We start from the raw sequence: 57671 nt of genomic DNA, 5'->3' as shown, positions 1-57671 counted from the left end.
GGTACTCCTGGACGTAGGCGGCGGCCTCCTGCGGGCTCACCGTCCCGTCCATGTTGGTGTCGCGCGGGTCGAGGCGGGCCATCTGCTCGTGGCGGTCGCGTTGGTCGAAGAACATGGAAAACCTCCTGTGGGGATGGGGTCTGGACCACGCGCCAGACCGGGGGCGAAACGCCCTCACCATAGGCGGGCCCCCCGGGGCAGGCGTGAGGGCACACTTCACGCGGGTTCATGGCCGAGGTGGCGCCCCTGAGGGCGAGAGGTGGGACAATCGCGCGCGTGGGCCGCTGCTAGATTGCCCGCATATGCGTTCTCTCGTCCTGATCGGTCACGGCTCACACCTCAACGGCGAGTCGGCGGGCGCGGTCTACCGCTACGCGGAGCTGCTGCGGGAGCGCGGCCTGTACGACGAGGTCGTGGAGGGGTACTGGAAGGAGGAGCCGTCGCTGCGCCAGGTCCTCAAGACCACCCGCTCCACCGACGTGACGGTGATCCCCATGTTCATCTCGGAGGGCTACTTCACCGAGACGGTCATCCCCCGCGAACTCGGCCTGGGCCACCAGGGGCCGGTGCCGCCCGAGGGGATCGCGCGGGTGCTCGGCGGGCGAACGGTGCGCTACACCCTGCCCTACGGCGTCCATCCCTCCATGAACGAGGTCATCCTGGCCCGGGCGCGCGAGGTGCTGCCCGACCTCAGCGCCGCCGACACCGCCCTCATCGTGCTGGGCCACGGCACCACCCGCAACGAGAACTCCAACCGGGTGATCTACCGCAACGCCGAGCTGCTGCGGAACTCCGGGCAGTTCGCGGAAGTCCACGCCCTCTTCCTGGACGAGGACCCCAAGGTGGGCACCTGGCCGGAGGTGGTCCAGGCCCCCCGCGTGGTCGTCGTCCCCTTCTTCGCCTCGGAGGGCTGGCACACCCTGGAGACCATCCCCGAGGACATGGGCCTGACGGGGACGGTGACGTGTTTTCCCGAGAATCCCCACGGCCCCCAGACCGTGTACTACGCCAAACCGGTGGGCACCCACCCCGCCGTGGCCGACGTGGTCCTGCACCTCGCCGAGGAGGCGCGCGGGGCGCAAGGGCGGGGCGGCGACGAGGACCGGGCGCACGCGGAGACCTGGAACGCCTTCCTGAACCTGGCCCGCGAGGGGATGCGGCTGGGTGAGGCCCTGATCACGCCCCACGCGGGCATGTTCGAGCTGCGCCACGCCCTCGACGAGGGCCGGCCGGCCGACGACCTCACCACCGTCGTCACGCCCGAGGGGCTGCGCGACCTGACCCGCCGCGACGAGGGCGGGCACCACCGCCCGGTCCACACCTTCCGCAACCTGCCGCGCGGCTGGCGGGCCGTGCTGTCGGAGGCCGACCTGCCGCGCGGGGTCCACAACCTCTACCCCACCGTGGTCGAGGAGGGGTACGCCCACCACCGCCACACCCTGCGCCCCACCCCCTGGCCCACGACCGCCCGGCGCCAGACCGGCATCTACGCCAAGGTGCAGCGGGCCACCCCCGAGCAGGTCGAGGCCGTGGCGCGGGACGTGTGCAGCGGCTGCCTCAAGACCCGCTTGTGGGCCGGGGAGAAGCTGGGCCGCACCTTCTTCGCGGGGGTGCCCGGCGCCATCCCCTGCCCCGAGGCCTGCACCTACTTCATCGCCGAGGTGCGTGAGGAGGTCAGCGGGAAGCGCGGCCAGGCGGCCCAGGGGCACGAGGACTGAGGGGGCAGTGGGAAGTGGGGAGTGGTCAGTGGAGGGTCGCTTTCTCCTTCCCCTCCTGTCGAGTCGCCGGGATGACCACGGCATCCGGCCCACTCACTACTGACCACTCACCTGCGGATGAGAGAATGCGCCCCATGACCGCCCCGCAGACTCCCCGCCCCGCTGCCTCTCCCAAACCCCGCCCGGGCATCCCCAAAACCGTCTGGGACCTCGTCTTCACCCTCGTCATCCCCATCCTGATCCTGAGCCCGAACATGCTGGGGAGCGGGATCAGCGTGGCGGAACTGCTGGGCGGGGGCACGGCGGGCAATATCCGGGCGTACCTGATCGCCGCGCTGATCCCCGTCGCGTACGTGCTGATCGACCTGTTCGTGAACCGCAACGTCAGCCCGGTCGCCCTGATCGGCGGGGCGGGGGCGATCTTCTCCGGCGCGCTCGCCTTCTGGTATGTGGACGGCTTCTGGTACGCGATCAAGGACAGCGCCCGCTCCTACCTGACGGGGGTGCTGTTCCTGCTCAGCGCCCTGACGAGCGTGCCCCTCTTCCGCGTCTTTCTGGACGCCGCCAGCATCGGCGAGAAGCCGGAGGACCGGGCAGCCACCCAGCAGGCCATGCGCGACCCCGTCGTTCACCGGGGCCTCGTGCTGGGCACCGTCGCCTTCGCCGTCGTGGACCTCATCGGCGGCGTGGTGAACAGCATCGTGAACTACGGGCGCGTGACCGCCAAGTTCGGTACCGACGCCTTCAACGCCCAGGTCGCCGAGGTCAACGCCATCATGCGCGTGCCCGGCATGGTCATCAGCCTGATCGGGGTGGCCCTCGCCATCTGGCTCGTGCAGTCCGCCGTGAGGCGCCGCTACGGGGCCGGGGCGAGCCTCCTGGAGCCCTCGAAGCTGGCGGCGAGGATGCGGGAGCGGGGGGAAGTGGGCGCATGACTTGTGCCGCCTCAGGCGGAGGGCAGAAACCCTCGTCATGCTGAGCGAGGGCGAAGGATCTCCAGGCGAGACCCTTCGCGTTGCTCAGGGGGACAACCTTTGAGAGCCTCGCCGTAGAACCGCGTAGTCAAAAAAGGCCCCGCCGCGTGTGGGGTCTTTCTACTCCCCCGTCCGCGCCCGCCGTTTCTGGTACGCCCCCGTCAAGAGTTCCGCTATGTACTCGCGGGTAAAGGGCATCCCGCTCGCCTCGGCGGCGGCGATCTCCGCGTCGCGGTTGTAGGTCAGGCGGACGAAGGTGGCGCTGTGGGCGGGGCTCTGCGGGTCGAACTCCAGGATGAGGTAGCTGGGAAGCGTGCTGTCGAGGGGATTGCCGACCGAGCCCGTGTTGATGAGGGGGCGGCCCTCCACGTCGAGCATCAGCGTCTCGTGCACGTCGGCGTACACGAGGGCGTCGGCGTGCTGGTGCAGGGCGAACTGGGGGTTGGGGGCGTAGGCGTCGAGCTGCTCGGCCAGGCTGGAGTGCGGGTACAGGCGGTGAAAGAGGCCCTTGGAACTGGCGTGGACAAATCGCCACCACGCGCCGCCGAACTGCTCCTCGATGCCGTAGGGGAGGCCCGCCAGGTAGGCCAGGGCCGCCGGGGAGAGCTTGGAGCGCGGCCAGAGGTCCTGGGGGCGGTTGGTGGCCCCCGCGACCCGGGCGTCCCAGTTGCCCTGGATAACGCGCGTGGCGTAGGCCTGGGTCCACTCGACGACTTCCTTCGGGCGCGGCCCCTTGCCGACCAGGTCGCCCAGCACCCACAGTTCCGTAATCCCCCGCCTGCGCACGTCCGCGTGTACGGCCAGCGTCGCCTCCAGATTGGCGTGCAGGTCCGCGAGAACGGCGAGCCGGATCATGGGGGGCAGTCTAGCCCAGCGGGACAGGCGGTCAGGGGAAGGTCAAGGAAGGAATTAGGAAGGCTCCCCGTTACTCTGGGAGGACATGAGCGCCGAACTCCCCCTCGACCACGCGGCCCTTCTGCGGGTCCTGGGGTCGGCCTATGGCCTGGAGCTGGATACAGTCACGTTCCTGCCCGGAGGGACGGCCCCCGCCTACCGGGTCGAGGGGGCGGAGGGGTGCGTCTTCGTCAAGGTGCTGCCGGGGACGGCTTACGGCGCTGAGGTCAGGGAGCGAATTTTGGCGGAGGTGCCGCTCCTGCGCGCGCTGCGGCGGCTGGGCATCCTGCCCCGCGTGCCCCGCCCCGTGCCGACCCGCTCGGGGGCCAACCTCTCCCACCTGGAGGACTCCTCGCTCGTGGTCCACGAGTGGATTGAGGGAACCAACCTGGGGGCGGAGTGGACAGGGGCCATGGATGAACTCGCGCCCCTTCTCGGTCGCCTGCACGCCGGGACGGGGGCGATCACGGCGGCGGTCCCGCGCCTGCCGGTGCCCCCGGAGGATTTCGGTCTGCCCTTCGAGGAGGGGCTGCGGCGCGACCTGGAGCTTTTGCGGGGGGGCCTGCCCGGCACGAGACCCGGAGTCCGCGCCCTCCGTGACCTCCTGCTTCCCTATGAACCTGTCCTCGAACGCCTCCTGGCACAGGCCCGGGCCTTTCAGGCTGCCGCCCGTGCCCGTCCCCGCCCCTTCGCTGTATGCCACACCGACGCACATGGCGGCAACGTGATGCGGGACCCGGGCGGCAATCTCTGGATCATCGACTGGGAGACGGCCCGGCTCGCGCCGCCCGAACACGACTTGTGGATGCTGCACGCCCGGCTGCCGGAAGTCCTGCCCGCCTACGAGGCCGCCGCAGGTCGAAGCGCGGATCTCGACCCCGACGTGCTGGGCTTTTACTTCTGCCGCCGCGCCCTGGAGGACGTGGCCCTGGACGTGACCATGATCCTGCACCAGAACACCAGGCCGGAGCAGGACGAGGCCAACCTCACCGTCCTGGAGCGGTTCATCCTTCCCAGCGTCGCCGCAACGGAGGGGGAGTTGGAGGCCCTGCTGGCAGCGTTGGGCGGCGGGTAGGCGGGCGAGGAGGAATAGAAGGCGTCCAGCAAGAACTTTTTCGCCCCTCCCCCTGAACGCTTGAGGCGAAAGGAGAAGCTGGGTGAAGCGGCCTTTTCGTTGTCCAGCGCGAGGGCGAGCTGCGCTCGTCACCCCCCTCCCCCACCAGGAGGGAGAAAGAACCTTGTATCAAACGGCGTTTCTCGTGTTGCACATCAAGCGTCCCCCGGGGAGAGGCCGGGCCTTCAGAGCCAATTGGAGTCTCTCCAGAGCCCGCTGTGACCGTTTCGCCTCCCGCGCGCCCCTCTCCCCGACCCTGTGCTTCGCGGCCCTGCAAGTCTCGCGCAGGAGGAGAACGTGCCCTTCCTACAACCCGCCCCGGGGATTCACATCCACCCGGACCCGGGCCTTCCAACTTCGGTCAAGGGTGGAGAGCAGTTGGGCGAGGCGCTTGTCGTCGCGGGCACGCAGCAAGAGGTGGTAGGGGTACACGCCGCGCAACCGGGCGACCGGGCTGGGGGCGGGGCCGAGGACTTCCCCGGTGGTGGCCCCGGCCCCGTGCAGGGCCTCGAAGACCTCCTGGGCGGCCACCTTCGCGCGCTGGGGATCACGGGCGGCGACCTCGACCTGCGCGAGGCGGGCGTGCGGCGGGTAGCCCAGGGCGGCGCGGGCACGCTCCTCGGCGGCGGGGTAGGCCAGGGCGTCACGGCCCTCGACCATCACCCTCAGGGCGGGGTGGTCGGCCTGGAAGGTCTGCACGACGAGCAGCGGCGCGCGCTCCGGGTGCCACTCGGCAAGCTGGCGCAGCAGGCGGTGGTAGCGCTCGGAGGCGCGGAAGTCGGAGATGTTCAGCCAGGTGTCGGCCAGCGTGACGCCGACCAGCGCGAGGTTGGGGGGCGCCTCCTGCGAGAGGAGGAGCTGGGTGCCCACGACCACCCCGCTCTCCCCGGCGTACAGGGGCGAGAGGTCGTCCTGGCGGTCGCGGTCGCAGCGGTAGACGGGCAGACCGGGCGCGAGCTTCTCGACGGTCTGGGCAATCCACTCGGTGCCGGGGCCGCGCGCCTTCCACATCCGCTCGCCGCAGCGGTCGCAGCGGTCGGGGATGCCCTCGTGGTAGCCGCACTGGTGGCAGGTGAGCTGGCGGGTCTCCTGGTGAAAGCGCAGCGGCACGTCGCAGTTGCGGCACCCCGGCGTGTGTTCGCAACTCGGGCAGCGCAGCAGGGCGGAATAGCCCCGGCGCGGCGCGAGGAGGGCCGCCTGCCGTCCGCGCTCCTGCACCTGCCGCAGCAGCCGCGCGAGGTCGTGGCTGACCGGATACCCCAGGTCCCCGGGCGTGAGGTGAACACCCGACAGCGGCCCGAGTTCCGGCTGCTCGGGCGGGTTGGCGTAGTCCACCACATGCACGCGGGCGCGGGGTGGGGGCAAGACGGCGCCCGGCAGCGGCACGCTCTCGGCGGCGGGGGCGCTGCCGACCAGGGCGAGGGAGGCCCCTCCCGATGTGGCAACCCGGGCCGCCACATCGGGGATGAAGGCCTGCGAGCCCGCCGGGAGCTTGTAGGCGTCACTCCCCTCCTCCAGCACGACGATCAGGGCGGGATCGGCCAGGGGCGCGGCCAGGGCGAGGTAACTGCCGATCACCAGCCGCGCCCGGTCCGAGCGGACGAGCCCCCAGGCGTACTCCCGCTGCACCTCGTTCAGCCCGCCGCTGATCTGAACGGCGCGGGTGCCCGCCGCCGCGGCGAGGCCGCTCAGCCCCTCCCAGGCGCGGCGCAGCGTCGCGTGGTCGGGCGCGAGGACGAGGACGCCCCGCCCCTGTGCGAGCAGCCGCAGCACCCGGGGCGCCAGCGTGCGGAAGCGCGAGGCGGGCCGTCCCCCGTGCAGCCGCCACGCGGGGGCTTCCGGCAGGCGGTCGGGCTCAGGGGCTGTCCAGGGCGCCCCCGGCTCGGGCATCGGGGGCGGGGGCGCGGGCTCCTGCACCGTGTCCGCCCAGCCCCGCGCCGCCAGCGTTCCCGCCACGGTGGGCGAGAGGGGCACCCCATCCGCCGTCGCGCCGTTCGCCCAGGCACTCAGCGACTCGACCGGGCCGTTCGCCCGCAGCCACTCCCAGGCGGGGGGCGGGGGGGCGTCCTCGGGCACGTAGGCGGCGCCGCCCGCGTTCAACACGCCGGAAACCACCCCGGCGCTCACGCCCACTCCCCGTGCCCAGGCGCTGAGACTGTCCTGCGGGCCGTGTTCCGCCAGCCACGCCCAGGCGACCCGGCCTTTCGGGGTGAGGGTGGGGGCCTCCGGGACGGCACGCAGCACCGTCACCTGGCGGGCGGCGGCGGGAACGGCGGCGAGGGGACGTGCCCGCACCACCCCCCGCGTCCGGGGAACAGGCCGGAACGCCTCCTCCAGCAGGCCCTGCTCGCGGATCGCGTCCAGCAGAGCGGGCGGAAACCCCGCCGCGTCCGTCCAGCCCGGCCCCGGCACCCGGCGGGCAAAGGCGCTCAGGTCGGCCCCCCCCACGGCCCGGACTCGGTGTTCGTACCGCACGCTCCAACCCACCCCCAGGAGGTCCCCCCAGACGAGTCCGGCGGGCAGGCGGGCATCCCGCGCCCAGGCGGTGACCGCCTCCACGGTGGCCGGGGGCACCCACGGCCCCTCCTCGTCGTCGAGGACGTGGACGGCCTCGCGCAGGCGGTGGGCGCCGTGGGGGTCCCCCTCGCCTACGATCAGACCCACGGTGAGGTCGCCCCGCCAGGGCACCAGGACCCGGCAACCCAGCGGTACCGCGCCCCCGTGCCCGTGCGGCGCGGCGTAGTCGAGCGCCGGGACGGGCAGGGGCACCACCACCCGCCAGGGCACCGGGAGGGGGGGGGAGCCGGGCGGGGTCACGCGCCCGAAGCTAGCGCAAGCGGGACGGCCCCGGAGGTGGGGCGCGTGCCAAAGTCCAGCCCCGGCAGGCCATACTGACCCATGCTGCGAATCGGGTCCATCGTGTGGGGCGTGCGGGACGTGCCGCGGGCCGTGGCGTTCTGGTGCGCGGCGCTCGACTACCGCCCGCGCGAGGAGCCGGAGGACGACTGGGCGGTGCTCGTGCCGCGGGCGCGGTCCGGCGTGCAACTCGCCCTCAAGCTCGTGACCTCCGAGGCGAAAACGCACCGCAGGCACCACCTCGACCTGTACGCCGGGGACCAGGCGGCGGAGGTCGAGCGGCTGCTGGGGCTGGGGGCCGGGCGGGTGGACTGGCGGTACGAGCCGGACGCGGACTACGTCGTCCTTGCCGACCCGGACGGCAACCGGTTCTGCGTAGTACAGAAGGCTGAGTAGAGGGGCGACGTGGCTCACAGGACGCTGAGGACGGGCAACGCATTACCCTGGCCCCCGTGACTGCCACGCCCGTGACCCCCATCCCATCCTCTCCAGTTCGTGTTGGCCTGGGGCTGGCCCTGCTGGCGGCCCTGGGTTTCGGCACGCTGGGGGTCTGGGGCAAGCTCGCGGCGCAGGTCGGGCTGGACCCCTTCGCGGCGCTCGCGTGGCGCTTCGGGCTGGTCGCCCCGATCCTGCTTCCGCTGACGGGCCGGGGCCTGAGCTGGCGGCAGCGCGGGCCGCTGCTGGCGGTGGGCCTGCTCTACACGGTGGCGACGACCTGCTACTTCGCGGCGCTGGGGCGTATCACGGCGGGCACGACGAGCCTGCTGCTCTACCTCGCCCCCGCCTTCGTGATCCTGTTCGGCTGGCTGCTGGGGCGGAAACCGGATGCCACTCGTCTGGGAGCCGTGGCTCTCGCCGCCCTCGGGCTGGGGCTGGTTATCGGGATTCCGGGGGCAGGTGACCGTGATCCGCTTGGCCTGGGATTGGCAGCCGGGGCGGGAGCACTGTACGCCATTTACCTGCTCGCCTCCGAACACTGGCTGTCCGGCGCGGCGCCGCTGGCCTCGACCGCCCATATGGCGCTGGTCGGCGGCCTGTCCTTTGCCGCACTCTCGGCGATTCGGGGCACCCTGCACGTTCCGGCCACGCCGGAGCAGTGGGGCATCATCCTCGGCATGGCGGCGCTCGCCACGCTGGTCGCCGTTCCCGCCCTGTACGGGGCGATTGCGCGGCTGGGGGCGGCCAGGGCCAGCCTGATCGGCACGCTGGAGCCGCTGTTTACGGTGCTGCTCGCCGTGCTGATCCTCGCCGAACCCCTGCGGCCAGGCGTGTTGCTGGGCGGGGCGCTGATCCTGGCGGGGGCGGTGCTGGCGCAACGGAGGTCGTGAAGCCGCCCGCTGCGCCACATGGCGGACGAAGACCGCCGCCCCCCTTCGTACACTGAGCCATGACCCCAACGGCACCGAACGGCTGGCGGACCTTCCTCACCCTGTGGGGCACGCAGTCTCTCAGCGTCGTGGGCAGCGCCCTGTCGTACTTCGCCATCACGATCTACCTCACGACCACGCTCTACCCGGCGCCCGAGCAGCGGGCCGCCCTCGCCTTCGCGCTCTCGGCGGTGGCGCTCGCGGGGGCGCTGCCCGCCATCTTCGGTGCCCCGGTCGCGGGCGCGTGGGCCGACCGGCACGACCGCAAGCGGGTGATGTTCGCGTGCGATCTGGGCAGCGCGCTCGTGAGCCTCGCGCTCGGCCTGCTCGTGATCCTGGGCGCCCTGCCGCTGTGGGTTCTCGTGCCGCTCGTGGCGCTGGGTTCGTTCCTGGGCTCCTTTCACGGCGCGGCCTTCGACACGAGCTACGCAGTTCTCGTCCCGCCGGAGCGCCTGCCGCGCGCCAACGGCATGATGCAGACGCTGTGGACACTCTCCGGCCTGCTCGCGCCCGGCCTGGCCGCCTTCCTGATCGCCCTGCCCGCGTTGCTGGGCCAGCGGGGTGTACATCTCCCTTTCCTGCAAAACGGCACCGCCCTCGTCTTCCTGCTCGACGGGCTGACGTTCCTGGTGGCGGGCCTGGTGCTGTGGCGGCTGCACATCCCGACCCCGAAACGCACGGACGCCGTGCCCAAAAGCTTGATGTCGGATGTCGGCTTCGGCTTCCGGTACATCCTGGCGCGCAGGCCGCTGCTGTGGCTGCTGGGCACCTTCAGCGTCGCCAACTTCGTGGGCGCCCCCCTCGGCGTGTTCGAGCCCCTGATCGTGAAGTTCACCCTCGGGCCGGACTGGCAGGCGCGGGGCCTCACCTTCGAGGCCGCTCTCGCCCTCCTCGCCACGGTGGGGGGTGTTGGCGGCGTGCTGGGGGGCGTGTTCATCTCGTCGTGGGGAGGACTGAAGGAGCGGCGCGTCCTGGGCGTCCTCGTGCCGATGATCCTGGGGGGGCTCGCCCTGGTCGCCTTCGCCTTCTCGCGCAACCTCTACCTCAGCGCGGTCCTGATGGCGCTGAACTTCTTCACCATCCCCGTGCTGAACGCGCACTCCCAGGCGATCTGGCAGACGCAGGTGCCGCCCGAGATGCAGGGGCGCGTGTTCAGCGTGCGCCGCCTGATCGCGCAGTGCACCGGACCCTTCGCCACCTTCCTGGCGGGCATCGCGGGCGGCCTCTTTCCCCCGGCGAGCATCCTGCTCGTCCTCGGCATCGCCCAGGTCGCCTTCTGCGCGGCGCAACTCTTCAACCCCTACCTGCGCCGCGTCGAGGACCGGGCGTGGCTGGAAGAACTGGCGACCCGGCGCGCGGCCACCTGAGTGAGGAAGTCTCCGTCCCTTTCCCCATCCGGCCTTATCCTGAACCCGGTTCAACAAGGAGGACGGATGAGGGGACTCGGGCGGCTGGGACGGGGCTTGTTGTGGGTGGTGCTGCTGGTGCTGATCGCGGCGCTGGGGGTTGTGGTGTGGCTGAAGGTCACCTCCAACCCCCGGGTGAGCGGGACGGTGACGCTGCCGGGCCTTTCGGGGCCGGTGACGATCACGCGCGATGCCTGGGGCGTGCCGCACATTCGCGCGCAGGCGTCGGACGAGGACGCGATGTTCGCCCTGGGCCTCGTCCACTGGCAGGACCGCGCGTGGCAGATGGACTTCCAGCGCCGCGTCTCGCAGGGACGGCTCTCGGAGGTGCTGGGTGAAGCCGCGCTCCCGCAGGACCGCTTTCTGCGAACCTGGGGCTTCTACCGCGCCGCGCAGTCGGCCCTGCCCGCCCTCTCGGAGCGGTCACGCCGGATGGTCCGCGCCTACACGGCGGGCGTGAATGCCGGGATGGCTCAACGCAAGGTCGCCCCCGAGTTCCGCATCCTGGGCTACACCCCCGAACCCTGGACGGACGTGGATTCCATCGCCTGGAGCAAGCTGATGGCCTACGACCTGGGCGGCAACTACGACGACGAGTTGCTGGGTGTCCGCATCCTGAAGCGCCTGGGCGAGGGCGGGCTGAACGAGGTCCTGCCCCCCTACCCGGCGGACGGGCCGACCATCCTGAGCCGGGACGAGCTGGGGCTGGGGGCAAAGGCCGGGGGGACGGACCTTCAGCAGGCCACCCTCCCCGACGCCACCCTGCGCGCCCTGCAAGCTCACCTCGACGCGGCCCGCGCCCTGGGGATGGAGCGGGTGCCGGGGAAAGGGAGCAACGACTGGGTGATCGGGGGCCAGAGAACCGCGAGCGGCAAGCCCATCCTGGCGGACGACCCCCACCTGGCCCTGTCCAGCCCGATGCTGTGGTATCTGGCCGACGTGCAGGGGCCGCGGCTCCGGGCCATCGGCGCCTCCATCCCCGGCCTGCCCGGCATCGTGATCGGGCGCAACGACCGCGTGGCCTGGGGCGTGACGAACGTGAACCCCGACGTGCAGGACCTCTACATCGAGCCCGCGACGGCCAGGCTGACCACGCGCACCGAGGTCATCAAAGTGAAGGGCGGCCAGGACGTGCGCCTCACCGTGCGCGAGAGCGCCCACGGCCCCATCGTGAGCGACGTGGGCGCGGGCGAACTGGGACCGCGCGTGGCGCTGAAGTGGACGGCGCTGCAACCCGGCGACACGACGTTCGACGCCTTTCTGGGCCTGAACTACGCGCGGAATTGGAGGGACTTCACGGCGGCCCTCGAAAAATACGTCGCCCCCAGCCAGAACTTTGTGTACGCCGATGTGGACGGCAACACCGGCTATTACGCACCGGGCCGCGTCCCCATCCGGCGGGGTTGGGACGGCTCTCTGCCCGTGCCCGGCGACGGCTCGCGCGAGTGGACAGGGTACATCCCCTTCGCCCGGTTGCCGCACACCTACAACCCTGCCGACGGCCTGGTGGTCACCGCGAACAACCAAGTCGTCCCCAGCAGCTACCCCTACACCCTCGCCAACATCCGCAACTGGGCCGAGCCGTACCGCGCGGGGCGCATCACCGACCTGCTGACGGCCAAGCCGACCGGCCTGACGCTGGACGACGTGAAGCGGGTGCAGCTCGACACGACCAGCCTGGTGTGGCGCGACCTGAAGCCCCTGCTGCTCGCCACCCAGCCCGAGGGGGACCTCAGCCGCCGGGCGCTCGACCTGCTGCGCGGCTGGGACGGCAACCAGACGACCGCCAGCGTGCCCAGCACCATCTTCGAGGCATGGCTCGCCGAGCTTCAGGCGATGGCGCAGGACGAGCTGGGGGACAGCACCCGACTGAACAGCCTCGCCGTGCGAAACCAGCTCCGGGCGGGTGGCGAGCTGTGCCGCGACGAGGCGGATGGGCAGCAGGACTGCGCGGACGAGTTGCGCTCCAGCCTGGGACGCGCCGTGGAGAGGCTCGCCAACCGCCTCGGCCCCGACCCCGGCGGGTGGACGTACGGCAAGGTCCACACGGTCGCCAGCAACCACCGCGCCTTCGGGAACGTGAAGGCCCTCGCCTGGCTCTTCAACCACTCCACGCCCACCAACGGCGGCACGAACACGGTCAACGTGGCCCGCCCCGACCCCGACACCATGCGGCAGACCCACGGCCCCAGCTACCGCCAGATCGTAGATCTCTCGAACATGAACCGCAGCGTGTACGTGGGCAGCCTGGGCCAGGGCGGCAACCCCCTGGGCGACCACGTGACCGACCAGCAGACCCTGTGGGCGGCGGGCGACTACCTCCCCATGAGCACCGACGAGGGGGACTGGGGCAAAACCCGGACGCTGACGCTGAATCCGGGGCGGTAGGGAGTGGGACAAGGGAAGGCGAGTGCGGGGAGGGTACGGGGCTCGCCTCTTCTTGTTGCGGCCTTTATGGCCTGCCCAGGCTTCCTGGGAGCTTTGAGGGCAAGCTTTGCTTGCCACCCCCCTCTGCAAGCAGCTCTGCGAGTCCCAGCCTCCCCCGCAAGGTGTGAGGGGTAACACTGCCCAAGCTCCAGCTTTTCAAACCGTCTATTGTGGACGGCCTATTCCCGCCATCAGCTCGTTCTCGCACCGCCTTCACCCCGCCTTGCTCGCGCAGCGAGACGGTGGGCGGACAGCTTGGGAAGCAAAGATCAAACCTTGCGCGTTAAGGAAGACGACCACGGGCGAGATGGGCAGGGACCTTGCCTAGCGCAGCGCCGCTCCCCCCTGCCCCCTCCGGGGGTAGGGGGGCAGGGGGGGTGGGGGCAAACCGCAGCAAAATGCGCTGCCCCTTCACCCCTCCTCCCCCTGAAGCGTCAACACCAGCCGCCGCCCGCCACCCTCCTCCCGGTGCTCGCACAGATAGATGCCCTGCCACGTCCCCAGCGCCAGCCGCCCCTCCCGCACCGGCAACGTGAGTGACGGCCCCAGCAGGCTCGCCTTCACATGCGCCGCCATGTCGTCCGGCCCCTCCAGCGTGTGCTCGAACTCCCGCCACCCGTCCGGGACAAGGTGGTTGAAAAACCGCTCGAAGTCGCGCCGCACGTCCGGTGAGGCATTCTCGTTCAGCGCCAGGCTGGCGGACGTGTGCGCGATGAAGACGTGCAGCAGGCCCACCCTCACCCGCGCGAGTTCCGGCACGGCGCCCACCACCTCCCGGGTGATGAGGTGAAAACCACGGGGAAAGGGCCTCAGCCGCAGGTCATGTTGTGCCCACATGGGAAAGAGGGTAGTGGGCAGCGGGAGGGAACGTCCCCACCTTCCCTCATGGGTGGCCCTTAACCTGCACAGCACGCCATGCGACGCCTTCTCATGCCCGCCCTGTTGACTGCCCTCATGACCAGCCCCGCCGCCGCCCTCTCGACCGTGACGCTGCCGGTGCGCGTGCCGCTGGCCGGGGTGCAGGAGGCCGCAAACGCCCGGGTGCCCAGCGAGTTCGCCCGCCTGGACGAGACGCGCGACTTCCTGGGCGGGCTGCTGAGCGTAAAGCTCACGGGAACAGTCACCCGCACTGGGCACGTGAGCGTGAAGCCCACGCCCGAGGGAGACGCCCTGATTGTGAGCGTGCCCATCCGCGCGAGCTTCCGGGCGGCTCCCGAGGGCCTGGGCGCGTTCCTGGCCCGCGACTTCGGCGGGGCGGCCACGGTGAGCCTGCGCGTCCGGCCCTTCGTCACCCCCGAGTGGGAGGCGGGGGCGCAGGTGACCGGGGAGGCAACTTGGACCGACCCCCTCAGCGTGGAACTCAAGCCGGGCGTGCCGGTCAGCGTGCAGGCCCTGGTGGACGGCCAGGTGCGCGCCCAGCTCGACCGGGTGGCGGGGGAGGTCGCGCGGGCGGTTCGCGAGGGGGCCAATCTCCGGGCCCGGGCCGGAGCCCTGTGGGCGCGGGCACAGCAACCCTGGACGCTCCCCACCCCCGACCCCGCCTACGCCCGGGTGACGCCCCGCAGCCTGACTGTCAGCCCCTTCCGCTTCACCCCGGAGGCGCTGGGGGTGATGGTGGGAGCGGCATTTGACCTGTCGGCGGGCCTGGGCCGCGCTCCGACGCAGGCCCCGGTGCCACTGCCCCCCCTGAAGGTCGCCGCGCCCCCTGCCCCGGGCGTGGACCTGAGCGTGCCCGTGCGCCTGCCGTACCCCGAACTCTCGCGGGCCGCCACCCGAGCGGCGAACGAGCGACCCCTCACGCTGCCCGTGCCCCTCTCCCCCACCCTGCGCGTGACGGACGTGACCGTGAAACCCCGGGGAGGGAAGCTGAACGCCGCCATCACCGTCACCATCTCGGGACCTCTCGGCCTGAGCGTGCGCGCGACCACGGACGTGACGGGCACGCCGACGCTCGACCCCTCGGGCCGGGTTCTGACCCTGAGCGGCGTGACGGTCACCACCCGCCGCGAGGGCCTGACCGGGCGCGTGGTCGGCTGGCTGGCCGACGCCCGCGCGCAGGCCTACCTCGCCCGGGCCGCCCGCTTCGATCTTGCTGAACGGTTGGCCGAAGCCCAAAGGCAGATGCAGTCCAGGCTGCCCTTCGCGCCCGCCCCCGGGGTGGAACTGGCGGGAACGGTCGGCCCGCTCCGGCTGACGGCCTTCAACGTCACACCGGACGCTCTGATCGTCACGGCGGCGGCGAGTGGGGCGCTGCGGGCGACAGTGGAGGTGGAGAAGATTCGTTAAGGGGAACTGCAATGCCCCGGTACGTTTTGGTACTTTCTCTCTACCCGAGTTACAAGGAACTGCGCTGGACGCTACTTTTTTGCCCCTCCCCCTGGAGGGGGGAGGCTGGGACTTGCAAAGCTGCGAAGCAGAGGGGGTGAACGGGCACGTCCTGTGGCGCGGCGGAATCCCAATATCCCAGAAAACGTGCCAGGCGATTAAACAGGGGAAGCGGCACGCGACCCCGCCGCGTACCGCCCTCTCCCCTGTGCCCTCAGCGCCGCCCGAAGGACGTGCCTGTGCCCCCGCCCACGCTCGTGGAGCCCGTGGACGTGCGCCCCAGGTCCCCGCCGCGTCCGACGCCCTGAGGCTGGGGTGACTGGGCCGCGGCGGCAGGCGGCGGCGCGTAGCTTGCCCCCCCGGTGCCCGCGCTGGCGTCGTTGGCGAGGCGGGCGAACTCCTTGGGGTCCACCGCCCGCGCCACGCCCGTGTCGTAGGAGATCACGCGGCGGCGGTACAGGTTGGCGAGGAAGGCGTCCATCGTGACCATGCCCTCCCGCGCGCTCGTCTGCATGGTGGACACGATCTGGTAGGTCTTGCCCTCGCGGATCAGCGCCCGGACGGCGGGGTTGGCGATCAGCAGTTCGTAGGCCAGGACGCGGCCCGGCCCGTCGGCGCGCGGGAGGAGCTGCTGGGTCATCACCGCGACGAGGTTGTTGGCAAGCTGCACCCGGATCTGCTCCTGCTGCTCCTCCGGGAACACGTCCACGATGCGGTCGATGGACTCGGGGGCCGAGTTGGTGTGCAGGGTGCCCATCACGAGGTGCCCGGTCTCGGCAGCGGTCACGGCGGCGCGGATGGTCTCGTAGTCGCGCATCTCGCCCACCAGGATCACGTCGGGTGCCTGACGCAGGGAGGCGCGCAGGGCGTCCTGGAAGCTCAGGGTGTCGGCCCCGATCTCCCGCTGGTTCACGACGCTCTGCTTGTGGAAGTGCATGAACTCGATCGGGTCCTCGATGGTCACGATGTGCAGCTTCCGGGTCGCGTTGATGTGGTCGATCATCGCCGCGAGCGTGGTGCTCTTGCCCGAGCCGGTGGGGCCGGTGACAAGCACGAGGCCGCGCGGCGAGGTGGCGATGTCGATGACCTGCTGCGGCAGCCCCATCTCCTGCGCGCTGCGGATGGTCGTGGGGATCAATCGCAGCACGCCGCCCACGTAGCCGCGCTGCATGAAGGCGTTCACACGGAAGCGGGCCTTTTCGCCCAGCGCGAAGGAGAAGTCGAGTTCGCGCTTCTCCTCGAAGGTGCGCTGCTGGCGCTCGTTCATCATCGAGTACATCAGCTTGCGGGTGTCGGTCGCGGCGAGTTCGGCAAAGCCCGGCGACTCGTAGGTGCCGTGGATCTTGAGCTGCGGCGGCAGCCCGACCGTCAGGATCACGTCGGAGGCGCCCTTCTCGACGGCCAGGCGCAGGATGTCGGTGATGTCGGCGGAGGGTTGGGGCATGGAAGACCTCGGGGTGGGAAGGGAGAGTCAGGGGGAACAGGTGGGGGGGCGAACAGCGGGGCTCAGTTGCTCGTGACGGCCAGCACCGCCTCCAGGGTGGTCAGCCCCTGTAACGCCTTCTCGATGCCGTCCTGGCGCAGGGTCCGCATCCCGCTGTCCGCCTGGGCCACGTCCTTGATCTCGGCGGCGGTCTTGCCCGCCCCGATGGCGCGGCGCAGGGGATCGTCGATCACCATGAGTTCGTGGATGCCCATGCGGCCCTTGTAGCCGGTGCCGCCGCAGCGGGGACACCCCGCCCCGCGCACCAGCTGGGAGCCCCGCACCTCCTCCTCCGTCAGGCCCAGGCGGCGCAGCACGTCGGGGTCGGCGTTCGTGGGCTGCTTGCACTCGCCGCACACCCGGCGCACCAGACGCTGGGCGAGCACACCCACCACCGAGGCCGCGATGTTGAAGTGCTCCACGCCCATCTCCTCCAGGCGGGTGATCGCGCCGGGGGCGTCGTTCGTGTGCAGGGTGGCGAGCACCAGGTGGCCGGTCAGCGCCGCCTCGGTGGCGATCTTGGCGGTCTCCGCGTCGCGGACCTCCCCCACGAAGATGATGTCGGGGTCCTGACGCAGGAAGGCGCGCAGGGCGCGGGCGAAGGTCATCCCCGCCGCCGAGTTCACCTGCGACTGCACGATGCCGGGGATCTCGTACTCGATGGGGTCCTCGATGGTCGTCGTGTTCTTCTCGGGCCGGGCGATGCGCTTGAGGGTCGAAAAGGAGGTGAAGGACTTGCCCGAGCCCGTCGGGCCGGTGACCAGGAAGATGCCGTTGGGCTTTTCGATCACGTCGAGGTAGCGCCGGAAGTTGTACTCGGAAAAGCCGAGCTGCTCGACTTCCGGGATGTTCTCGGCCTTCTGCAGCAGGCGCATCACGGCCTTCTCGCCGTACACGGTGGGCAGGGTCGAGAGGCGCAGGTCGATGTCGATGGAGCCCTTCTTGAAGCGCACGCGCCCGTCCTGGGGCAGCCGCCGCTCGGCGATGTCGAGGTTCCCCATGATCTTGATGCGCGCGAGGATGCTCTGGGCGCTGCCCCGGGGCAGCTCGGGCTGCTCGCGCAGTTGCCCGTCCACCCGGTAGCGCACCCGCACGGAGGTGGCGGTGGGCTCGATGTGAATGTCGGACGCCTCCTGGAGCGCGGCCTCGCGGATCAGGTTGTCCACCACCCGCACGACGGCGTTGTCGTCCAAGCCCGCCGAGAGGTCCAGGTCGTCCTGCTTCTTGGCGTTGCGCTCGTTGCTCTCCTTCACCAGCTTCTGGTTCAGGTCGGCCATGTCGCGGTTGCCGAAGTAGCGCTCGATCAGGCGGACGATGTCCTTCTCCGCCATCACGGCGGGCAGGATGTCGCGCCCGGTGATGAGCTTGAGGTCGTCGAGCGCGAACACGTTGCGCGGGTCCTTCATGGCGACGACCAGCGACGCCCCCTGGAGCCGCATGGGCACGACCGCGTAGCGCCGCGCCGTGGCCTCGGGGATCATCAGCGCGACCTGGGGATCGGGCGGGTTCTGCGCCGGGTCGAGGTACTCGTAGCCGAGCTGCGCGGCGAGCGAGCGCGCCAGCATCTCCGGGCTGATCTTGCCCGACTGCACGAGCGTGTCCTCCAGGCGGCCCCCGCCCGCATTCTGCTTCTGGAGGGCCGCGTCGATCTCCTCGGCGCCCGCGAAGCCGAGTTCCAGGATCACCTCGCCGAGCGGCTTGACCTTGCCCCCGCGCGCCTGCACCTGAAGGGCCTCGCGCAGTTGGGCGCGCGAGAGGCTGCCCTGCTGCACCATCTGCTCGCCCAGGCGGCCACGCTGCGGGTAATGCCGCTCGACGAGCGCCTCGACCTCGGCGGGCTTGGTCAGGATCAGGTTCACGGGCCGCCCGATGAGCGCCTCGATCTCCTCGTGGCGGCGGGGGTCGGAGGTGACCACGGTGACGCCCTGCGCGCTCTCGTCCACGGGCACGGCGGAGAGCCTCAGCGCGTCGGCGCGCAGCAGGCTGCCCAGCACGTCCTCGCTGGGGCGAAAGTCGCGCGGGCTGGGCAGGTAGCGCACGCCCGCCTGCTCGGCCAGCGCCTCGTAGAGCCCGTCCTCGGTAATCACCCGCTGGGCGACGAGGGTGTTGCCCAGGAGTTCCCCGGTCTGCTGCTGCGCGTCGAGCGCGACCTGAAGCTGCGCGTCCGAGATCAGCCCCCGGGCGATCAGCAGCCGCCCCAGCCGCCCGCCGTCCTGCGGGCTCCCGGACCCCTCGGCGGGCGGCGCGGCGGTCAGGCCGAGTTCCGGGTAGTAGGTGGCGATGGACCACAACACCTGCTCGCGCAGCGCCTGGCAGGGCTCGATCATCAGCCCGCTGTCGTCCTCCAGCGCCTCCAGCGCCAGGCTGCTGAGGGGGTCCACGAGCGCCACCCGCAGGGTCTGCCCCTCCAGCGCGAAGGGGAAGGCCTGCACGGCCTGCGCCGTCTGGGGGCGGATCGCCGCGACCGCCTGCGGCTCGGGCGTGACCACGAGCAGGTTTACGAGCGGAATCCCCAGCGCCTCCTCGATGGCGCGGGCGATGCGCTTCTCGCCCACCTGCCCGGAGTCGATCAGGATGTCGGCCAGCCTGCCGCCGACCTCCGAGTGCCGCACCAGGGCCTTTTGCAGGTCCGTGTCGTTCACATACCCCTGTTCGAGCAGAATTGCCCCCAGGCGCCGGTCACCGAGAGAGAGTGCCAAGGCCGCCCCCCCGTTTCGCTGTTCTCCGCTTGTCTGCCATATGCCCCGTCTCCCTGTTCATGCCCTTCATCGCTTGCCCCTCACCTCAGGCCTTCCAGTCGTGTCCATACCGTTTGAGGACCGCGCGTTCGAGTTTGCGGGCGACCCGGGTGTGTGGCAGGGCATTGACCGCCAGGGGCCGCACCAGGATCGTGTGCATCCCCGCCAGGTTGCCCCCCAGCACGTCGGTGAACACCTGGTCGCCCACCATGCCGACCTGCCGCGCCGGGAGGCCCAGCACCCCCAGCGCCCGGTGAAAGGCCCGGGGGTTGGGTTTGCCCGCCATGCCCACCCCCTCGAACCCCAGCTTGTCCACCCAGAAGCGGGCACGGCGGCCCCGCGCGTTGCTGAGCAGGTACAGCCGGATGCCCGCCCGGCGCAGCTCGGCGGCCCAGCGCATCACGTCCGCCCGCTCCTCGTAGCTGCCGTAGGGAATCAGCGTGTTGTCGAGGTCGAGGAGCAGCCCGCGCAGGCCCCGCGCCGCCAGGAACTCGGGGGTGATGTCGTGGACGTGGCCGATCACGTCGTCGGGGCGCAGCAGGCTCACGCCCGGCCCCCCGTCGGCAGCCCGATCACGGCCCACATCCGCCCGGTGCGGCCCGCGTCGCGGCGGTACGAGTAGAAGTCGGGCTCAGTCGAGCAGCGCCCGCTGACCCAGAGGTATTCGGGAAGGAGCCCCGCCCCCAGCAGCACCGCCCGGTTGGCCCCCGCGAGGTCGAGGTGGGTCGCCCCCCCCACCTCCCGCACGAACTCGCCCAGCCCCGCCGCCCGGAACTGGCCCGCCACATCCGCCCCCACCGCGTACCGCTCGCCGCAGATGCCGGGCCCGACCGCCGCGCGGATGTTCGCCGGGTTCGCCCCGAGTGCGGTCATCGCCTCCACGGTCCGCGCCGCGATTCGGCCCAGGCTGCCGCGCCAGCCCGCGTGCGCCGCCCCGACCACCCCCACCGCCGGGTCGGCCAGGAGCACCGGGTAGCAGTCCGCCGTCCCGATGGCGAGGAGGAGTCCCGGCTCGCGGGTCACGAGGGCGTCGCCCTCCTGCACGCCGGGACGGGCCTCCCGCACGTCGGTGCCGTGGACCTGATTCAGGCGGGCGACCCGCGCCGGGTCGAAGCCCAGCGCCCCGGCCACCCGGCGGCGGTTCTCCGCGACGGCGTGGGGATCGTCCTCGCGGTCGTCGAGGTTCAGGCCCGCGTAGGCCCCCGCCGACACGCCCCCGGCGCGCGTGGTGAACGCGTGCGGGACGGGCAGCACGGGGGAACGCAGGAGCATCAGGGAATCAGTATCGGCGCGCATGTCTCACCGAATTCTGACGGTCAAGCCCCCCGCTGGGGGGAGTGTGGGGTGAAGGTTCGGCTGGGTTCCCTGCCGTGGATGCGCAGAATCGCCGCTTGCCCGGGCCGGGTCGGATGGGGGCATAGGCCCCACTTCCCCTGTCCCATCGCCCCGGGCGGGAGGCCCCCGACCCGGCCCGCTGCCCCCCTTGTTGCACCCGCTCCAACGCCTGACCCGCGCGGCTTGCTACAGTCGCCCGCATGAGCGTGACCGTGGACCTTTCCGGCAAGACCGCCCTGGTGATGGGCGTCGCCAACGCCCGCAGCCTCGGCTGGGCCATCGCCGAGCAGCTTCTCGCCGCCGGGTGCCGGGTGGGCTTTTCCTACCAGGGCGAGAGACTCAAGCCCGAACTCGACAAGCTCCTCGCGGGGCGGGAGGGCGTCTGGTCCCAGCAGGCCGACGCGACGAGCGAGGAGGACCTGACGGCGCTCTTTGCCCGGGTGCGGGAGGAGTTCGGGGGACTGGATATTCTCGTCCACTCCATCGCCTTCGCCCCGCGCACCGCGATGGACGGGCGCTTTCTCGACACGACCGAGGCGGACTGGACCACGGCCCTGAACGTCAGCGCGTACACGCTGGTCTCCACCGCCCGGCACGCCGAGCCGCTGCTGCGCCCCGGCGGGAGCATCGTCAGCCTCACGTACCACGCCTCCCAGCAGGTCGTGCCCAAGTACAACGTGATGGGCGTGGCGAAGGCCGCGCTGGAGGCCGCGACCCGCTACCTCGCCTCCGAACTCGGCGCGGCGGGCGTGCGGGTGAATACCATCAGCGCCGGGCCGATGCGCACCATCGCCGCCCGCTCCATCCCCGGCTTCGGCACGATGTACGAGAAGGCCGCCGCGAGTGCGCCCCTGGGCCGCAACGCCACCCCCGAGGAGGTCGGGAAATTGGCCCTCTTCCTGCTCAGCGACCTGGGCAGCGGCGTGACTGGGCAGACGGTCTACGTGGACGCGGGGGCGAGCATTATGGCGATGAAACTGGACTGAGGCAGCCCTCCCCCCGCCCGGTATCATTCCCTCCATGACGCTCACGCCCGTCGCGCTCGTCCTGCTCACCGCCCAGAGGCATCACCTGGAGGACCACCCGGCGGAACAGGCCCTGTCGCGGGCGTGGCAGGCGCGGGTGCGTTCGGCGCGGGAGGCGGGACACCTGATCGTCCATGTGCAGTGGGACGGCGGGGAGGGCACCCCGGGCGAAACCTTCTCCCGCGGGTGGGTCCATCACCCCGACTTCCGGCCCGAGGCGAACGACCTGCTCATCCGGGCCAGGGTGCCGGATGCCTTTGCGGGAACAGGATTGGATGCCGAGCTGCATGGGCACGCGGTCCGGGAACTGCACCTGCTGGCGCTGCCCGGGGCGGAGGTGTTGCCCGCCACGGCGGGGACGGCCCGCGCCCTGGGATACACGGTCCAGATTCTGGAAGCCCGGCCAGAACTCAGCGGCCCTGTCTAGCGTTCGCGCCGGGCGGCCCATCCCCCTTCGGCACGGCGTTTTGCCCCGGTCCGGGCGGCTGGCGCCCCCAGAACCATTTGAACACTGCTTTAAACTCTATGGCGGACGGCACCGCCGCGCTACAGTGGCGGGCGTGACGTGGCTGAAGCCGGTGAGCATCGACGGGAACGCGCAAGCCGCGTACAACGAGTTTCTGCGTGATCTGGAGGCGCGCCTCGCGGACCCGGCGACCGACCGCAACGTGCTGGCGCGCGAGGTGCTGGCCCAGGCGATGTACGGGCGCGAGTACGGCCAACTGCTGGCCGACGCGCCCCTCGCCGCCCTGAACCTCGATGCCCGCAACGTGACCTTTGAGGCCGAGTACTACATGGCGACCGACCCCGAGAAGTTCGCCCCGGTCAAGCCGCTGCTGTGGCTGTGGAAGAACCTCGACCTCACGCCCGTGGGGCAGAACCCGGTCACCGGCATTCCGGTGCGGCGCCTCCTCGCCGAGCGCATCTTCAAGCGGGTGGGGCGCAACTTCAAGTGCTGGCAGAACGTGGAGTTCTCGGTCGGCTACAACATGGAGGTCGGGAACGACGTGGTCGTTCACCGCTACGTGCTGCTCGACGACATCGGCGGCATCGAGCTGCGGGATGGCGCCTCGGTCAGCGACTACGTGAACATCTACAGCCACACACATTCGGTGCTCGACGGCCCGGACGTGACCCTGCGGCGCACGGTGATCGGGAGGGGCGCCCGCATCACGTACCACTCGACGGTCCTCGCGGGCAGCGTCATCAGCGACGACGGGATGCTCGCCACCCACGCCCTGCTGCGCGGTGACATTCCGCCCCACGGGATAGCGATGGGCATTCCCGCCAAGGTCACGCGCTACAAGCTCCGCCCCCCCCAGGAGTACGACGTGGACGCGCGCACCCACCCCCACGACCCCGGACGCAAGGCCAACCCCAACTTCCCCGACCCCACCCCCAACCAGACGCGCAAACCAACCCTGGAGGAGATGGGCGAGGGGTAAGCGGGACACAGCCTTTCCCACTGGGGGCAGAACCGCCCAGCCCAAGCGCGGGTCGTGGACTACCCCCGGCGCTCAGATAGTGCGGCCCTCACTAGGCGCGGAACAGGGGCGCTTCATCTCCTCTGCTCAAGGGCCGGAATGCGTCCTCCTGCCCCCACGCGAACCCCCGTTGGAGTGCCCCTCCCCGTCGAAAAAGGGCCTGTCCTGGCGTCCTCTCGGCACCCGTTCGGGGTGACCAAAGGCCAGAGGACGGGCAAAAATGTTTAGACTGAGTCCATGACCAAGCGCAGCAAGGTATTCGTGCCCGCCGTCGTGACGGTCGCCACCGTCGGCGTGGCTGCCGGGGCCGCTTACGTGGCGCGGAGCCGCAAGGACGACGTGAAGGAGTTCTTCGTCGCGCAGGTGCTGGAAAGGCCCGCGGGCCGCATGAGCTACACCGACCTGGCGCAGGGGCTGGAGCGCGGCGGGGTTCTCCTGGCCCAGCGGGCCGCCCGCGCCGCTGACACGGACGCGAACCGGGCCACGCTCACCCATATCATCGGGATCGAGCGGTGGGGGCAGAACCGGCTGCGGGTGGCGCTGGGCCAGCGCGAGTTCGAGCGCGACGAGCACCACCCCTACAAGCCGGGGGCAGGCGCGTCGCTGCGCGAGCTTCAGGACCTCCTCTCGCAGACCCGCGCGCAGACCGTGGACCTGGCCCGGCAACTGCACGCCAACCCCCCACAGGAGGACTGCACGGTGGAACACAACGGCCTGGGACCGCTCAGCCCCAAGGCCTGGCTGCGCTACCTGACTCAGCACGCGGACCTCGAAAGTCGGCGGCTGCGCGGCGCGAAGGAACCCAAGGCCCTGGGCGAGTGACGCCCCCTCCCCTCCTCACCCTCGGCTACGAGGGGGCCGACCTGGACGCCTTCCTCGGCACGCTTTCCGGGCACAGCGTCACCCTGCTTGTGGACACCCGCGAGCGGGCGCAGAGCCGCCGCCGGGGCTACAGCAAGACGGCGCTGGGGCTGGCGCTGAAGGAACGCGGCATCGGCTACCTGCACCTCCGGGCGCTCGGCACTCCGCCCAGCCTCCGCAAGGAGTATCGCCTGAGCGGAGACTTCGGGCTGCTGGAAAGGGGCTACAACGCCCACCTCGCCACCCAGGGGGAGGCGCTGGACCAGCTCGGCGAGCTGGCGACGCGGGAGAGGGTCTGCCTGCTGTGCTTCGAGGCCGACCCCGGCGCCTGCCACCGCTCCCTGATCGCCCGGCGACTCCAGACCCTGGGGCTGGTGGGCGAGGTCGAGCATCTGCACGTGCCGGGTCAGTCCTCATTGTCCCTATAAGCCCGTCTCCCCCGTGAACGCCCCATCCCCGCATTCTCCGCTCTGACAAAAATCCTTCCAGGCGCAGCAAAACTGTAAGAGGCCGCCGCCTAGATTAGGCAGCGATGAGCGTCTTACAGGCCCTATTGGGCGTCATGGTCAAAGCGGGAGCGAGCGATATCCACCTGCGGGCGGGCAGCGCCCCGGCGGCGCGCGTGAACGGGGACATCATGCGCTTCGGCAACGACCGGCTGCGTCCCGAACACGTCGAGGAGTTCGCCCGCGAGATGATGAACCGCCCCGGCCTGTGGGAGGAGTTCCGCAACCGCCGCGACGCCGACTTCGCCTACGGGGTGCCGGGGGTCGCCCGCTTCCGGGTGAACGCCTACTACCAGCGCGGCACCGTGGGCCTGATCATGCGCGTGATCGAGGACAAAGCCATCCCCAGCTTCGCCGACCTCGGCCTGCCCGCCGACACCTTCGAGGGGCTGACCTCACACGAGCGCGGCCTGATCCTGGTGACCGGCCCCACCGGCTCGGGCAAGACGACCACGCTCGCCTCCATGATCGATCATATCAACGCCAATAACCCGGTCAACATCGTGACGCTCGAAGACCCCATCGAGGTCCTGCACGCCGACAAGACCGCCATGATCTCCCAGCGCGAGTTGGGCGGCGACACCCTGAGTTTCGCGGCTGGCCTGCGCGCCGCCATGCGTCAGGACCCCGACGTGATCCTGATCGGCGAGATGCGCGACAAGGAGACGGTCGAGGCCGCCCTCTCCGCCGCGCAGACCGGGCACCTCGTCTTTTCGACGCTGCACACGCAGGACGCCATCCGCACCGTGAACCGCATCATCGACTTCTTCGCCCCGCACGAGCGCGACCAGATTCGCCTGGGGCTCTCGGAGAGCATCGTCGGCGTGGTCAGCCAGCGCCTGCTGCCGCGCAAAGGCGGGGGCCGGGTGCTGGGCATGGAGATCATGCTGGGCACCCCCACCATCCGCGAGTGCATCAAGGACCAGAATCGCACCGAGGAGATCAAGCAGGCCCTTCAGGAGGGCGGCATGAGCGGCATGCACACCTTCGACCAGCACCTCGCCCGCCTGGTCGAGGACGGCCTGATGACCGAGGAGGACGCCCTCCAGTCCGCCACCAGCCCCCACGAACTCAAGCTGAGCCTGATGAAGCGCCAGTTCGCGTAGGGAGAGAGTCCTTCGCCCCCTTGGCCTTCCCTTGAGCGGGCCTATACAGAGTGAGCGGGGGCGGCATTGTCGCGCTTCCCAGCGAGTGCAATGCCCCCATGAAGACGACGCGGATGAAACCCGAGGAGCGGCTGGTGGCGGGCTTTGTCGGGCTGATGGTGGGGTTCTTCGCCTTCGCCTACGGCAAGCCGGTTCAGAAGGTCCTGATCGGGGGCTTTGCGGTGGTGGTGCTGGTGGTCGCGGCGCTGGGGCGGAACCCGCTGGCGGGTAGGGCGAAGGAGTAGGGGAACAGAGCAATCTGGTCCCCCTCCTCGGTTAGCCCAGTTGCACAAAGGGCGCGAGCCGTCCCGCTACCGCACGGGCGTCCGGCAGATCGCCCCGCGCCGTCTCCAGAACGAGGTCGAAGAGCTGGTCGTTAGAGGCGGTCAATCGCGCGCCATTCACGAGAAGAAACGTATTGGTGCAGGTTACTGCTGTGCGCTTATTACCGTCCACGAAGGCATGGTTGCGAGCGAGGAAGAACAGGTAAGCGGCGGCCTTTTCCACCAAAGACGGGTAGAGTTCCACCCCAAATGCCTCCATAGCGGGTTGAGCGAGAGCCGAAGAGAGGGCGCCCGCATCGCGCAAGCCTGGAGACCCCCCGTACCGCTCCAAAGCCCGGTCATGCAGCGCCACCACCTGTTCAGGCGAGAGGTAAACCGTCACGCCTGACTGAGCCGCCTGAGCAGCTCGTCGCGCTCCTCGAACACGCGGTCCGCGGCCTCCTCAAAGCTCATGCCCTTCCGCGCGGGCCGCAGCATCAGGCCGCCCTCCGCCGGTTCAATCTCGACCTCGTCGGTGAACCCGTACAGCTCCAGCAACTCCTTGGGGAGGATGACGGCGCGGGATTTGCCAACCGCTGTGAGGCGCTTACGCATGCCAAAACTATAACCGGGTTATAGCCGAATGAGCCCCGCTGCGATCTCCACCATCTCTCCGCCAGGCTGTTGAGCGAGCTGGATGAACAGACACGAAGGCTCCATCTACACCAGATGTTCATACCAATAGCTCATACCTTCTAGTCATACTGCAATCATGACCAGAGCAGAGAAGGTAACTGTCAGCCTCCCACCCGCTCTCCTGCGCTTCGTCACCCGGTATCAAGAGAGCCACAACCTGAGCCGCAGCGAGGTTATCCAACAGGCCCTGGCCGCCTTGCAGAAGGCGGAGTTGGCCCGTGCCTACAGAGAGTCCGCCGAGGAGCTGATGGCCGATCCCCTGTTCGATCTGGATAGCGGACACGGCCTATCGCCCGACGACGAGGCCAAGTGGTGAGGCGTCGCCGCGAGGAAGTCACGGACATTGGACGCGGCGACATTCTCCTCGTTGACTTCGCCCCTGCTCAAGCAGGTGAGGCTGACAACACGCGTCCTGCTGTAGTCATCACCAACGACGTAGCCAATGAGCATTCCCCCGCTATCGTCGTGGTTCCGCTGACCAGCAAAACGGGCCGCATCTATCCCTTCGAGTTGTTCCTCCCCGCCAGCCGTACCGGCCTCGACCAAGACAGCAAAGCTCAAGCACAGCTCATACGGCATGTCAGCAAGGCCAGAATCCGCCGCAGCCTCGGCCACCTTCCCGCCGACCTGATGATCGAACTGGACGAGCGGGTGCGGGGGCATCTGGGATTGTGATGAAGGCAGACCTCCAATGGCCCAATCTTGCAGAAATTCTTGTACCTCAGCTCTCACTTCCTCAACAGAGCCGTAAACTTGCTCCTGAGCAAGCCGGAGTTCGTCATCAAAACTGTATATCTCGTCACTCAAGCCATCCGGCGCTTCTCCTGTTCAGGCAAGGCGGTACAAAGCGCTTGTGATAAGAGACAGGTGAACTGAATCAGACCGTAAAAGTGCAAGGAGATGCGTCGCGTATAGCCGAAAGGCAGTCTTGCTCAACTTACGCGGTCCCAACTCACCCAGCGCCGTAATGAGCTTGTTCGTGTTGCTCCCCGACAAACTCACGTCCATCAAGGCATCGGGAAGCAGGTCGAGGCCCAGAATTTGACGGTCTGCCCAGGCCACAACTTCTGACGGTGTAACCAGACCACTCAGCAAGGCTTGCCGGTACATGCTCGCCTCATCGCTCAAGCCCGGCTCCTCCCTCACGCCTGCATTCCCCGTCCCCCCTGCTTATTCGCCCACGCGGGCGGCTTGGGCGCGAAGCGGCTGAGGATGGTGCCCTGGTCGTAGGCGAGATAGGCGCTGGCCCAGGGGAAGGTGTCGTTCAGCACGCGGATGGCCTCGGGGCTGCCCATGTTGTGGTCGAGCTGGTACAGGACGAACTGCTCGGGCGTCTCCAGGCGCAGGTAGGTGGGCATCGTCCCCGCGTGTTCGTCCAGCACGCTCTGGAACTCGCCCACCGCGTCGGGGCTGGCGGTCTCCAGGTTAATGGTCACGTACATGACCTTGGGCACCTCGGCCAGTTGCTCGACGGTGACGACCTCCTCGGCGATGGCGCGCAGGCCGCCGTCCTCGGACTCCAGTTCGACGATGACGAGGGCGGGCGTGTCGTTGATCAGCTTCTCCTGGATGCGGTCGTAGGCACGCGAGAAGGCCACGAGTTCCGTCTGCCCCGACTCGTCGGCGAGGATGAAGCGGGCCATCATGCCGCCCGACTTGGTGGGCTTCTTGACCACACTCTCGATCATGCCCGCGAGCACGGCCTTGACCCGCTTGCCCGGCGCGACGTTCTGGGTGGTGAACCAGGCGTCGAGGTCGGAGATGCGGCAACTGGCGGCTTCGCGCAGGCCCTCGTGCTGCTCCAGCGGGTGCCCGGAGATGTAGAGGCCGAGGGATTCCTTCTCGACGGCGAGGCGCTGGAGGTCGGTGTAGGGCTCCACGCCCGTTCGGAGCCTCGGCTCGGGCGCCGTCTCGCTCATGCCGAAGAGGGCGTCCATGCCGCTGCTTGCCATCGCGGCGGCCCCCTGTGCCCAGGTCAGCGCGTCCTCCAGGCTCTCGGCGAGTTGCCTGCGCTCGCCGAAGCGGTCGAAGGCCCCCGACTTGATCAGACTTTCCATCGCCTTGCGGTTGCAGACCCTGTTCCCCAGCCGGGAGCAGAAGTCGGCGAGGGACTTGTAGGCCCCGCCCCGCTCGCGCTCCTCCAGGATCTTCTGCACCGCCGCCTCGCCCAGCCCCTTGATCGCGTACAGCCCGAAGAGGATCTCCTCGCCCTGCACCGCGAAGTCCGCCGAGGAGCGGTTGATGTCTGGCGGCAGCACCCGCACGTCCATCTTGCGGGCGTCGGAGACGTACTCGGCCACCTTGTCGGAATCGCGGCGCTCGACAGTGAGGAGGGCGGCCATGAACTCGACCGGGTAATTTGCTTTCAACCAAGCTGTCTGATAAGTAATGACGCCATATGCGGCGCTATGACTCTTATTAAAGCCGTAGTTCGCAAAGGCATCCAGCAGGTCAAATAATTTGTTACCTTCGTCCTTTGGAACTCCATTCTTTTCTGCCCCGTCCACGAACAACTGCCGCTGACGCTTCATCTCCTCAGCGTCTTTTTTACCCATCGCTCGGCGGAGCAAGTCGGCGCCGCCCAGCGAGTAGCCCGCCACTTCAGAAGCGATCTGCATGATCTGCTCCTGGTAGACGGGGATGCCATACGTTTCGGCCAGAATCTTTTCCAACCACTGCGCGGAGTTGGGGAAACCGTCCTTGACGTAATCCACCTCCTCGACCCCGTGGTGGCGGCGGACGTAGGTGGGGATGTTCTCCATCGGGCCGGGGCGGTAGAGCGCCGAGAGGGCGATGATGTCGGCGAGGCGGCGGGGCTTGAGGCGGCGGGAGGCGTCGGCGATGCCCGCGCCTTCGAGCTGGAAGACGCCCTTGGTGTCGCCGCGCGAGAGGAGTTCGAAGGTCTTCTCGTCGTCGAAGGGGATCGCGTCGAAGTCGATCTCGATCCCGCGCGACTCGCGCATGATGCGCTTGGCTTCATCCAGGAAGGACAGGGTCCGCAGCCCCAGGAAGTCCATCTTGATCAGGCCGATGTCCTCCACGGCCTTCATGTCGTACTGGCAGACCATGCCCTCGCCCGAGGTGTCGCGCATCACGGGCACGAGGTCGGTGAGCTGGGTCTTGCCGATCACCACGCCCGCCGCGTGGACGGAGGCGTGGCGGGTCAGGCCCTCCAGCTTCTGGGCGAACTCGTAGGCCTCCTTGAGCTGGGCGTCCTCCTCCAGCATCTGCTGGATGTCTGGCACCGCCTCGCGGGCCTGCTCCAGCGAGTACGACTTGCCGAACTTGATGGGGATGAGCTTGGAGACCTTGTCCACCTTGGCGTACTCCAGCCCCATCACGCGCGCTACGTCCTTGAGGCACGCCTTGCTCGCCATCGTCCCGAAGGTGGCGATCTGGGCCACCTTGTCGTCCCCGTACTTCTGCTGCACGTACTGGATGACCTCCCCGCGCCGGGCATCGTTGAAGTCGATGTCGAAGTCGGGCATGGAGATGCGGTCGGGGTTCAGGAACCGCTCGAACAACAGCTCGAATTCGAGGGGATCGAGGTTGGTGATGCGGATGGCGTACGCGACGAGCGACCCCGCGCCCGACCCGCGCCCCGGTCCCACGCTGATGCCCTGATCCTTCGCCCAGCCTATGTAGTCGGCGACGATCAGGAAGTAGTCGGGGAAGCCCATGTTGTTGATGACCGAGAGTTCGTATTCCGCGCGGCGCAGGATGACGAGGGCGTGGGTGTGGTGGGCCTTCGTGGTTTCCGAGTCGTCGGCTTCCGGGTCGAGTTCGATGGCCGTGTCGCTGTCCTTCTGACGGGCACGGCGGCAGTCCTCGTGGGCGTAGGCGGGAAGCTGACCTGCCTCGGCCTCCGCTTCCATCACTTCCAGCGCCGGGTATTTCGTGTACTTCTCCCCCGCTGCCTTGCCGCGCGCCTCCCACTCGCTGCCCATGAAGGCGAGGAGGGTGAAGAGGGTTTCGAGGTCGCAGGTCGTGGCGTCGCAGCCGTTGACCCGGGCGAGGACACGGGCCGTATCCTCTGGCCCGAGCGCCTTCAGGGACCGCTGAGCGTAGTCGCGCAGCAGCCCCTCCGTCGCGTGCGCCGGATACCGCTTCACCGTGCCCCGGTACGTCTGCACCCGCAATTCCTCGGCCATCGTGCGGCCCTCGGGGATCGGCAGGGCGGGCATCTGATACACGCGCTTCTTGCCCACGGGCAGGTCGACATTGCACATCCCCGCGATCAGCGCCGTGTTGTCGAAGGGCTCCTCGCCCCACTCGGAAACCGGCAGGGCCTTCTGCATCTCGTCCAGGCCCTTCACGTAGAACTCGTCGCAGGGGAACTTGAAGCGGTTCTCGTCGGCGAGGGTCGCCTTGGTCTGGATGGCGAGCAGCGTCTCGTGGGCGGTCGCGTCCGTCTTCTTGACGTAGTGCCCGTCGTTCGTGGCGACCAGGCCGATGCCGAGTTCCTGCGCCCAGGCCTTCAGGATGGGGTTGTTCTTCCGCTGCTCGGGCAGGCCGTGGTCCTGAATCTCGATGAAGTAGTTCTCGCCGAAGAGGTCGCGGTACCACAGCAGGCGTGCCCGCGCCTCGTCCTCGCGCCCCTGGAGCAGGAGTTGCTGCACCTCCGACCCCAGGCAGCCGGAGAAGGCGATCACGCCCTTGTGGTGTTCCTGAAGCAACTCGTGGTCGATGCGCGGCTTGTAGTAGTAGCCCTCGGTGTAGCCGCGCGAACTCAGGCGGCAGAGGTTCTGATAGCCCGTAAAGTCGCGGGCGAGGAGCGTCAGGTGAAAGATGCCCTTCTCACCGCTCACACCGGGCTTCTTGTCGCGCCGGGTGCCGAAACCGGGGACGACGTAGGCCTCGTAGCCCAGGATCGGCTTGACGCCCATGCCGCTCGCGTAGTTGTAGAAGTGGACCGCCCCGTGCATGTTGCCGTGGTCGGTCATGGCGCAGGCCGGGTCGGTGGGCGTGACCTCCTTGACCCACTTCAGGAGGTCCCCCAGCTTGGCCGCGCCGTCCAGAAGGCTGTACTGGGTGTGCTGATGCAGGTGCGCGAACTTCTTCGGGCCGCAGCAGGAGCCGTCCGGCAGGTGAATATGAGGAGCAGTCTCGGCGGGCGCGGTCATACCCAGAGGATAGGGCGGGAGCCGGACCCCGACGGTGAGACGGGGCGAGCGGCGAGACAGAAGCCTCCGCGCCTTCGACACCAGGCTTTTAAGAGCAGGGCGGGACTCTTTGTTAACTTTCTCTCTTTTTAAACACAACTTGGCTCATCTATGAGTCGAACCGTGCCTTTCTCACTCTAAAGTTGTACAGTATGGAAGTCCATGAAGCCGCGTGCCATCTTGCTCTCATCTTCATTGCTGTGCGGTGTGGCGGGGTCCTGGGCTGAGGCGCAGACCGACCCCTTCCAGCGCACCGCCCCGGCTCAGGTTGCGCCCAATCTCAGAAACACGTCCCCGGGTGCGTCGTACCCGGCGGCAACGGCGAAGGCGCCCGTGGCCAGCAGCCCGGCGAGTACAGCGGGCGCGATCTTCGGCAATCCGCGAACCAGCAGCGACGGCAGCCAGACGCGGGTGGTGTTCGACCTGGCGCCCGGCGTGAACTACACCCTGGCGCCGACCTTCGGGGGGTTGCGGCTGGACGTTCAGGGGGCACGGGTGCTGCCCGCCGTGAGCGCGCCGCTGGGAGCGAGCGTCAGCGAGTACCGCGCCGGGGGGGGTCAGGTCACGCTGGTCACCCCCTTTCCGCTGTCCCTGACCGACGGCTGGCGGGCGAGCGAGGCGACGGTGGCGTCGGGCGCGCGGGTCCTGATCCTGGAGTTCGGGCCGACGCTGTCGGGCGGGGCGAGCCCGGCCCTGCGCGCCGTGGTCCACACCTCCGTGCCCGCCAGCACGCCCGCCGTGACCCTGGCGCTGACGGCCCCGGTGAACTCCACCCTGGCCGACCAGTTGCCTCCCGGCGACGCGGTGCCCCCGCCCCCGCGCGGCAGCCTGCCGCCCCCCGCTCCGGCCCTGCCCGACCATGACACTGAAAAGCCCAGCGCCCTCGCTGGTCAGGCCCAGGGGGCGGCGCAGGCGGGCGCCCTGCTGGGCGCGCCCCGCGTGGGCAAGAACCCCGGCCTGACGCGGGTGGTCCTCGACCTGCCGCCGGGGGCCGCGTACCGCCTGGTGCCCACGGGGGTGGCGCTGCGGGTGGAGGTGACGGGGGTTTCGGCGGCGGCCCTGGCCGGACAGAACATCAGCCCGGAGGTGCGGGCCTGGCGCTACGAGCCCACCGCCGGGGGCGTCAACGTGACGCTGCTGACCGGCACACCGCTCACCGGACGCAGCGGGTGGCGCGCCCAGCTCGTGCCGCCGCTGGAGGGCAGCGACCGCTCGCGCCTCGCCATCGACTTCTCGCCCGCCCTGGCGGACCTCACGCCGCTGAAGCCGGGGGAGCGGGTGGTCGCCGCCGTGCCGCCCCTCCAGACCATGAGGGGGACGGCGCTCCTCGCCTCCTTCGCCACAATGGTGCAGCCCCGGGTGGTGATCGACCCGGGGCACGGCGGGCGTGATCCGGGCGCCGTCGGCTCGATCACCGAGAAACAGGTCACCCTCGACGTGGCCCTGCGGGTGCGGGACCTGCTGCGGGCGGCGGGGGTGGACGCGGTGCTCACGCGCGACAGCGACCGGGAACTGCACCCCGACAAGACCACCGACCTCAGCATGCGGGCGGCGATGGGCACGCCGGGCACCCAGCTCTTCCTGAGCATCCACGTCAACTCCATGCCCCCGCAAAACGCCCTGCGCGGCTACGGCGTGGAGACGTGGTGGAACCCCAACCACCCGCTGTCGAGCAACTTCGCGGCCCTGATCGAGAAGAACGTCGTGTCTGTGACGGGCGCGTTTCCGCAGGGGCTCAAGAGTGGGCGTTCGCTGGCGGTGCTGCGCAACAGCCGGATTCCGGCCGCCCTCGTCGAGATTGGCTACACCAGCCACCCCGTGGACGGCCTGAACCTCAAGGACAACAACTACCTCGACCGGGTGGCGCTCGGCATCGCGCAGGGCATCCGCGAGGCCCTCATGACGGGGACGACGGCGAGCGGGGCAGTGCTGGGCGCGGCGAAGTAGCCCCTACTCCCGAACGGCCGCGCTCGCCCGCTGCACGAGCGGCATGATCGTGAGGCCCTGCACCGCGATGGTGAACAGCACGACGGCGTAGGTCGCCGTGACCAGGGGGGTGCGGTAGGGACTCTCCGGCAGCCCCAACGCCAGGCTGATCGCAATACCGCCGCGCAGGCCTCCCCAGGTCAGCAGCCGCACGGTGTAGGCGCCGTACCCCTCCCGCGCCCGCACGAGCGCGAAGGGCAGCGCGACGCTGATCCAGCGGGCGGCGAGCGCCACCCCGATCAGAAGGACGCTGGCGAGGATCTGCGGCCCGGTGGTTTCGGTCAGCAGGACATCCAGGCCGATGAAGGCGAAGAGCAGGATGTTCAGCACCTGATCGACCGTCTCCCAGAAGCCCTCGATGTGTTCGCGGGTCTCCTGTCCGAAGGCGATGTCCTTGGTCGCGGAGATCACCAGCCCGGCGACGACCATCGCCAGCGGCCCGCTGAGCCCCAGCGCCGCCGCCGCCACGTACCCGCCCACCACGAGCGCGAGCGTGAGCAGTACCTCGACCGCGTGCTGCTCGATGGTCCGCAGCATCACGTACCCCAGCCCACCCAGCAGCGCGCCGAAGAGCATCCCCCCCAGCGCCTCCCGCCCGAACAGGGCCAGGGCATCCGCCAGGCCCGTGGCCGTATGGTGCTCGCCGATCCCCGCCAGCCCCGCGAGGACCAGGAAGATCACCACACCCACCCCGTCGTTAAAGAGGCTCTCGCCCGCGATCAGCGTCTCGATCCGGGCGGGCACCCGCGCCCTTTTCAGCAGGTCGAGCACGGCGACCGGGTCGGTCGGGCTGATGAGCGCCCCGAACAGCAGCGCCCACATCAGCGGCACGTCCAGCCCCACGAGCGCGAACACGAAATAGGCCGCGAAGCCGATGAGAAAGGTGCTCAGCAGGGTGCTGAGGGTCGCCAGGGTGAGGATGCTGACCCTTTGGCGCAGCATCTGCCCCGCGTCCAGGCTGAGCGCCCCCGCGAAGAGCAGCAGGCTCAGGATGCCGTTGAGAACGAATTCCGTGAAGTTGAGCGTCTCCAGCACGCCCGCCGCCCACCCGCGCAGGCCCGGCACCCCGAGGGCGTCGAGCGCGATCAACCCGATGCTCGCCACCGCCCCGGCCAGCGTCACGCCGACGGTCGTGGGAAAGTGCAGGAAGCGCTCGTTGAGGTACGCCAGCACGGCGGTCACGCACAGCAGGACGGCAAAGGCGGTCAGCATCCCGCCCACTCTAGCTGCCCCCTGCCAAACGAAAGAGGCGGACCGACCTGGCCCGCCCCCTTCGAATCACCTCTCAGTCGCGTTCGCGTTCGCGCTCGGCGTTGAGCTGGGCCTGGAGCTGCGCCTGCTTCTGGCGCACGTAATCCTGGTGGAAGCGGCCCTCGTCCATGAGTTCGGTGCCCACGGTGAGCTTGCCGGTCGCCAGCTCGCGCATCGCCTGGGTGACGAGGTTGCGGGTGCGGACGCGCTGCTCGACGGGCAGGACGCTGGGCGCCCCCGAGCGCAGTTGCAGCGCCCGCTTCGCGGTGACGACCGACAGGCGGTACTTGCTGTCGGTCAGGGAGAGCAACTTGTCGATGTCCTTCTCGGCCATGGTGAAACCCCTTTCCATCCGGCGCTCCCATAGGAGGGGAGGCCGGGCGTCTCCTCGCGCCAGTCCCCCGGCGCGTTTCAGCCGTTCAGTCTACCCCGGGGGACGGGAACCTGCCAACGACCGGGGGCACATCCTGACGCCCTAGCGCGTTTGGCCGATGCCGCACCCCGCCCAACCCCCTAGTCTGCCCGCCATGCTCGGCAATCCTCCCCCCAGCCCCGAAGTGCTCGCCCGCGTGGCCGCGCGCTACGGCCAGACGCCCGAAGGCCTGACCGACCTCGGCAGCTTCGAGAACCACGTGTACGCCTTTTCCAGCCCGCAGGGGGAACGGGTGCTGCGCCTGGTCCACAGCAGCCACCGCACGGGGCGTCAGGTGCGGGCCGAGCTGCACTGGCTGAACTTTCTGGCCGAGGGCGGCGTGAGCGTGGCCGCCCCCGTCCCGGACGAGGAGGGCGACCTGCTCGGCACCTGGCCCGACGGGGAGGGCGGGCTGTACTTCTCGTCGGCCTTTGTGCGGGCGGCGGGAGAGCGGGCCCGACCCGCCGAACTCACCCCAGGGCAAATCCAGGCCTGGGGCCGCCTGCTTGCCGAACTCCATGAGCGCACCCAGACCTACCAGCCCGAAGACCCGGGGGGCCGCCCGAGCTGGCAGGACGACCCGTACATCCGCGACCGGCACGCGCTGGCGGCGGGGCTGGCCGTGCCCCTCGATCCCGGCATCCTGCCCCGCTTCGACGCGCTGGTCGAGGAACTGGCCGCCCAGCCCACGTCACCTGGCCGCTTCGGGCTGGTCCACAATGACGCCCACCCCGGGAACTTCCTCCTCCAGGGCGAGCGGCTCACCCTCTTCGACTTCGACGACTGCGCCCACAACTTCTACGTGAACGACCTGGCGATGGCGCTGTACTACGGCGTGTGGGACGCGGGGGACCGGGAAGCGCTGGGCAAGCACCTGTGGAAACACCTGCTCGCCGGTTACCGCGAGGTGCGCCCACTCGGCGACGCCGACCTCGCCCTCGTTCCCACCCTCCTCAAGCTGCGGGAGGTGGATCTCTACCTCCTCATCCAGCGCAAGTGGGACCTGACGCGGCTCTCGGAGGCGCAGGAGGAGATGCTGGCGACCTACCGCCGCAACATCCTGGGCGACGTGCCCTACCTGGAGTTTCTGGGGGCGGGAGTCCCGGCGCTCTGAACGCCGACCCCCGCCCCCGTTACCGGAGCTGCTCCAGAATGGTGGGGTCCTGAATCCTGCGGTCCTCCGCGAGCATCAGGACCTTGCTGACGACTTCCGCCGTCCTGGGGTCGGGGTCGGCGAAGGGCAGGAAGAGGCGGCCCGCGTGCTGATTATGAACGGGGATCAGGCACAGGAAGCCGCCCGGCATCCGGTGGACGGTGCCGCTGCCGAGGTGAACGGTGTAGTTCGCGTGGTGCCCGGCGATCAGGGCGTGCCCGTTTTCCAGCCGGACGTTGCCCAGCCTTAACAGATGCAGCGTCTCACGCAGCAGGCTCTCCCGCATCTCGACGGTGCTCTGGGTGGCCTCGGGGTCCACGCCGCCCACATGCGCCACGCTCACCACGAGGTCGAGGTCGCGCATGGTCTCGCTGAAGAGGCGGGGCGGGACCTCGCTCAGGGGCAGGGCCTCCTGTTCGTCGCGGCGGACAAAGTAGACGGCGTGCAGGGGCGTGCCCTCGACCTCGTTCGGGGTGAAGTAGCCCAGCGAGGAATCTACCCAGACGTTGATACCCTCCGCGTGGTAGGTCTTGCGGATCCCCTCCTCGGGCACGGTGACCCAGCCCCGGGTCTTGAGGAGCGCGGCGGCCTGGGTGGGCTGGACGTGGTGCCCGGCGTAGCGGGTGCTCCGTCTGGCCTCGCGTTCGGCTGGGGTCAGCGGGTAATACTCGCGGAAGGCCTGCTTGAAGGGCTGGGTGAGCCCGCGCTCCATGATCTCGCGCTGGTACTCCGGCCAGTGGCCGCCCACGTACAGGTCGTGCGGGTGGGCGAGGCGCAGGGCCTGTTCTCCCAGAGGCCGCTCGCCCTCCCGGGTGAGGAGCGTGTCCCCGTTCCACCAACCCAGGTGCTCCTCGTTCAGCACCCAGAGCAGGGACCGCAGCATGGGGGCGATGACGGGATGCCGGGCGAGGTCGCGCAACTCCTGCGGCGCGAAGTGGTCCCCGCGCGTCATGGCGTCTTCCAGCGCGGTTCGCATCCGCTTGCGGGTGGCTTCGAGTTCCGTCAACGCGGCGCGCAGGGCGACGACTTCCGGGTTCTTCTTCAGGGCGGGCGGGAGACTCTTCAGGACCTTCTCGCCGCGCTGCACCCGCAGGCTGGCCTCGCCCTCCGGGGTCAACTCGATGCGGATGGTCACGTCACCGTCCCGGACGGTCTGCTCCCACTCGGGCGCCATCTGCGCCTCCATCGCCCACATCAGGCGCTGGGGGTCGCTGTACCCCGACGTGCGGGCCAGGTTCTGCATCCCGATGTCGGCGGCCAGCCGCTCGCTCGCCTGCCGCTGGGCCCCGAACTGCCGCGCCCCCCGCCGGAAGTCGGAAAGCAGGCGGTAACGGCTCTGAACCTCCTGACTGGCTTGGGCCAGAGGGAGCAGCCCCAAAGCCCTCACCGCATCCTGATTGCGTTTCCCGGTGATCCGGGTCCGCAGGTCGTCCTCCGCCACCTCGCCCAGGATGGCCCGGGCGAAGAGTTCGGCCCGCTTGTGCCCCCCGCTGGAGGAGGCGTACTTGGCGGCGTCGAGCAGGGTGGCGAAGCGCCCCGGTCCCAACACGCCGTACATCCGGCGGAACCAGGCGACATCCACGGCCCCCTCGGTGAGGTCGCGGGCGCCCAGGGGGGTACGCTCGCTGATCTCGGCCTCCCAGGCGTCCCGGACCTCCTGCGGCACGCTCCAGTTGCTGTCCTTGGTGTGCGCGTGCAGCCAGTACACGCCGTCCTGGAGGCCCGGCCACCCCAGCGCCCCCGACACCGGCCCCGCCCACTGCGGCGCGAACATGGCGAGGTCGAGGAGACGCCCCTCGCTGATCTTCAGGCTCCGGGCCTGTTCGGCGAAGTGCGTGGGCGTGTCCTCCGGCAGCGGGAACGACACGCGCAGCAGGTGGCTGAAGGTGGCGTCCTTGCTCTCATTCGAGCCGGTGTACCCGCGCTTGAGGGGGTTCTTCCCCATCCCGGACAGCAGCCGCAGCGCGAGGCCCGCGCCGTTCACGCTCTGGAGGCTGAGGGCGGCGGGGGTGGCGGGCGTCTCCAGGTCGCCCCGCGCGAGTTCGACCTCCAGCACACGCTCCCGCACCTCGTCCACGGCCCGTGTCCAGGCGGGCGAGGTGGGCAGGCCCTCCCGGAGCTTGCGGCGGGTGTACTCGCCCAACTCGTGGAAACGCGGCCCGTAGGACGAGGAATCGTCGCGGGGACCGATCAGGGTATCCAGCAGATCGTGCCGCGTGGCCCAGCCGTGTTCCTGCGCGGTGAGGAGCAGCCCCGTGCCCGGTCGGCGGCGGGGCAAGCTGGGGAAGGCGCGGTCCAGATACACACCCAGGTCCCAGTACCGGCGCTGCTGAGCGGTCGTCCACCCGGCCAGGGGGGAGAGGGGATGCAGGAAGTCCAGCAGGTCGCGGGGATCGGTCTTGCGCCACGAATAGCGCGAGTCGTGGATCATCCCCACATCGGCGGGAAGGAGGCTGAGGGCCGTCTCCAGCGCGTCCAGGGCGAGGGTCGTGTCCAGCTCGTCCGCGTGTTGCCGCGCGAGGGCGCCCAGGACGGCCCCGAGCAGGTCCGCATGGTCCAGCCACAGCGAGACGAGCGGCCCCAGCGTGCGGTGGAGCGTGAGCTGCCGCAGGCGCTGCCCCTCGGCAGCCTGCTCACTACCGTCAGCCTCCAACTCCTCGATGATCTCGCTGGCGCTCGTCTCCCGCCGCGCCGCGAAGTGGTGGAGGGCCCAGTGCATCCGGGTCAGGTCGCGAGTCTGGGGCGCCGGACGCTGCTGCCACCACGTCTCCCAGAGGTCGGCCAGGGGAAAGTCGTCGCCGCGCAGCATCCAGGGGCGGGCGTTGCCGAGCAGGACCGTCTCGCGGCCGTCCCATCCCGGCCCGCTCAGCGGCGTCTCGCGGTGGGAGACGATCAGGGCGTCGAGCGACCGCAGGAGTTCCGCCCCCCGCCGCACGTCCTGGGGAAAGTCGCGGTCACTGGGGCTCAGGGTGGGCACGGGGGCAAGCGCCGCCGGGTCGAAGAGGCCCAGCCCGTTCTCCAGGGTCAGGGTGCTTTCCGGCCGGGTCAGCCCCGCGTACAGGGTCTCCTCGGTCGCGTTGGCGGGCTTGAAGTCGGCGGGGGGCTCCCCGGAGATTTCCAGCAGGAGTTGCAATCCCGCCTGCCGCTGCTCGGTGCTCCGCGTGGCGAGGAGGTCGCGGGCGCTCGCCTGCGCCTGGTCCCGATTCCGGGCAAGCAGGCGAATCAGGCCCCGCCGCAGGCCCGGACTCCGGCGCCGCAGCAGGGTGTGGATGACGCCCACCTCCTCCGGCGAGGGGGTCAGGTGCGCCATCACCCTCACCGCCTCCTCGGACACGCCGCTGTTGCGGTCCTGAAGCAGGGCGACGAGGAGTTCACGGGTGGGGGCGTCCAGCACCTCACTATCGGGCCGATTAGCCATCCATTGGTTGAGGCGCTGGAGGGTGAACGTCTTCCCCGAACTGCTCATCCCGCCCAGGTAGGGCAGGAGGGTGGAGAAGGGCCGGTCACCCAGCAGCGCGGGCAGGTTGTCGAGCACGTCCGAGCGGGCGGGCGTGTGCCCCAGCCACGGGAAGAGGAGGGGACGGTGCCCCGCCTCCTCGGGCAGCCGGGCGGCGAACTCCACCAGCGCGTCGAAACTCAGCCCCCCGCTCTCCGCCTGCCAGCGGTTTACCCGGCTCGCGGCGAGGGCACCCAGCCGCACGTCGGGGTCGGCGATCAAGGCGTTCAGGCTATCCGGGTCCAACAGCTCGGCGCTGAGCAGAAACTGGGCCCCCGCCATCCGCCGCTCGGGGTCCGCGTCCCCCAGCAGGGTCCGTGCCCACCCCGCCGCCTCCCGAGCGTCCCGCATGGCCAGGGTGAACAGGGCGAGGTAGGCGGACACACCGCCCCCCGACCGCACGGCCTCCCGGGCCTGTTCGGGGCTTTCCAGGTACCCCAGCGCCTCCTCCAGCAACCGGCGAACGGTCTTCACTTCCGTCACGTCGTAGCCCAGACCGAACCACACGTCGGCGGCGCGCAGGCAGGCGGCGAAGCGCAGCAGGTCTTCTTGCAGGACCAGGCGCAGGAAGCGGGCGAAGGCGTCCGGGTGCGCCTCGTCCACGCTCTCCAGGATGACCTGCCGCAGTCCCTCCTGGCGCTGGGCGGCGAGGAGCAGACCCTCCGCCAGCGCCCAGGCGTCCGGGCGGGCACTGGCGAGGAGCGCGGCGGGCACGTGCCGCCCCATGCGGGCGACGGGGTGCTGCGTGGCCGCGGTGTCCCTCAGAATCTGGAAGATCGCCTCGTCCCCGTCATCGAGCGCCTGCGCGAACAGCAGGCCCAGGCGGTAGGACTGCCAGCTCGGCAGCAATCCGGCGTGAACGGCGAACCACTCCAGGTCCTGCGGGTAGTCGCGCGTGACATGCCACACGCCCCAGATCCACCCGGCGGCACTCTGGGCGTGCAGCGGGTGGCCCGGTGCACGAAAGGCGCGACGCGCGTAGCCCTGCGGGTAGGGGTGACGGGTGAGCAGGGCCCCGATGGTGTGGCGGGCGAGTTCGGGGAACTGGGGGAAGAAGGTGGCGGCGATGGCCTGGAGAATTCCCTCGTCGTTTTTCTGAAGCAGTTCGGCGAGGACCTGGGCGGGAGTGACGTGCTGCTCCTGCTTCTCGGCCTTTTCCACCGCCTCCCACAGCTCGGCCGGGAGCGCCTGCGCCCGCTCGAAAAAGGCTTTCTTCCACGGCTGCTGATATGTCCTGAGGAGTTCCTGCACGTCCACGCTCAGCCTCCCGCCAGGGCCGTCAGGCGCAGCAGCAGCAGGGTGCTGTCGGGGCGCAGGGCGAGGGGCTGATCCAGCGTTTCGATCTGCTCATCGTCCACGAAGACGTAATACAGCCCATCCCCGAAGGCGCGCAGGGCGGTTTGGGTAGCCTCGTCGGCATTGGCGGGAGCAGTCCGCTCCTGCGGCGCACCGCGGATCACGCCGGTCGCTGCCCCTTCACTCAGCTCCTTCTCCGTCAGCACCCGCAGGAGGCCCACCCGATCCTGCCGCTCGTTGTACGCCGCGACCTCCTGCCGAACGAGATGCGTGAGGAGGCTCCGCAGGGTGTGTGCCCCGTCGGGAAGAGGCACCGGGCGACGCTCGAAGGGGGTGCGGCGGCCTACGACTTTCGTTTCGACGATCATGCGGGAACCTCCGGGACTGGGAAGAGTGGACAACCTTACATTCAGTCTACGGGAGGGAAGTTGCTATGTAAATAGCGTAAAAGCAGCGGCTCTTTTGCCTTTGCGCGAGCCAGCGTCTCTCGGAAGGATGGCTCATTGGAAGCCGTGGCCATCGATCAGGAGGCCACCGGCAGCCCTGGAAGCGGCCCGACCTCTCCAGCCAAAAAGGAAAAACCCGCTTCTGGAGCGGGTCTTCCGGGTTCTGGAGCCAGGGGTCGGATTTGAACCGACGACCTACTGATTACGAATCAGTTGCTCTACCACTGAGCTACACTGGCGAGTTTGGCGGGCAGATTCGCGTGGGGCGAAAAGACTGCACCGACAAGGGTAGACGATGAATCCGAGCTTGTCAAACGGGCCTACGCCAACGCCTTCACGTCGGCCTGCAAGCTCTCCAGGCGGACCCGCAGTTCGGCAGCGCGTGCCGCAGCCTGGCCGAGCCGCGCCTGCTCCTGCTCGGTAAAGCGGGTGTAGGGGCTGATTGCGTCGCGCAGCCGGGCGTCGGCCCGTTCCTGCTCGCGCTCGTACTCGCGGCGGACGATGCGCTCCAGGGCCTGGCGCAGCCCCGCGACCTTCTGCCGGAGTTGCCGGTGCGCCTGAAGCCGCTTGTTAGGGAGCACGAAGAGGCCCAGGCTCCCCAGCGTCAGGCCCGCCAGAATGCCCCCAGTGAAGTCCACCGCCGAGGCGCCGACCAGTGCCCCCAGTCCCGCCCCGATGCCGATGCCCCCGGCCAGGCCACCCACCGCGCCCTTGAGGGCGTCCTCCGCGTCACGGGCGAGCTGGCGGGCGAGTTCGTGCTCGGTGGTCGTCTCCAGGTGCTCGCGGGCACTTCCGGCGATGCCCTCCAACAGCGCCCCCCGGTCATAGGAGAAGCGGGTGCGGGCGACCTCGTTCGACGGCTGGCGGCGGACCAGGAACGCCTGTACGTCCTCCCAGAAGTGCAGGTTGGCCTCCACGAAGCGGTCGATCATCGTGCCGAACTGCCGGTCGAGGGCGTCTGGCAGGTCCGCCACCGCCTCCCGCCGGAAGTCCTCCTCCAGCTCGCGGCTGTTCATCAGGCCGCGCAGGTTGGAAAAGCGCAGCCGGGCGTCGATGAAGCGGTCGGCCCGGACCTCGAATTCGCTGAGCAATCGGCCCAGGCGGTTGAGCTGCCCGTCGAGTTCGCCCAGCATAGTCTCCCGGTGCCGCTCGCGCTGCGCCTCCAGGTCGCGCAGGATGCTCAGGTCCTCGGTGAGGGTACGGCGGGCCGCCTCCGCCCGCGTCTCCTCGCCCGAGAGGATTTCCGCCGCCGTGCCCAGCGGGCTTTGCAGCTTGAGGCGGGTCCGTTCCGTCTCCGAGAGGCGGGTGCGGAGGGCATCCCGCAAGGCCGCGAAGCCCGGGTCGCCCCCCCGCTGCTCGCCCCGCGCGCTGATCAGGAAGACGGGGGGCGTGAGGCCCAGCACCCCGCGCGCGCCCGTCTCCACGAATTGCCGCACCTGCTCGCGCGCCTCAGGCGTCTCCAGCAGGTCGGCCTTATTCACGACCAGCACCACGCTGCGGCCCCAGCGCGCGGCCAGGGCCAGGAACTGCCGCTCGGACTCGGTGAAGGGCCGGTCGGCGGAGGTCAGGAACAGCACGAGGTCCGCGCGCGGGAGAAAGCCCTCGGTCAGCGCCTGGTGCTGGCGGATGATCGCGTTCGTGCCCGGCGTGTCCACGAGCGCCACCCCCTCCAGGCTGCGGAGGGGATAGGTCAGGCGGCTCACGAAGGGGTCGCGGGTGGGCTCCATCTGGCCGGGCCGGTCGCCGTGCACGAGCACGTAGATGCGGTCGGTGGTGGGCGTCACGCCTTCCGGCAGCACCGTCGCCCCCAGGAGCGCGTTCACGAAGGAACTCTTGCCCGCGTTGAACTCGCCGACAACCACGAGCAGGAAACTCTCGTCGAGCGAGCGCACCGCCCCCCGCGCGTACTCGACGGCCTCGGGTGGTGCCCCCTGCGTCTCCAGAAAGGCCTGGAGGTCGGCGAGCAGCGCCCGCTCCCGCGAGAGGAGGTCCTGGACCCGGTTGGAGACGAGCATGGGGGCAGTGTAGAGCCTCCACGCCGCTGGTCCGGTGGAGGCTCAGGGATTGTTGAAGGCGGTCAGTTGGCGGCAATTTTGCCGAGGTTGGTGGGGTAGACGGTGATGCTGTACTCGTCGGTAGGGTTGGGCAGACGCAGAGTAGTGCCCCCAGTCTTGCGGGTGGTGGCGAGGTTGATGGTCACGCCGCTGACGGGGTTGGTCGCTGAGGCCGCCAGCCCATTGGCAGCTTTGTAGGTGAACATGGTGTAGGTGTTGTCGATGGGTGAGGTGGTGGTGAAGCCCGTTGTCGCCACGGTGGGCGCGATGTAGTCGGAAAGGATATTGGCGGTATTCCCCGTTGGGACGCTGGGGGGCGTAGCGGGAGGAGTGCCTCCGGCTCCAGGGGCGATGTTGCCCCGGTACTCGGCCAGAACCCAGGTCTCCCCGTTGGCGTCGTCCGGTCCCGGGTTCCTCCAGCTGTCCGTGCTCGTGCTGGAAACCCACAACGAGCGTTTGACTGGATAGTAGGCCAGGAAGCGGTAACAGCCATCGGTGTTTGTGGCGCAAGAAACGGACGGCACTTTAGGCGGCAGCACCATTGCCAGGATAGGGTCGGTTCCCACCTGCCAGTTATTGCCACCCGCGGGGCGCCGGGTGAGTTCCGTGCTTGTCATGTTGATCACCTGCCCCGGCGGATACACGTACCACGCCTCCTTCAGCTTTCCGGCGATCAACTGTTGTGCGTTCAGGATCTCCTGCTGCAGTTCGGCCCGGCTGCCGGACTGCGTGGACACACGGGTGCCCTGCAAGAAGTAGTTGAGCAGGGCCGTCAGAACGACAGCCATGATTGCCATGCCCACCAACAATTCCATCAGCGTGAACCCCATCCGAGCACGGCGTTTCATGGTACGGGCCTCAAAATGTCGAGGGTCAGGGCCACGTCCTGCGGCCCAGTCACCTGTGAATTGCCTGCCCCGAGCGTCCCCGACTGCACGACGACGCGGCGCATGGTGGGGACCGCTCCCCCATTCAGGGTTGCGTTCGCCGAGGCTGTACAGGTCGCCGATGTCGTTGTGTTCAGTGTATTTACAGGTGCAGCCGTCGGAGGGCTAGCAACCGTATTGTCCTGCTTGATGGGTTCGGCCCGGGTGCTCAAATTGATGAACTTAATCGTGTACCCGGCAGGAACATTGATGCTGGGGACACAGGCGCTGTCATAGTTGCCCAAAACATTCCAGGCGTTTCGCACGTTCTCCATCACCTGCTGAACGTTTGAGGTCGTATCCAGTTGACGTTGCGCCTGTCTGTTCAGGCTCAGGGAGCCGGTGAGCGTCGCCGTGAGGACGGCGGCCAGAATCCCGAGCATGGCGATAGCGACGAGAATCTCGATGATGGTGAAGCCCTGCTCGTGGGCTCCACTCTTTGCTTTCGAAGTCCTTTTCACTTACGATCCCGCCCTTGTCAGAATGACTTTCCCAGTCACGCCGACAATCCGAATTTCAAGGTCGTTGATCCCGCTTATCGGACTCCTGACGGTGTAGACGCTTCCGGTAGCCCCCCCGCCCAACTCACCGTAGGGCGCCTGGTAGGTGATGTTCGTCGTCGCACCGCTCCCGCAGTTGGTCTTGCAGATCACCTTCACGTTGCTCGGCAGGGTTTTGTTAACCGTATCCACCTTATAGGTCGTCCCACCACTGGTCCCGGGCAGTACGAGGACAACATCCGTGCTTCCTCGCTGCGCCTGTGAGCGGGCCCGTCGGAGGTCGGTCACAACTTGATTGGCGGCATCACGGAGCTCAGCCGTGCGGATACTGCGGATGAAGCTGACCCCGAAGATGCCCGCGAGGACGCCGATGATGGTAAGGGCAATCAGGAGCTCGAGGAGTGTAAAGGCTTGTCTGTTCATCAGAAGTTATCAGCAGTAGACTGCTGCCACACGACATTTGTAAGACGCTTCTGAGTACTCGATGCGTCCGCCGACTGCCACACCGTAACGATGGGAGAGGAAGGCAAGATGTCTTCTCTCAAGCGGTTGTCAAACGAGAACTGGTCGCCATACCCACTGCCGAAAGTCACTTGACCGTTGTTCAGGCTGGCCGTGCCGTTCAAGCCATAACGATTTTCAACGACGCTACCTATAACATGGCGCGATCCCTGGACCCTGCGCTTATCGTAATTCTCCACGTTAAAAGCCCCATTACTAGCCATAATAGCTGCGTGGTAGGTCGCCTCGTCCTGCGTGTACCTGGTCATGACGACATCGCCAGCCGGAGCAAAGAGGCAGAGCGCGTTCTGCGGTTTGGCGTCTCCTGTTTTCGGGCAGCCTTGCTGAGTATTGCCGTTATCGCACGGCGTGTTTGACAGAGTCAGGTCCGTGTCCAGTCTTAGACCGGCTCCACCCGTGATATTCAGCTTTGCGAAGGAGGCCAGGGCGGGGGGCATCTTGCTCACGTCGGCGGTCAAGCTACTATCTTTACGCATGGGGCCCGATACCGTGATGTTTTGTGAACCATAGATAACACCATTAAAGGTCGTGCCCGTTGAAACCCATCCGCTGCCGCTCTTCGCATAAAGAATTTTGTCGGGTCCAAAGCGGAACTCCCTAGAATTGTCCACCTGTTTAGGCCTCACCCAGTACATAGTAGGATTGTTGGTCATCTTCTTCTTATCGGCGGGCCAATTATCGTAGTCCGACTTGTCCACCTCGATCCAGGTGGAGTTGTCGTAGCTGGATGAACTAGCGGGACCTTTGATCCTAATATACTGATAGGTTGGATTGGACTCCTTCCACAGGGATTTAGAGGAATCATAATTGTTCAAGGGGTTTCCAGAAGCATCGCCCGCCACTAGTTCAACGCCTGATTCATTAGGCGCGAGGGTCAATCCACCGTTAGCAGCGTCCGCCGCTTGGGTGTTGGCTGTCAGCGGAAGTGGTATGTATTTCTCCGTGAAGCTGAAGTCACCTGCTACCGTGCTTGTAAAGTTGGTTCCCTGATTGGTCATCTTACTCTTGAGATTTGCACTCTTCGCCGCGTTGTCCGTTATCCCAGCATCAGGGCTAATCAGTGTGTTTAATCCTCCGTAGAATCCTGGCCCGTCCCCCTTCGTGCAGTCGGCGTTCTGAAGGGTACCGGCACCGGGAAAGGCCGTACAACCGGCACTTCTCAGCTTGCCCCTGAAGTTGACCGAGTTAATGCCGAACAGCATTCTGACCTTCTGATTGGTGAAGAAGTCACCATCAATCACGTCATTATAAAATCCACCATCGGCAGAGGGCCAATTGTTGATGAAGAGCACGTTGTCGAATGGGTTGGGGACCTTGATCTCGAACCACCAATCCCCCTTATCCGAACGAGTGCCCGCCATGTAACGCTGGCCAGTACCACTGCTGCCCTTAACATCCAGATTGGTGACGCCCAGATAGAACCTGTACCGGTTATCTGTAAGCTTCACCACCCTGAGGGGCCTGATGTCGTATTTTATATTTCCAGAACTTACGTTACTGAGCTGGTTCTGCCACCACGACAACAGGGCGGCGCGAGTAGAACCCGCTGCCGGTCGTTCTGAGGGGGGCAATTCGTTGTACGCCGCCGATGTCACGGCATCGGCCAAGATCCCATACGAGTCCAACGTGGGAGCTGAAGTGGCGACACACTGCGTAGCCGAGGGAAACAGTTCAGCGTCGCCCGCTTCACGAGCCGTTGCAAAATCGCTGGTGGGAACCCAGGGGTCGGCCACACTTCCCTTCCCGCAGAACGCCTTGGCATCATTCTTAACCACGTCTGCTGATGTACCTGCTGGCAACAGGAGGTAGGGGACCTGAACTCCACTGGCGTTGATGCCGTTGCTGGAGAGGATGTCCTGGTAGTCCCTGAGTTTGCTGCGGAGCAGGGTCACGTTAGACTCCGCCGCATACTGCGCCTTCAATATCGCCGCCTGATCCACCGTATTTTGCCGACTGCCCAGGCCCAGCCGCATGGTGGCCGCCAGGATGCCCGCCAGCAGCAGCAGGGTGAACAGCACCACCACAATCATGGTCGCGCCTTGGGTCGCTCTTGAGCCTCTCATCCCGCCCAGTCTGGCGGGACTCACCGCCCCGGCCTATCCCCTGAATTGGGGAGCAAGTGAAGGTTTCTTCACACCCCTCTCGCGTTCCCGGGGCATGGGCGGGCGAGACTGCACCATTCCTACCCCGGAGGTAACCCATGACCGGACCTTACGACCGTCCGCCTGCCCCCGCCACCGAACCCACCGACACACCCGCGCCCATGCCCGAGCGGCTACCGAGCGGCGACGACACCGGCCCCATCATGGACCCGCCCGTGAACCCGGATCTGCCCGGAATGCCGGAGCCCACGCCGACAAGCAATCCCGACACACCGGGCCTGCCCAATCCGATTCCGATGCCCGCAATGTAAACCCCTCACGCTGCTACAGCCGCGCCAGCGTCTGCCCATGCTCCTTCAGCCAGGCCCGCTGGCGGGCGTGGTCGGGCATCAGGTGCGAGACATGGGCCCAGTAGCGGGGCGAGTGGTTGAACTCCAGGAGGTGCGCGGCCTCGTGCAGGGCGACGTAGGCGGCCACCTCACGGGGAGCGCGGGCCAGAGCCCAGTGCAGCCGGATGTCACCCCGAGCGGTACAACTGCCCCAGCGGGTGCGGGCGCGGCTGAGGCGGACCTGTCCCAAGCGGTCCCGTGCCCCCAGAGCTTCCGCATACTCTTCCGTTAACGCCCGCAACCGGGGGAGGGCGGCGCGGCGGTACCAGGCCTCGACCGTGCGGGCGAGGGTGTCCGGGTCGCCGGGGGAGACATGCAACTCCGGCCCGAGACGCACGGGAGCGCGCGTCCCCGGCACCAGCCGCAGCACCAGCGTTTCCCCGAAGAAGGGCAGGGGCGAGCCGTCGGCGAGGGGGGCCGGAGGGATGGCCTGCGCCGCGTACCGGGCGAGGTGGCCCTCCGCCCAGCCGCGTTTGGCCTCGACGAAGGCCTGGATCAGGTCGAGGGGCGTGCGCGCCGGGGCATGAACGGTCACCGCGCCGGGCTGCACCCGCAGGGTCACGGTGCGGCGCCGGGCGCTGCGTTTGAGCCGCACGGGAACGCCCCCGACCGTCCAGGCAGGCTGGGGTCGGGGGCGGGCAGGGGTGGGCATGGCCCTATAAAAGCGGAGCGCCGGGCGAGGTGGGTGAGAGGCGGGACGGCCTCAGAGCTGCCCGCCAAAGGTGTCGCACTTGTTGGGGTCGCCGCTCTTGAAGCCCGTCATGAACCAGTTCACCCGCTGCTGGCTGGTGCCGTGGGTGAAGGAGTCGGGCACCACGTAACCCTGACCCTGGCGCTGGAGGGTGTCGTCGCCGATGGCCGTGGCGGTGTTGATCGCCTCCCGCACGTCGGCTTCCGTCAGGTTGGCGAGGCTGGAGACCTGGTTGCCCCACACCCCGGCGAAGCAGTCGGCCTGGAGTTCGAGCGCCACGCTGTAGCGGTTGGCCTCGGCCTCGCTGCGGGCCCCCTGCTGGGCGCGGGTGACCTGGTCCGCGATGCCGAGTTCGTTCTGGACGTGGTGCCCGACCTCGTGCGCGATCACGTAGGAGTAGGCGAAGTCGCCGCCACCGCCCAGCCGGCGGTCCATCTGCGCGAAGAAGGAGGTGTCCAGATACACCTTGTTGTCCAGCGGGCAGTAGAAGGGGCCAGCGGCGGCGCTGCCCTGCCCGCAGGCGGTGGGTGTTGCCCCGCTGTACAGCACGAGCGTCGGCTTGGTGTAGGTGCGCCCCGCCTTGGCGAAGATGCCCGACCACACCTGGTCGGTGCTTGCCAGGATGCGGTCCACGAACTGGTAGGAGGTGTCCGGCTGACCCGGCGCGGTCTGCGTCTGGGTCTGCGTGGGCACGCTGCTTTGGCCGCCGCCCAGAATCGCGCCCGGGTCCACCCCGAAGAACATGGCGATCAGAGCGATGATGAGACCGCCGACGCCGCCCACCGCGATGCCGCCGCCGGGAATGCCTCCACCCCCGCGGCGATCCTCGATGTTCCCCCCTCCGGGAAGATTTTGCCAGTCCATAGTCACTCCCTCGTCCGGCCGCGCACGGGGCGGCTCAGGGCTTCTCGCGTGGTCTGGAAGGCATTCTAGGCGCGCCCGGCTGGGGCGGTCTTTAGTAAAAGTTGTGGGGTGGAGCCGGAAAGGGGGGGACCCCGCCGGGTTAACGCCGAGTAACAAAACTTGCGGCTTTCGTCAGCCCCACTCGTCAAACTGGGGGGGTGAATGACGGTGGGTTGATCGGTGCCCCTTGGAATAGCTGGACTCTCCAGGAACTGCTGGACCGGGTGCGGGCGCAGGCCGAGCGGGCCAGGCAGCGGGAGCTGGAACTCCAGTCGTGGCTCTTCGAGCGCGAGGCCATCCGGCGGGAAAGGGAGCGGGGACAGGAGAGGTCCCGTCCCCGCTGAGGCTCGCCCGCCCCCGTCAGTCGCCCGTGGGCGCCAGGGTATTCGTCGTGGGTGATACCCCCTGCGGCCCGGCCCGGCGCCGCTCGAACTGGTAGAAGACGCTGGGCACGACGAAGAAGGTGAGCAGGGTGGAGGTGATCACCCCGCCCAGGATCACGATGCCCAGGCCCCGCCGGAACTCCGCCCCCTCGCCCTGCCCGAAGACGAGGGGGAGGCTGATCACGAGCACGGTCAGCGTGGTCATCAGGATGGGCCGGAAACGCAACTCGGCGGCCTCGACGAGCGCCTCGCGCAGGGGGAGGCTCCGCATCCGCTCGGTCACGAACTCCAGGTACAGGATAGAGTTCTTGGTCGAGAGGCCCAGCAGGATCACCATGCCCAGCACCGTGATCACGTCGAGGTTCACCCGGAAGAGGTGCAGGGTCCACAGCGCCCCCACGATGGCGAGCGGCACCGGCAGCAGCAGGTAGACCGGGTAGCGGAACGAGTTGAACTGCGACCCCAGCACGAGGTACGTCAGCAGCACCGCGAGCACGAGGACGATGGGCCCGTAGAACACGAGGTCGGCGGTCAGCCCCGCACTCCCGAAGGCGGAGGCGTTCCCCAGAGTCACGTTGTCCGTGAGGAGCCCCGCCGCCCGCACCCTGTCGATGATCGTCTTTTGATACGCGAAGGGGTTGGGGCCGCCCTTTTGCAGGTTGATGTTCAGCGTCGCGGTGTACGCCTTGTTCAGGCGGCTGAGCGTCGCGGGGGCCTGGCGAAGCTGGAAGGCGCCGAGTTCGGACAGGGGCACGTTCGCGCCGAGGGCCTGCGAGTACACCGTCTGCGAGAGCAGGCTCTGCTCGCCCTGCACCTGCGCGGGGTCGAGCCGAACCACGATGTCCACGCTGCGGTCGGCGTCGCGCAGGGTTCCGGCCACCGAGCCATCGTTGTAGGTCCGCAGGGCCTGGGCCACGTCCGAGGCACTCAGGCCGCTTCCCGCCAGACGGCTGGGGTCGGGCACGAAGGTGCGCTCCTGGCGGGTGGCGCTCAGGCTGCTCTCCAGGATGGCGATGTTGGGATCGGCGGAGAGGAGGCGCACGACCTCGCGGTTGCGCTCCACCAGGAGGGCCTGATTCGGCGCGGTCAGGGCGAGGCTGAGGTCGAAGCTGCCGCCCGGCCCGGTCTGCTCGGACACCACCCGGACCTCTGCCCCGGGGACTGGCGCCGCGAGCCGCCCGAGGTCGGCGGCGTAGCGCGCGATCAGGGTGTCGATGGGCGGACGCTTCGCCCGGTCCACCAGAGTGACGGTCAGGCTCGCCGTGTTCGCGTTCGTGCCGCCGAGGACGCCGCCCGAGCCCACGCTCGTCTGCACGAGTTTGACCTCGGGGCGGTTCAGGAGGTTGTCCTCCACGCGGGCGGTCAGGGCGTTCGTGCGCGCCAGGTCGGTGCCGACGGGCAGCTCCACGTCCACACTGAGGATGCCGCTGTCACTCTTGGGCACGAAGGAGAAGCCGACCCCGCGCAGGGCGAGCGGCACGCTGAGGAGGAAGAGCCCCGCAATGAGCATGACGACCCAGGGGCGGCGCAGGACGCGGCCGACCGTGCGGGCGTAGGCGCGGGCGGTGCCGGTCACCACCCGGTTGGTCCCCCCGTGCAAAGTTCCCGTTAAAGCCTCCAACAGGGCGAGGAGGACGGTCAGGACGTACCGCACCAGCGTGAGAAGGACGGGCGCGAGCAGCACGGCGAGGACGGCGACGGCGGGCGTGGGCAGCGCCGTGGCGCGGTCGAGGGCGACCCACCCGGCGGCCCCGAACAGGGCGAGGAGGAGCAACCCCGGCAGCGTCCGCACGCCTGCCAGTGCCTCCCGGAAGAAGCGCGGCAACCGGGCGAGGACCCCGGGCACCTGCCCCCAGCCCAGGGGCTCGGGGTCGCGGGTGTACGCCATGCGGACGGTCAGGAAGAGCAGGCTCTCCAGCCAGCTCAGGGTGATCGCGGCGGCCAGGCCCAGGCCGAACTGGCTGAAGAACTGCCCCAGGATGCCCGGCATGAAGCTCAGCGGGATCAGCACGGCGAGCAGCGAGAAGGAGGCGGCGGTGACGGCGGAGAAGACCTCCGAGCCGCCCAGGAGCACGCTGCGGAGCAGGCTGTACCCCATGTCCCGGTACCGCTGCACGTTCTCGGCGACCACGATGGAGTCGTCCACCACGATGCCGATGGCGACGATGATCGCCAGCAGCGAGATGATGTTGAAGGAAAAGCCCATCACGCCGTAGAGCAGCGGCGCCGCGCTGATCGAGATGGGGATGGCGAGGATGACCGCGAACACGGTGTTCAGCCGCCCCAGGAACAGCAGCACGATCAGGCCGACCGCCCCGATGGCGATCAGGAACTCCTTGAAGGTGTCGTTCACCGTCGCGCGGGTCTCGCGGGTGGTGTCGCTGGCGAGCGTGAGCTGGTAGCCCTTGGGGAGGGGTTGCGCCTCCATCGCCCTCCGCACCGCGTCCGCGACCGCCACGCTGTTCGTGCCGCTCGCCTTGCGGATGTCGAGCAGCACGGCGGGCTGCCCGTTCACCCGCGCGTAGGTCGTGGGCCGGGCGGCCGTGTCACGCACCGTCGCCACGTCCGAGACCCGCAGGCCGGAGGCGGGGTCCACCAGGGTCCGCTCGACATCGGCGAGTGAGGTGGGCGTGTTGCGGGTGGAGAAGCCGATGCTGTTCCCGTTCTGGGTAAGGCTGCCCGCCGGGAGGTCGAGCGCGGAGGCGCCGATGGCGGCGGTGACCCGGGCGGGCGCCAGGTTGTACGCCTGGAGCGCCGCCGGGTCGAGGAGGACCTGAATCTGCCGCTCGGGGCCGCCCGACACGCTCACGTCGGCCACGCCGTCCACGCGCTCCAGCCGGGGCACCAGGGTGTCCTCGGCGTAGGTGGTCACGTCGGCGGCGCGACTCGCACCGCCCAGCAGCGCGAGCGTCAGGATGGGCGTGGCATTGGGGTCGAACTTCTGGACCACAGGCGCCTCGGCCCCGTCGGGCAGGGTGGCGCGGATCGCCGCGACCGCCTGCGACACGCTGTTCGCCGCCGAGTCGATGTTCGTCCCGTCGGCAAAGGTGATGACGACCGCCGACTGGTTGCTCACGCTCGTGGTGTTGATGTCCACCACGCCGCCCAGGGTGCTCACGGCGTCCTCGACCTTCTGGCTCACCTCGCGGTCCACCTGGTCGGGGGTCGCGCCGGGATAGGCCGTGGAGACGGCGAGGACGGGCACCTCGAAGTTGGGCAGGAGTTCCACGCCGAGCCGGGTCGCCGCGATCAGGCCCAGCAGCACCGCCACCACGAAGATGCCGATGGAGAAGACGTAGTTCCGCACGCTGAAGCGCACGGCGGGGTGCAGGGCGGGTTCGGGCGTGCCGTCGGGGAGGGCGCCGCGCGGGGCGCTGAACTCGGGCGGGTCGTGGGTGCTCATGGCGTCCCCAGGGCGCTCCGGGGCGGTTCGGGGAGCGTTCCCAACGGAAGGAGCTTGCAGGGCTGCGGAGCTGGGCAGGGGAAGGGACCGGGTTCCCGGAACGAAGGGCCCTCCGGCATGTTCACGGCGCCTCCCCTCCCCCAGGTGTGGCCCGGACCCTCGCCCCGTCTTGCAGGCTGGGCGGCACGGGCGAGATCACCTGTGCCCCGGTGTTCAGGCCGCGCACGGCGACCCGACCCTGCGCCTCGGCGACGACGGTGACGGGCACCTGGCGGGCCACCCCCCCTTCAGCGACGTACACCGCGTTCTCGCCGCCGTCAGTCTGCACCGCCCCGCTGGGGACGAGCACGCCACTCCCCAGGGTCGCCCGGTAGCGGACCTGCGCGCTGCCGCCCACGGGGAGGGTTTTCCCGCCGCCCTCCACCCGCGCGGTGACGGGCACCAGACGGTCGCTCCCCGCCACACCGGTCGCGTCCTGCACGACGGCGAGGTAGGTCTGGCCGCCGTAGTCGAGGTTGAGCCCGGTGCCAGGGGTCAACGCCCGCGCGTCCTGCGGGGTCACGTTGAAGGTCGCCTTGAGGGTGCCGGGGTCTACCAACCGGAAGACGGGGCTCCCCTGCCCGGCGAACTCCCCGACCTCCACGGCGAGCGACACGACCACGCCCGCGAAGGGGGCCTTCACGCCCGTCCGCGTCAGGTTCTCCTCGGCCTGGCGCACGCCCGCCTGGGCAGACTCCAGTTGCGCCTGGAGCAGGGCGAGGCTCCCCTGCCCCCCCCGACCGTTCTGCGCGAGGTTGTTGCGGGCCTGGGCGAGGGCACTCTCCGCCTGCGCCTGGGCGCTGCGAGCGGCGGTGAGGTCCGCTTGGCTGATCCCGCCCAGCCGGTAGAGGTCCGCCGCACTCTGGGCGTCCTGTCGCGCCTTCTGAAGGCTCGCCTCGGCAGCCTGGACGGCGGCCTGAAGCGAGGCGGTCGCCTGCCCGGTGTTCGTGCGGGTCTGGTCGAGGTTGATCTGCGCCTGCCGGACCTGAAGCCGGGCGTTTTCGAGCGCCTGCCGCGCCCCGGTGTCGTCGAGCTGCACGACGACCTGCCCGGCGCGGACCCGGTCGCCCTCGTCGGCGAGGAGCTTGGTCACGGTGCCGCTCGTCTGGGCGGCCACGTTGCTGTCGCGGGCGGCGCGCAGGGTCGCGGCGAGGGTGCGCTCCACCGTCAGGGTGCCTGGCCGCGCGGGAAGAGTTCGCACGGCGAGCGCGGTGGTCTTGGCGGGCGCGGCGTCGAGGTTGTTGCCCGTGGGGGTGGACGCCTGGGGCTGCGTCTGTCCCCCGCCCCCCTGCCCCCCACCCGGCGAGCAGGCCGCGAGGAGCAGGAGCAGGCTCAGGGGAAGAAGTCGGCGGGCCATCCCCCTCACCTCACCAGTCCGGTCACGTCGGTGCCTGAGGCCACCGAGAGCGCGGCGAGCGACCGCCAGAGGTTGTCCTGGGCCTGGGTCACCGCGAAGCTGGCCTGCTGGGCCTGCACCTGGGCCTGCTGCACCTCGACGGCGGCGGCGGTCCCGGCCTTCAGGCGGGCCTGCGCCTGGGTCAGGCTGGTCTGCGCGTTGGCGAGGCTCTGCCGGGCGAGGTCCACCCGTTCCTGGGCGTCCTGCACCGCGCGGTAGGCGTCGCGCACGCCGGTGTTCGCGGCCCGCTGCGCGCCCTCCAGGTTGCGGCGGGCGTTCTCCAGCGCCACCCGGGCATCCTGAAGGGTGCGGACGGGCGTGTAGTCGTTGTCCGCCAGGCGCACCTGGAGGGCGGCGAACTCGGCCGCCTGGGACGCCTGCACGAGGGTGGGCAGACGCCCCTCCAGCCCGCTCTGGAGCGCCGCGAGCGTCAGGCTCAGCTTCGGCGGAGTGGGTGGCGAGGCGAGGCGCAGGTCGGTCCCCGTATTCAATCCGAGGGTGCGGGCGAGCTGCGCCTCCAGCACGGGAAGCTGGGCGCGGGCATTGGCGAGTTCCTGGCGGTTCTGGTTCAGGCTGGTCTGCGCGCGGTTCACGTCGAGCTGGGTGGCGACGCGCGCCCGCAGCCGGGCCTGGGCGATCTGGAGGTTGCGCTCGTCAAGCCGCACCTGCGCCTCGTTCAGGGTCACGGACCCGGCTCCCTCAAACGCGGCGAGGTACTGGTTGATCACCGTCTGCGCGACGTTGAGCTTGGTGCCCGCCAGCGTGGCGGCGGCGGCGGCGGCCCCCTGCTGCGCCTGGGTCAGGGTGGTGATGATAGAGGTGGGGTCGGCCTGCGCGGCCCGGAGGGTGGCCTGCGCCTTTTGCAGGTTGGCGCGGGCGGTCGTCACGTCGGGGCCGGTGGCGAGGGCGCGGGCCACCGCGCCAGGCAGGGTCAGCGTCACCGCCTGCGCGAGCGCGGGGGGAGCGGCGAGGGTCAGGGCGAGCGCGAGGGCAAGGCGGTTCATGGGCGGGCCTCCGGGGCGGGGGTTGGGGGAGTCAGGAGCGTGGGGTCGAGGTCGGTGGTGCTCTGGGCCAGCCGGAGCGAGGCGAGGTAAGCGTTCACCACGGCGTTGTCGAGGGCGAGCTGCGCCTGGGCCACACCGAGCTGGGCGGATTGCACGTCGAGTTCGGTGACGAGACCCGCCCCCAGCCGGGCCTGCGCGGTCGTCAGCGCCGCCTGTGCCCGGGTCAGGCCACTCTGGGCACTGCTCACGGAGTCCCGGGCGCTCTGGAGGTCGGCGTACCGCTGCCGCACCTCCAGGTCCACGCTCTGCTGAGTCGTCTCCAGGGCGAGCGTCGCCGCCTGCACGCCCACCTCGGCGGAGGCGAGGGCCGTGCCCTTTCCGCCCCCGATGACCGGGAAGGAGCCGCTCAGCCCCAGGGCCAGCCCGGTTGGCCGCTCGCCAGCGTTTCGTAACGGCACGCTGACCTGCCCGGCGAGCACGCCCGTCTTCGCGTTCAGGCTCGCGCCGACCACGCGCCCCGCCGTCCCCTGCGCCCCCGCGAGTTCGCCGTACTGCACGCTTGCGGTGAGGTCGGGGAGCCGGGCGTCGAGCCCCGCCGCCTGCACCCGCGCCCGCGCGTCCGAGAGGTCGTTCTGGGCACGGGTGACTTCAGGGCGACCCGTGAGGGCGCGGGCCACCAGCGCGTCCAGCGGTCCCGGGTCCCCGGGCGCCGCGGGCAGGGGGCTGAAGGCGGCGGGATCGGCGGGCAGGGTCACGGCGCCCCCCAGCAGGTTCGCCAGCGACCGCGCCGCGAGGTCCACGTTCGCCCGCGCCTGCCGCTGCGCCGCCCGCGCGTCGTCGAGGGCCGCCTGGCGGGCGAGCAGCCCCTCGGGCGGCAGGGTGCCCGCCGTCCGCTGCGCCTGCGCCACCGCGAGTTGCCGCTCGGCCAGGGCGAGCTGTTCCCCCGCCAGCGCGAGGTTCGCCGCCGCGTTCCGGGCCGCGTAGTACGCCTGGACGGCGTTCACGGCGGCGCTGAGCTGAGCCGCCCGCCGCTCCGCCCCCGCCCGGGCCAGGTCGCGCTCGGCGCTGCGAACCGCCTCCAGCGCCGGGGACCAGGGCAGGACGCTCGCCGCCACCTGTGCCGTGACCGTCGCCCCCAGCGTGGGCTCCCCGCTCCTCACGGGAACCTTCACGGCGCTCGCGTCCACGCCCACCGTCACGTTCAGCCCGGCCCGCGCCCGCGCGCTGTCGAGTGCCAGCTCCGCCCACCGGAACTGGAGGTCGGCGCTGCGCCAGCCGGGGCTCCCGCCCAATCTCGCCAGGGTCTGGGCCAGGGTGAGGGGAGTGGGGGCCGCCTCGGGAGCCGACTGGGCGGGTGACGGCGTGGCCTGTGCGGTGGACTGCGCCGATGCCGGGGGAGCGAGCAGCGCCAGCGAGAGGAGCAGCAACAAGGGGGGGGAACGCATGGGGAACCTCGGGAGAAGGGGGAGGATTAGCGAGTCAGGACTTACTTACTCGGCCAGGGGACGCGCTCAGGGCTCCAGGCCGGGCCAGAGGAGAT

48 protein-coding genes and 1 tRNA gene (2 of these 49 only partly in view) are annotated in these 57671 nt (G+C 69.4%); 21 read left to right on the top strand and 28 right to left on the bottom strand.

All coding sequences use genetic code 11. The features are described from left to right. Positions 1–115 carry the start of a hypothetical protein gene (locus DAERI_RS10330; protein ID WP_103129333.1) on the bottom strand. 311 nt of this gene lie to the left of the window's left edge, so the window shows 115 of its 426 coding nt (coding positions 1–115); its start codon is at positions 113–115; its stop codon lies off the left edge, out of view. Here DAERI_RS10330 and DAERI_RS10325 point away from each other — a divergent pair. Further along, complete coding sequence (locus DAERI_RS10325) at positions 51–1718, top strand: CbiX/SirB N-terminal domain-containing protein (protein WP_369689456.1); 1668 nt, start codon at positions 51–53, stop codon at positions 1716–1718. The two genes, DAERI_RS10330 and DAERI_RS10325, sit on opposite strands and share 65 nt — an antisense overlap. Positions 1719–1852: 134 nt before the next feature. Further along, complete coding sequence (locus DAERI_RS10320) at positions 1853–2653, top strand: VC0807 family protein (protein WP_103129412.1); 801 nt, start codon at positions 1853–1855, stop codon at positions 2651–2653. A gap of 159 nt (positions 2654–2812) precedes the next feature. On the opposite strand, the gene DAERI_RS10315 is transcribed toward DAERI_RS10320, so the two are convergent. Further along, positions 2813–3547 carry a metallophosphoesterase family protein gene (locus DAERI_RS10315; protein ID WP_103129331.1) on the bottom strand — a complete coding sequence of 245 codons (735 nt, stop codon included), beginning with the start codon at positions 3545–3547 and terminating at the stop codon, positions 2813–2815. An 85-nt stretch (positions 3548–3632) separates the two neighbouring features. On the opposite strand from DAERI_RS10315, the gene DAERI_RS10310 reads away from it, so the two are divergent. Next, positions 3633–4661 (top strand): aminoglycoside phosphotransferase family protein, encoded by a 1029-nt coding sequence (locus DAERI_RS10310; RefSeq protein WP_103129330.1) that lies wholly within the window; start codon positions 3633–3635, stop codon positions 4659–4661. Between the two features lie 345 nt (positions 4662–5006). Here the strand turns inward: DAERI_RS10310 and priA are convergent, their stop codons facing one another. Beyond that, positions 5007–7517 (bottom strand): replication restart helicase PriA, encoded by a 2511-nt coding sequence (gene priA, locus DAERI_RS10305; protein ID WP_235610337.1) that lies wholly within the window; start codon positions 7515–7517, stop codon positions 5007–5009. Positions 7518–7598: 81 nt separating this feature from the next. Between priA and DAERI_RS10300 the strand changes: the two genes are divergently transcribed. The 4 genes from DAERI_RS10300 to DAERI_RS10285 all read left to right on the top strand — a co-directional run bounded on the left by DAERI_RS10300 (position 7599) and on the right by DAERI_RS10285 (position 12717). Then, positions 7599–7952 carry a VOC family protein gene (locus tag DAERI_RS10300; protein ID WP_103129329.1) on the top strand — a complete coding sequence of 118 codons (354 nt, stop codon included), beginning with the start codon at positions 7599–7601 and terminating at the stop codon, positions 7950–7952. 56 nt (positions 7953–8008) lie between these two features. After that, positions 8009–8884, top strand: coding sequence for a DMT family transporter (locus DAERI_RS10295; protein WP_103129328.1), 876 nt, complete (start codon positions 8009–8011; stop codon positions 8882–8884). Positions 8885–8943: 59 nt separating this feature from the next. After that, positions 8944–10290 (top strand): MFS transporter, encoded by a 1347-nt coding sequence (locus DAERI_RS10290; RefSeq protein WP_103129327.1) that lies wholly within the window; start codon positions 8944–8946, stop codon positions 10288–10290. Positions 10291–10356: 66 nt separating this feature from the next. Beyond that, positions 10357–12717: a penicillin acylase family protein gene (locus DAERI_RS10285; protein WP_103129326.1), complete on the top strand. Its 2361-nt coding sequence runs from the start codon at positions 10357–10359 to the stop codon at positions 12715–12717. 450 nt (positions 12718–13167) lie between these two features. Here DAERI_RS10285 and DAERI_RS10280 read toward each other — a convergent pair whose 3' ends face one another. After that, entirely contained in the window at positions 13168–13593 is a 426-nt protein-coding gene (locus tag DAERI_RS10280; RefSeq protein WP_103129325.1) for a secondary thiamine-phosphate synthase enzyme YjbQ, read from the bottom strand. A 78-nt stretch (positions 13594–13671) separates the two neighbouring features. Between DAERI_RS10280 and DAERI_RS10275 the strand changes: the two genes are divergently transcribed. Further along, on the top strand, positions 13672–15042 hold the full coding sequence (locus DAERI_RS10275) for a DUF4403 family protein (protein ID WP_235610336.1): 1371 nt from the start codon (positions 13672–13674) through the stop codon (positions 15040–15042). A gap of 253 nt (positions 15043–15295) precedes the next feature. Here the strand turns inward: DAERI_RS10275 and DAERI_RS10270 are convergent, their stop codons facing one another. The 4 genes from DAERI_RS10270 to pgeF form a co-directional block, all read right to left on the bottom strand. Beyond that, the gene (locus tag DAERI_RS10270) at positions 15296–16525 is read right to left on the bottom strand and encodes a type IV pilus twitching motility protein PilT (protein ID WP_103129323.1); all 1230 of its coding nucleotides are present in this window, start codon (positions 16523–16525) and stop codon (positions 15296–15298) included. A gap of 62 nt (positions 16526–16587) precedes the next feature. Continuing rightward, the gene (locus DAERI_RS10265; RefSeq protein WP_103129322.1) at positions 16588–19263 is read right to left on the bottom strand and encodes a type II/IV secretion system protein; all 2676 of its coding nucleotides are present in this window, start codon (positions 19261–19263) and stop codon (positions 16588–16590) included. Positions 19264–19348: 85 nt separating this feature from the next. After that, entirely contained in the window at positions 19349–19849 is a 501-nt protein-coding gene (locus tag DAERI_RS10260; RefSeq protein ID WP_103129321.1) for a YqeG family HAD IIIA-type phosphatase, read from the bottom strand. Next, complete coding sequence (pgeF, locus tag DAERI_RS10255) at positions 19846–20598, bottom strand: peptidoglycan editing factor PgeF (RefSeq protein ID WP_103129320.1); 753 nt, start codon at positions 20596–20598, stop codon at positions 19846–19848. The genes DAERI_RS10260 and pgeF overlap by 4 nt, the downstream gene beginning before the upstream one ends. Positions 20599–20837: 239 nt before the next feature. Between pgeF and DAERI_RS10250 the strand changes: the two genes are divergently transcribed. The 7 genes from DAERI_RS10250 (at position 20838) to DAERI_RS10220 (ending at position 25903) form a co-directional block, all read left to right on the top strand. Continuing rightward, positions 20838–21623 carry an enoyl-ACP reductase FabI gene (locus DAERI_RS10250; RefSeq protein ID WP_103129319.1) on the top strand — a complete coding sequence of 262 codons (786 nt, stop codon included), beginning with the start codon at positions 20838–20840 and terminating at the stop codon, positions 21621–21623. Between the two features lie 34 nt (positions 21624–21657). Further along, complete coding sequence (locus tag DAERI_RS10245) at positions 21658–22089, top strand: isochorismatase family protein (RefSeq protein WP_103129318.1); 432 nt, start codon at positions 21658–21660, stop codon at positions 22087–22089. Positions 22090–22222: 133 nt separating this feature from the next. Further along, entirely contained in the window at positions 22223–23107 is an 885-nt protein-coding gene (locus DAERI_RS10240; RefSeq protein WP_165794154.1) for an acyltransferase, read from the top strand. A 276-nt stretch (positions 23108–23383) separates the two neighbouring features. Beyond that, positions 23384–23968 (top strand): DinB family protein, encoded by a 585-nt coding sequence (locus DAERI_RS10235; RefSeq protein WP_103129317.1) that lies wholly within the window; start codon positions 23384–23386, stop codon positions 23966–23968. After that, on the top strand, positions 23965–24435 hold the full coding sequence (locus DAERI_RS10230; protein ID WP_103129316.1) for a DUF488 domain-containing protein: 471 nt from the start codon (positions 23965–23967) through the stop codon (positions 24433–24435). Before DAERI_RS10235 ends, DAERI_RS10230 begins: the two co-directional genes overlap by 4 nt. A 104-nt stretch (positions 24436–24539) precedes the next feature. Continuing rightward, on the top strand, positions 24540–25619 hold the full coding sequence (locus tag DAERI_RS10225) for a PilT/PilU family type 4a pilus ATPase (protein ID WP_103129315.1): 1080 nt from the start codon (positions 24540–24542) through the stop codon (positions 25617–25619). 98 nt (positions 25620–25717) lie between these two features. Next, positions 25718–25903, top strand: a complete 186-nt coding sequence (locus DAERI_RS10220; protein ID WP_165794153.1) for a hypothetical protein — start codon at positions 25718–25720, stop codon at positions 25901–25903. Positions 25904–25934: 31 nt separating this feature from the next. Here DAERI_RS10220 and DAERI_RS10215 read toward each other — a convergent pair whose 3' ends face one another. After that, the gene (locus tag DAERI_RS10215) at positions 25935–26324 is read right to left on the bottom strand and encodes a type II toxin-antitoxin system death-on-curing family toxin (RefSeq protein WP_103129313.1); all 390 of its coding nucleotides are present in this window, start codon (positions 26322–26324) and stop codon (positions 25935–25937) included. After that, entirely contained in the window at positions 26321–26536 is a 216-nt protein-coding gene (locus DAERI_RS10210) for an AbrB/MazE/SpoVT family DNA-binding domain-containing protein (RefSeq protein WP_103129312.1), read from the bottom strand. The genes DAERI_RS10215 and DAERI_RS10210 overlap by 4 nt, the downstream gene beginning before the upstream one ends. Positions 26537–26693: 157 nt before the next feature. On the opposite strand from DAERI_RS10210, the gene DAERI_RS10205 reads away from it, so the two are divergent. Together DAERI_RS10205 and DAERI_RS10200 are read left to right on the top strand one after the other, a co-directional pair. Continuing rightward, a complete protein-coding gene (locus tag DAERI_RS10205) occupies positions 26694–26933 on the top strand; it encodes a CopG family transcriptional regulator (RefSeq protein WP_103129311.1) in 240 nt (79 codons plus the stop codon). Further along, positions 26930–27292, top strand: coding sequence for a type II toxin-antitoxin system PemK/MazF family toxin (locus tag DAERI_RS10200; protein WP_235610335.1), 363 nt, complete (start codon positions 26930–26932; stop codon positions 27290–27292). Before DAERI_RS10205 ends, DAERI_RS10200 begins: the two co-directional genes overlap by 4 nt. A gap of 467 nt (positions 27293–27759) precedes the next feature. Here DAERI_RS10200 and dnaE read toward each other — a convergent pair whose 3' ends face one another. After that, on the bottom strand, positions 27760–31740 hold the full coding sequence (gene dnaE / locus DAERI_RS10195; RefSeq protein ID WP_103129310.1) for a DNA polymerase III subunit alpha: 3981 nt from the start codon (positions 31738–31740) through the stop codon (positions 27760–27762). A gap of 201 nt (positions 31741–31941) precedes the next feature. Between dnaE and DAERI_RS10190 the strand changes: the two genes are divergently transcribed. Beyond that, positions 31942–33726 (top strand): N-acetylmuramoyl-L-alanine amidase, encoded by a 1785-nt coding sequence (locus tag DAERI_RS10190; protein ID WP_103129309.1) that lies wholly within the window; start codon positions 31942–31944, stop codon positions 33724–33726. Between the two features lie 3 nt (positions 33727–33729). Here DAERI_RS10190 and DAERI_RS10185 read toward each other — a convergent pair whose 3' ends face one another. Both DAERI_RS10185 and rpoZ read right to left on the bottom strand, forming a co-directional pair. Then, a complete protein-coding gene (locus DAERI_RS10185; protein WP_103129308.1) occupies positions 33730–34977 on the bottom strand; it encodes a cation:proton antiporter in 1248 nt (415 codons plus the stop codon). A gap of 73 nt (positions 34978–35050) precedes the next feature. After that, complete coding sequence (rpoZ, locus tag DAERI_RS10180) at positions 35051–35350, bottom strand: DNA-directed RNA polymerase subunit omega (RefSeq protein WP_026332496.1); 300 nt, start codon at positions 35348–35350, stop codon at positions 35051–35053. A gap of 193 nt (positions 35351–35543) precedes the next feature. Between rpoZ and DAERI_RS10175 the strand changes: the two genes are divergently transcribed. After that, positions 35544–36542, top strand: a complete 999-nt coding sequence (locus tag DAERI_RS10175) for a phosphotransferase enzyme family protein (RefSeq protein WP_165794152.1) — start codon at positions 35544–35546, stop codon at positions 36540–36542. 19 nt (positions 36543–36561) lie between these two features. On the opposite strand, the gene DAERI_RS10170 is transcribed toward DAERI_RS10175, so the two are convergent. The 8 genes from DAERI_RS10170 to DAERI_RS22000 all read right to left on the bottom strand — a co-directional run bounded on the left by DAERI_RS10170 (position 36562) and on the right by DAERI_RS22000 (position 47851). Then, a complete protein-coding gene (locus DAERI_RS10170; RefSeq protein ID WP_165794151.1) occupies positions 36562–41334 on the bottom strand; it encodes a DUF4132 domain-containing protein in 4773 nt (1590 codons plus the stop codon). Between the two features lie 2 nt (positions 41335–41336). Beyond that, positions 41337–41741 (bottom strand): hypothetical protein, encoded by a 405-nt coding sequence (locus DAERI_RS22775; RefSeq protein WP_235610334.1) that lies wholly within the window; start codon positions 41739–41741, stop codon positions 41337–41339. A gap of 242 nt (positions 41742–41983) precedes the next feature. After that, positions 41984–42058 (bottom strand) — tRNA-Thr (locus DAERI_RS10160). 81 nt (positions 42059–42139) lie between these two features. Then, positions 42140–43834 (bottom strand): dynamin family protein, encoded by a 1695-nt coding sequence (locus tag DAERI_RS10155; RefSeq protein WP_103129305.1) that lies wholly within the window; start codon positions 43832–43834, stop codon positions 42140–42142. Between the two features lie 62 nt (positions 43835–43896). Continuing rightward, a complete protein-coding gene (locus DAERI_RS10150; protein ID WP_103129304.1) occupies positions 43897–44721 on the bottom strand; it encodes a PilW family protein in 825 nt (274 codons plus the stop codon). Beyond that, a complete protein-coding gene (locus tag DAERI_RS10145) occupies positions 44718–45260 on the bottom strand; it encodes a PulJ/GspJ family protein (RefSeq protein ID WP_235610333.1) in 543 nt (180 codons plus the stop codon). Before DAERI_RS10145 ends, DAERI_RS10150 begins: the two co-directional genes overlap by 4 nt. After that, a complete protein-coding gene (locus DAERI_RS10140) occupies positions 45261–45722 on the bottom strand; it encodes a pilus assembly FimT family protein (RefSeq protein ID WP_103129303.1) in 462 nt (153 codons plus the stop codon). Beyond that, positions 45722–47851 (bottom strand): hypothetical protein, encoded by a 2130-nt coding sequence (locus DAERI_RS22000; protein ID WP_133162008.1) that lies wholly within the window; start codon positions 47849–47851, stop codon positions 45722–45724. Before DAERI_RS22000 ends, DAERI_RS10140 begins: the two co-directional genes overlap by 1 nt. Positions 47852–48021: 170 nt before the next feature. Here DAERI_RS22000 and DAERI_RS10135 point away from each other — a divergent pair, with 170 nt between their 5' ends. After that, positions 48022–48234 (top strand): hypothetical protein, encoded by a 213-nt coding sequence (locus DAERI_RS10135; RefSeq protein WP_103129302.1) that lies wholly within the window; start codon positions 48022–48024, stop codon positions 48232–48234. A gap of 13 nt (positions 48235–48247) precedes the next feature. On the opposite strand, the gene DAERI_RS10130 is transcribed toward DAERI_RS10135, so the two are convergent. Together DAERI_RS10130 and ypfJ are read right to left on the bottom strand one after the other, a co-directional pair. Continuing rightward, positions 48248–48964, bottom strand: coding sequence for a M48 family metallopeptidase (locus DAERI_RS10130; protein ID WP_103129301.1), 717 nt, complete (start codon positions 48962–48964; stop codon positions 48248–48250). A gap of 51 nt (positions 48965–49015) precedes the next feature. Beyond that, on the bottom strand, positions 49016–49867 hold the full coding sequence (gene ypfJ, locus DAERI_RS10125) for a KPN_02809 family neutral zinc metallopeptidase (RefSeq protein WP_103129300.1): 852 nt from the start codon (positions 49865–49867) through the stop codon (positions 49016–49018). A gap of 197 nt (positions 49868–50064) precedes the next feature. Here ypfJ and DAERI_RS21995 point away from each other — a divergent pair, with 197 nt between their 5' ends. Next, a complete protein-coding gene (locus DAERI_RS21995) occupies positions 50065–50250 on the top strand; it encodes a hypothetical protein (RefSeq protein WP_133162007.1) in 186 nt (61 codons plus the stop codon). 16 nt (positions 50251–50266) lie between these two features. On the opposite strand, the gene DAERI_RS10120 is transcribed toward DAERI_RS21995, so the two are convergent. The 5 genes from DAERI_RS10120 to DAERI_RS10100 form a co-directional block, all read right to left on the bottom strand. After that, complete coding sequence (locus DAERI_RS10120) at positions 50267–53692, bottom strand: efflux RND transporter permease subunit (protein WP_103129299.1); 3426 nt, start codon at positions 53690–53692, stop codon at positions 50267–50269. Between the two features lie 121 nt (positions 53693–53813). Further along, positions 53814–55088 carry an efflux RND transporter periplasmic adaptor subunit gene (locus tag DAERI_RS10115; protein ID WP_103129298.1) on the bottom strand — a complete coding sequence of 425 codons (1275 nt, stop codon included), beginning with the start codon at positions 55086–55088 and terminating at the stop codon, positions 53814–53816. 5 nt (positions 55089–55093) lie between these two features. Next, positions 55094–56131, bottom strand: coding sequence for a TolC family protein (locus DAERI_RS10110; protein WP_103129297.1), 1038 nt, complete (start codon positions 56129–56131; stop codon positions 55094–55096). Continuing rightward, positions 56128–57576, bottom strand: coding sequence for a TolC family protein (locus DAERI_RS10105; RefSeq protein WP_103129296.1), 1449 nt, complete (start codon positions 57574–57576; stop codon positions 56128–56130). Before DAERI_RS10105 ends, DAERI_RS10110 begins: the two co-directional genes overlap by 4 nt. A gap of 66 nt (positions 57577–57642) precedes the next feature. Beyond that, positions 57643–57671, bottom strand: partial view of a TetR/AcrR family transcriptional regulator gene (locus DAERI_RS10100; RefSeq protein ID WP_103129295.1) — the 3' portion only. 565 nt of this gene lie beyond the right edge of the window; the window shows 29 of its 594 coding nt (coding positions 566–594); its start codon lies off the right edge, out of view; it ends in the stop codon at positions 57643–57645.

This window comes from Deinococcus aerius (genome assembly GCF_002897375.1).
GTDB lineage: Bacteria > Deinococcota > Deinococci > Deinococcales > Deinococcaceae > Deinococcus > Deinococcus aerius.
This window is presented reverse-complemented; position numbering and strand designations above follow the sequence as displayed.

Coding starts and splice junctions, on each gene's coding strand:
- DAERI_RS10320 (WP_103129412.1), top strand. CDS start 1,853: ATGACCGCCCCGCAGACTCCCCGCCCCGCTGCCTCTCCCAAACCCCGC.
- DAERI_RS10110 (WP_103129297.1), bottom strand. CDS start 56,131: ATGAACCGCCTTGCCCTCGCGCTCGCCCTGACCCTCGCCGCTCCCCCC.
- DAERI_RS10115 (WP_103129298.1), bottom strand. CDS start 55,088: ATGGCCCGCCGACTTCTTCCCCTGAGCCTGCTCCTGCTCCTCGCGGCC.
- DAERI_RS10150 (WP_103129304.1), bottom strand. CDS start 44,721: ATGAAACGCCGTGCTCGGATGGGGTTCACGCTGATGGAATTGTTGGTG.
- DAERI_RS10130 (WP_103129301.1), bottom strand. CDS start 48,964: ATGCCCACCCCTGCCCGCCCCCGACCCCAGCCTGCCTGGACGGTCGGG.
- DAERI_RS10310 (WP_103129330.1), top strand. CDS start 3,633: ATGAGCGCCGAACTCCCCCTCGACCACGCGGCCCTTCTGCGGGTCCTG.
- DAERI_RS10285 (WP_103129326.1), top strand. CDS start 10,357: ATGAGGGGACTCGGGCGGCTGGGACGGGGCTTGTTGTGGGTGGTGCTG.
- DAERI_RS10235 (WP_103129317.1), top strand. CDS start 23,384: ATGACCAAGCGCAGCAAGGTATTCGTGCCCGCCGTCGTGACGGTCGCC.
- DAERI_RS22775 (WP_235610334.1), bottom strand. CDS start 41,741: ATGATCGTCGAAACGAAAGTCGTAGGCCGCCGCACCCCCTTCGAGCGT.
- DAERI_RS10290 (WP_103129327.1), top strand. CDS start 8,944: ATGACCCCAACGGCACCGAACGGCTGGCGGACCTTCCTCACCCTGTGG.
- DAERI_RS10225 (WP_103129315.1), top strand. CDS start 24,540: ATGAGCGTCTTACAGGCCCTATTGGGCGTCATGGTCAAAGCGGGAGCG.
- DAERI_RS22000 (WP_133162008.1), bottom strand. CDS start 47,851: ATGATTGTGGTGGTGCTGTTCACCCTGCTGCTGCTGGCGGGCATCCTG.
- DAERI_RS10185 (WP_103129308.1), bottom strand. CDS start 34,977: ATGCTGACCGCCTTTGCCGTCCTGCTGTGCGTGACCGCCGTGCTGGCG.
- DAERI_RS10300 (WP_103129329.1), top strand. CDS start 7,599: ATGCTGCGAATCGGGTCCATCGTGTGGGGCGTGCGGGACGTGCCGCGG.
- DAERI_RS10135 (WP_103129302.1), top strand. CDS start 48,022: ATGACCGGACCTTACGACCGTCCGCCTGCCCCCGCCACCGAACCCACC.
- DAERI_RS10190 (WP_103129309.1), top strand. CDS start 31,942: ATGAAGCCGCGTGCCATCTTGCTCTCATCTTCATTGCTGTGCGGTGTG.
- rpoZ (WP_026332496.1), bottom strand. CDS start 35,350: ATGGCCGAGAAGGACATCGACAAGTTGCTCTCCCTGACCGACAGCAAG.
- DAERI_RS10140 (WP_103129303.1), bottom strand. CDS start 45,722: ATGAACAGACAAGCCTTTACACTCCTCGAGCTCCTGATTGCCCTTACC.
- DAERI_RS10220 (WP_165794153.1), top strand. CDS start 25,718: ATGAAGACGACGCGGATGAAACCCGAGGAGCGGCTGGTGGCGGGCTTT.
- DAERI_RS10325 (WP_369689456.1), top strand. CDS start 51: ATGTTGGTGTCGCGCGGGTCGAGGCGGGCCATCTGCTCGTGGCGGTCG.
- dnaE (WP_103129310.1), bottom strand. CDS start 31,740: ATGACCGCGCCCGCCGAGACTGCTCCTCATATTCACCTGCCGGACGGC.
- DAERI_RS10175 (WP_165794152.1), top strand. CDS start 35,544: ATGCTCGGCAATCCTCCCCCCAGCCCCGAAGTGCTCGCCCGCGTGGCC.
- DAERI_RS10250 (WP_103129319.1), top strand. CDS start 20,838: ATGAGCGTGACCGTGGACCTTTCCGGCAAGACCGCCCTGGTGATGGGC.
- DAERI_RS10155 (WP_103129305.1), bottom strand. CDS start 43,834: ATGCTCGTCTCCAACCGGGTCCAGGACCTCCTCTCGCGGGAGCGGGCG.
- DAERI_RS10210 (WP_103129312.1), bottom strand. CDS start 26,536: ATGCGTAAGCGCCTCACAGCGGTTGGCAAATCCCGCGCCGTCATCCTC.
- DAERI_RS10120 (WP_103129299.1), bottom strand. CDS start 53,692: ATGAGCACCCACGACCCGCCCGAGTTCAGCGCCCCGCGCGGCGCCCTC.
- pgeF (WP_103129320.1), bottom strand. CDS start 20,598: ATGCGCGCCGATACTGATTCCCTGATGCTCCTGCGTTCCCCCGTGCTG.
- DAERI_RS10270 (WP_103129323.1), bottom strand. CDS start 16,525: ATGCCCCAACCCTCCGCCGACATCACCGACATCCTGCGCCTGGCCGTC.
- DAERI_RS10280 (WP_103129325.1), bottom strand. CDS start 13,593: ATGTGGGCACAACATGACCTGCGGCTGAGGCCCTTTCCCCGTGGTTTT.
- ypfJ (WP_103129300.1), bottom strand. CDS start 49,867: ATGGACTGGCAAAATCTTCCCGGAGGGGGGAACATCGAGGATCGCCGC.
- DAERI_RS10205 (WP_103129311.1), top strand. CDS start 26,694: ATGACCAGAGCAGAGAAGGTAACTGTCAGCCTCCCACCCGCTCTCCTG.
- DAERI_RS10245 (WP_103129318.1), top strand. CDS start 21,658: ATGACGCTCACGCCCGTCGCGCTCGTCCTGCTCACCGCCCAGAGGCAT.
- DAERI_RS10275 (WP_235610336.1), top strand. CDS start 13,672: ATGCGACGCCTTCTCATGCCCGCCCTGTTGACTGCCCTCATGACCAGC.
- DAERI_RS10315 (WP_103129331.1), bottom strand. CDS start 3,547: ATGATCCGGCTCGCCGTTCTCGCGGACCTGCACGCCAATCTGGAGGCG.
- DAERI_RS10105 (WP_103129296.1), bottom strand. CDS start 57,576: ATGCGTTCCCCCCCCTTGTTGCTGCTCCTCTCGCTGGCGCTGCTCGCT.